The organism is Cyanobium sp. BA5m-21 (genome assembly GCF_024346235.1).
GTDB classification, from domain to species: domain Bacteria; phylum Cyanobacteriota; class Cyanobacteriia; order PCC-6307; family Cyanobiaceae; genus Cyanobium_A; species Cyanobium_A usitatum.
Genome location: NZ_JAGQCO010000003.1, coordinates 55,446 through 111,097, shown reverse-complemented (window position 1 = coordinate 111,097; position 55,652 = coordinate 55,446). Strand labels below are relative to the sequence as shown.

Below are 55,652 nucleotides of genomic sequence, written 5' to 3'. Positions count from 1 at the left end.
GCCAGCACCTGCAGGCGCGCACCAGCGCCCTCAGCGCCGGCCAGGCCAAGGACCTACCCCGACCCGACGCTGAGCCCTGGCAGCAGGCCGACCAGCTGCCCGAAGTGCTGGCCGCCGCCTGCACCCAGCTGAACCTTGAGCTGCGCAGCGGCGGCTGGGCGGAGCTCACCGAACTGCAGCGCTTCGCCCTGGTGAAGCTCAGCCACCCCGGCCACGAGCACCGCAACCTGCCGCGGGCCCTGGCGGAGTTTGGGCTGCTGGTGTGAACCCGCCCCTGCGCTGCTGCCTGCTCAGCGGTGGCGAAAGCCGGCGCATGGGCCGCGACAAGGCGCTGCTGAGTCACCCCGAGGGCGGCAGCTGGCTGGAGCGCACGCTGCGACTGCTGGCCCAGCTGGACGCCCCGATCACCCTGCTGAGCCGCCATGGGGCGCACCTGGAGCTGGCGGAAGAGCTGGCCCTCGAGCTCGCCCCGGGCGCACCGATGACGGCCCTGGCCGAACCGCCGCCCTGGGAGGGGCCGCTGCTGGCCCTACACCGGCTGATGCAGCATCACCAAAACGAGCAGCTACTGCTCTGCCCAGTGGACATGCCGGATCTCAGCCTGGCCGCCCTACAAGCCCTGCTGGCGGGCGCAGCAACAGGGAGCCCGACCAGGCTCCAGCTGGCCCACGACGGTGAGCGGCTGCAACCGTTGCTGGGCCTCTATCCGAGCAGTGCCCCGATCCGGGTCCACCTGGCCTTGGCGGTGCAGCGGGGCGAACGGCGCCTGCAGAGCTGGCTGGCGACGCTGCCCTACCAGGCGGTGGCGCTTAATCCCCGTGCCATCCGCAATGTGAACCGGCCTGAGCTTGGTCAGTTGGCCTAAGCCAAGTCAGTTGGCCTAAGCCAAGTCAGCCGGCCGACTCCCCCACCGCCTCCACCACGCGCTCACAACGCTCCAGCTCCGCCTCGACCAGTGCCAGCAGCTCCTGCCGCGATGCCGGCAGCGGGAAGGGTCCCTGCTCGTAGCGGGCCTCCACCGCAAACACCTGCAGCTCCAGCAGCAGGGGATCAAGCTGCTGACCAGCCAGAGCAACCAAATCTTCGAGGTCATGGACCCGGGGCGGCTGGCGATCGGCCAGCACGATCCAGGCCTTGAGCAGTTTCTCCACCACCTGCTGGGCGGTGAAGCCCCAGTCCTCGTCGGGATAGGCAGGGTCAAGGGTCAGCCCCAGGCTGCGCAGATGGCGGCGCACAATCGCCAGGAGCAGCAAGGCGTCTTCAGCGGGCGACATACAGCACCCGGCCCTCACGAGCCACATCGCCGAACACATGCCAACGGGAGCCGCTCAGGCGCTCGGCATCAGCGCTGCCCGCCACCACTAGGTCGACAGCTACTCCCTGCCGACCCAGCGCTCGGTTGAAGCGCTTCCAGCAGGCCAGCTTCTCGGCCGGCGTGAGCTGGGGCTGGCCCACGATCACCGCCAGATCCAGATCTGAGTCAGGGCGCGCCTCACCCCTGGCCCGGGAACCAAACGCGATCACCGCCTGCACATCGGGTTCGGCGCACAGACGCACCAAGGCTTCCCCAGACCTCAGGGGATCCAACCCCGGACCCAGCTCAGGAGCAGGCTCCAGCGCCAGGGACTGACGCCAGGGGATGGTGGGCGGCGTGAAACGCTCGGCAGCGGAGGCGACCATGCTTGAACGCTACCGCCAACATCAGCCCGCGAAACCCAGGAGCTTCGCGGCGGCCAGCAGCACCAAGGCCAGACAGCGACGGATCCAAGCCACCGGCAAGTGGCGGCTACCCAGCCGCGAACCCACCGCACCGGCCAGCAGCACCATCCGCAACATCCAGCCCAGCTGGGACGGCAGGGACGGCAGCAGGGCCCCAGATGACTGGCGGGCCAGCAGCAGGCCGGCAAGGCCGCTGATCGAGTTGCCGAAGATGAACAGCGACGACACCGCTGCCGCCTGGCGGGTGGAGGCCCAGCTGCAACACAACAGCAGGGGCGTGAGAAACACGCCGCCGCCGGTACAGGTGAAGCCGACCAGCAGCCCCAGCCCGGCACCGCTAGTCACCAGCAGAATCAACGGCGGTTGCGTCAAGCGCTCGGGATCGCCGGGCTGGCGGAGAAAGCGCAGGGCCGAGGCCAGCAGCACCAGTGCGACCAACCGCTGAAACCAGAGCGTGGGCAGATCTAGCCACCCCCCCAGAAAGGCCATCGGCAGGCCGGCCAGCAACACCGGCCAGAACAGCCGCCAGCGCAGGTGGCCGGCTCGCCAGAACTGCCAGCTGCCCTGGGCCGCCACCGCGGTGTTCAGGATTAAGGCAAGCGGCTTGATCTGCTCCGCCGGCAGACCTGCCAGAGCCAGGACGGCGATATAGCCGGAGGCGCCAGCATGGCCCACGGCGGCATAGAGAAAGGCCACCAGGGCCAGGAGCGGCGGCAGCCAGAGGGTCACAGCCAGCTCCGCAGCTTCACCACACCCTCAAGCCACAATCAGCCCTCTGCCGCGCACCAGCACGGGCACCCGCTTGAAAGCCGGCGTGCCGCTCTCGGGATCGCTCACCGCCCGCATCAGCACGTTGGCCTCCGGATAGAACATCAGCGCCGCACCACGCCGCACCGAGCCGGGGATCAGCTCGATCCCGTCGAGCTGGCCCGCTTCGCCCTGCACGGTCACCCGCTCGTGGGCCCTCAGACCACAGCCAGCCAGATCCTCCGGGTTGACCAGGATCGTCTGGCGGTGCGGCATGCCCCGATAGCTGTCGCCCTGCTTGTAGACCACCGTGTTGTGCTGGCCGTAACTGCGGGCGGTGATCAGGTTCAGTACCAGTCCCTGCTCGCCGGGGGCCAGCCCGCCGAAATGATCCGCATCCGGCAATCCGAGCTCGGGCAGCGGCGTGACCGCCAGCTGGGCCCGGCCAGTGGCGGTAGCGAAACGGGGCCCCTGGAACACCCGGCCAGCCACCTCGAATTCCTTCTTGCTGGCGTCGATCTCGGCGATGGCGGCATAACCGGGCACGGTGCGGGCGATCAGCTCGCGCACATAGACGGGATCCTGCAGCCGCCGCCAGTCGATCGGCTCGGTGCCGTGCAGGCGGTGGGCCAGCTCGGCCAGGAACTCCACCTCGCTGATCAGCTGGCCGCTGCCCAGGTGGGTGCTGCCGGGCTCATTGAGCCGCACCCAGTTATTGCCCGATTCCACCGTGGTGCGGTGGGGGGTTTCGAAACGGTTGAACACCGGCAGCAGCAGGGTCTGGCGCGCCGCCAGGCCGTGGAAGTGGCCGGTGTTGGGCTTGGTGGCCAGGTAGATAATCGTGTCTATGCGGCCGAGGGCGGCCTGGGCCTGGCGGCTGTCGGGATTGGCGCCGTACAGGTTGCCGCCCAGACAGAGCAGGGAATCGACGGCGCCTGCAGCGGCCGCCTCGATCAGGGCGCGGGTGTCGTAGCCCCGGGTGGGGCTGAGGGGCCGGCCGAGCAGCTGCTCGATCGCCAGCCGCATCGGCTCGCGCAGATTCACCGTCACCCCCATCGAGCCGAAGCCCTGCACGTTGGAGTGGCCGCGGATAGGCATCGTGCCCGCCCCCGGCCGGGCCACGTTGCCCGTGAGCACGGCCGTATTGGCAATCGCCTGCACGTTGGCGGTGCCGTTGGCGTGGTGGGTGATGCCCATCGCCCAGGCGAACACCACCGCCTTGCACGCAGCCAGCCTGGCAGCGGTGTGGTCCAGCTCCTCGCGGCTGAGGCCGCAACAGCCCGTGATCGCCTCCCAGCTGGTGGTCTCGATCTGCTCGATCAGGGCCTGCCAACCATCGGCATGGGCCTTCACAAAGTCGAGGGCGATGGCGCCACGCTCCAGCAGGGCCTTCTGCAGCCCCAGAAACACGGCGGTGTCGGAGCCGGGAATCGGCTGCAGGAACAGGGAGGCGATCTCGCTGCCGCCGCCGAGCATCGAGCGGATCGGGAAGGCGGGCGAGCCGAACTTGAGCAGCCCCGCCTCAAGCACCGGATTGATCACGATCACCGTGCCGCCGCGCTCCCGCAGCCGGATCAACTCGTTCATCAGCCGCGGGTGGTTGGCCGGCGCATTGGACCCCACCAACACCACGCCATCGGCTTGCTGGAGGCTCTCGAGGCTCACCATCGAGGTGCCGCTGCCAAACACCCGGCCTAGGCCGATGCTGGAGGGGGCGTGGCAGAGGTCGGAGCAGTCGGCCAGATTGTTGGAGCCGAGAGCTCGCAGCAGCAGTTGCAGCAGGAAGGCGGCCTCATTGGAGGAGCGCCCGGAGCTGTAGGAAGCAACCCGCTCCGGCGACGGCCTAGCGAAGGCCGCAGCGCTGATGTCTTGCACTTCTTCCCAGCTGATCGGCTGGTAGTGGTCGCTACCGGCTCGCTGGATCAGGGGTCGATCGAGCCGGCCCAGCTGGTCGCATTCGGCGGAGCTCAGCTGCTGCAGCTCGGCCAGGCTGCGGCCGGCAAACACCTCCTCTGGCACCGCGGACTGCAGTTCCGCTCCGATCGCCTCCACACTCTTGAGGCAGCGCTGCAGCCGCTCACCCAGTTCATCGCGAAAGCCACCGTTCTGGCCGCCCGTGCCCCAGGCGCAACTCAGGCAGGCGCTTTTGTGGTTGAGGGTCTGCCAAAGCCGCAACCCCGTTGGTGAGAGGGTGGCGCGGGCCCAGCCGTCGATCAGGGGCCAGCCGCCCCCGCTGGCGGCGTCTTCTGGGTCCGGTGGCTCAGACGATGCCTTTGACTGGAAAGCGGCTGGCGAACCAGATTGCTCAGGCGCCATGGCTGCTATGCCGGTGTTTTTCAGAGCCTAGGGGTATGGCAAGGTCGCTCTTTATGAATCGCAGCCCAGCCAACGCAGCAAGCAGCGCCCGAAACCCCGAGTGGTAAGTGGGGCTGTAGCTATAGCGTTGCGGCCATGGCCAGCGCCACTAACCATCCCAAAACCGTAGCCAGCCGCGTCCCCCCAAACGACCGACTGGGCCGGCCACTTGGGGTGCTGCGGCTGTCGCTCACGGCCCGCTGCAACCTGGCCTGCCCCTACTGCCTGCCGGATGGCAAGGAGCCACCGGGACTGCTGACGCTGAAGCAGCGGCTGGGGGTGATCGGGGCGGCGGTGAACCTGGGAGCCCGCAGCCTGCGGCTTACCGGCGGAGAGCCGCTGCTGCACGGGGGCTTGGAGGAGCTGATCGCCGCTGTGCAGCCCCTGCGCGCCACACACCCGGAGCGTCCCGGCCTGGGGGAGATCGCTCTCACCAGCAATGGCCTTTTACTAACCGCTGAGCGAGCCCAGCAGCTACGCGCCGCCGGCCTCGACCGGATCACCCTCAGCCTCGATGGCACCACGGCTAGGTCGGTTGCCCGCATGGCTGGCCTGGCCGATACCGCCGCAGGTGAACGGGCCATGGCGACGGTGCTGGCTGCGATCGAGCACGCCCGCGCCGCCGGCTTTGATCCCGCCCGCGGCGCCCTCAAGCTCAACGCTGTGATCCAGCGCGGCGCCAACGACGATCAGGTGCTGCCCCTGGCGGCACTGGCACGGGAGCGGGGGCTGGAGCTGCGGCTGATTGAGTTCATGGACGTGGGCAGCCGCAACGGCTGGCAGTACGAGGCGGTGCTGAGCGCCGCCGAGATGCTGGAGCAAATCGGCAGCAGCTGGCCGCTTGAGCCGCTGGGCCGCACCGCCCACGGCACCGCAAGCCGCTGGCGCTACCGGGATGGGGGCGGCAGCCTGGCCGTGGTGGCGTCGGTGAGTGCACCTTTCTGCGGAGACTGCAACCGTCTGCGGGTTACCGCAGATGGCGTCGCGTACTCCTGCCTTTTTGCCGCCCCGGGCAGCGGCTTGGATCTCAAACCATGGCTGAAGGAGGAGTCAGACGCCGCAGAACTCGAGCTAGCCATGGCCGCCCTCTGGAATCAACGAAGCGACCGCTATAGCGAAGAGCGCAACACTGCAAAATCTGCCAACAGCACACACGCCGAGATGGCCTACCTAGGGGGCTGAATGGATAACCAAACAGCATCAGCCTCGCCAAGTGGGCATACCTCCAGCCATGAAAGTGCCCCGATGGCGCCATAGGGCCTCAGGAGTCACAGTGATGTGGTTGGCGGCTGCCAACTCAGCGGCCTCCTGGGTAGACCGGGTGGTCAGCAAAGCGGCAGTAAATGCAGGATCGCGCCGCGCCAGCTCTTTGAGATCGTGCAGAGCAGCCGTAGATTGCGCTTGGCAGGTAGTCATCTCACTTTCCTCAACTATCTGCACCCAGGCTAGGAAGCCTTATTCAGTTAAGAGGTGAGCAAAAACACCCGTCTTGTCTGACATGTAATGACAAGGCTCATACCTCCCGCAACCGCGGCAGCAGCTGCACCAAATTGCAAGGGCGGGTATCTGCATTGAGCTGGGCAGCAATCAGCCGGTCCCAGGCTGTCTGCACCGCATCGAGGGAACCCGGCAGCACAAAAATCACGGTGCCATTAGCCACCCCCGCCAGGCAGCGGCTCTGCAGGCTGCTGGTGCCAATCGTTTCAAAGGAGAGCACCCGAAATAACTCACCAAAACCATCGATCGTCTTATCGAGCAGGGGTGCCACCGCCTCCGGGGTGCCATCGCGGCCGGTGAGCCCGGTGCCGCCAGAGCTGATCACCACCTGCACAGCAGGATCAGCAATCCAGCTACTGATGGCGGCACGGATCTGGTAGCGGTCGTCCGGCACCAGCAGGCGCTCCACCAGCCGGTGACCGGCCGCCTCTAAGCGCTGCTGCAGGGCATCACCGCTGCAGTCCTCAGCCAATGTGCGCGTGTCCGACACCGTGAGCAGGGCGATGGCGAGGCTCACGGGCAGGGCTCAGGCGTTTGGGGCATTCTGGGCGGCGTAGCTAGGAGCTCCCTAGCGATCACTTAGCCCCAACCCTGCTGCTGCAAGCCATGGCCGTCTCCACCGATCCGGCATCGCAAGTGCAGGTACGCCTTTTCGCCGGCTTGCGAGAAGCGATGGGCTGGAGCGAGCAACTGGTCGAGCTAGCCCCAGCCGCTGGGGAAGCCAACCCTGCTGGCACAACACCTGAACAGCTCTGGCGGCAGCTAAACCTGCAGCCCGCCTATCCCCCCGCCGGCGTGCGGGTAGCAATCAATCAGCAGTTCGCCGCCTGGGACTCAAGCCTGTTCGCTGGCGATGAGCTGGCCTTCCTGCCGCCAATCAGTGGTGGCTAACGCGATGTTGGCAATCCAGCTGGAAACGGTGCCGTTCGAGCCGCTGTCGGTCCTGGCCGAGTGGCAGGCGCAGCTAGCCCTTTTGCCTGGCGGCATGCCGGCGGCCGAAAGCCAGTTCATCGGCAGGGTTCGGGGCTGCGATGCCACCGGAGAGCCCCTGGAAGCTTTGGAGCTGGAGCACTACCCCGGCATGACCGAGGCCTGCATCGCCTCCCTGTCAGCCGCCGCCGCGGGCCGGCACGGGGCGACTGCAGTGCTGGTGAGACATCGGATCGGTCTGGTGTTGCCGGGAGACGCAATCGTGCTGGTGGCGGTAGCGGCCGATCGCCGCGGCCCGGCCCAGCGCTGCTGCCAAGAGCTGCTTGAGGCCCTCAAGCACGAAGCCCCCTTCTGGAAACGGGAATGGAGCCAGGGGGTGGGTAGCTGGATCACGGGCAATACGCCCCTATGAAGCTCGGACCCAGGAAGAAGTCCGCGACTCAGCAGACCCCAGCTATCTGTGCCACATTCATGGGCATAAAAACTTGGAGAGCTGGCCGTGCACATGGTGGCGAATTTTTGGCCCGGAGCGACGCTGGAGCAATTCCAAGTGGAACTGGCCCAGCTGGAGGGCAAGGAGCAACCTCAAGCCCAGCTGCTGCGCACGGTGGCGGAGGTGGAAGGGGGCTTGATGATCGTCTCCCTTTGGGAAGGGCAGGCGCAATACGACAGCTGGGCTGAAGCCACCCTGTTGCCCCAGATCGATCTTCCAGGGGGCATGGAAGGTCGCCCGGAACAACGCAAGGGGCTGGTGGTGGATCACTACTCCGTGCTGCCTGCCAGCTGAGCAGTTGGGGCCGCGGCCGGCACGCGGCTCAGAAGATCGGCAACCGCAGCAGCTGGGCCCAGAGCTGCGTTCCCGCCTCAAGATTGCCCAGCTCCGCCGGGATCTCCAGCAGCAGATCGGCCCCCTGCAGCGAGCCGATGCGGGAGGAGGCCTGGGAGCCCTCCACCCGGGCCAGCAAGCCCCCATCTGCCGCCACCACCAGCTGGGCGCGGGCCAGCTCCGGCCGCCCCGCCCCGCGCCGCAGCTCCTGATCCAGCCGCACCCGCAGACGGGGGAGCACCTGGATCGCGCCACCCTCCAACCGCTGCAGCGCCGGCCAGAGCAACTGCAGAGCCGTGATCGCCGCCGCCACCGGATTACCCGGCAACCCAAAAAAGGGCACGCCTGCCACCTCTCCCCAGGCAAAGGGGCGCCCCGGCTTGAGGAACAGCTTCCAGAAGCTCACCTCCCCCAGCTCCCCCACCAATTGGCGGATCCAGTCGCTGTCGCCAGCGGAGACGCCGCCGGTGCTTACCACCACATCGCAGCCGGCCGCCAGCTCCCGCAGGGCCTGGCGCAGGGGCTCGGGCTGATCGGCTACCAACCGCTGCTGCGTCACCCCATAACCCAGCTGCTCCAGCAAAGCGGCAAGCAGGACCGAATTGCTCTCCCAGATCTGGCCAGGGCCCCGAAGCAATCCGGGACTGAGCAATTCATCACCACTGATCAACAAACCCAGCCGCGGCCGCTTGGTCACCGTGAGCTGCTGCACACCGCAGCTGGCCAGCCTGCCCAGCTCGGCAGCCCCCAGCCGGCAGCCCACCGCCACCAACTCCTGCCCGACGGCAGCCTCCTCCTCTGGCCCGCGGATCCAGGGGTTAGGACCGGCCGGGCGCACCAGCTCCAGGCTGGGACCTTGGGGCAGCTCCAGCGGTTGCACCAGCTCTTGGGGCAGCACCCGAGCGCTGCCCGCGGGCACCACGGCGCCGGTGAGGATGCGCACCGCCTCACCCGCTGCCACGGCCGAGCCATAGGGGGCACCGGCGGCCGAAGTGCCCCGCAGGCGCCAGCGGGCACCCACCAGCGGCTGCTCGGATCCGGCAATGGCGTAGCCATCCATGATCGAAGCCCGGAAACCCGGCACGGCTGCCGCCGCCAGCACCCGTTCAGCGGTGATGCGGCCCAGACAGGCCGCCAGCGGCAACGCCTCGCAGCGCCCCAGGGGCTGCAGCGACTCCAGGATCTGGGCCCGGGCCTGGTCGAGGGGCAGGCCCTCCGGGCCGAAGGGCTCACTCATGCCGTTGCCAATCCCCGCTGCGGCCGCCACTTTTGGCCAGCAGCCGCACCGGACCGATGGTCATGGCGGGATCGGCGCTCTTGAGCATGTCGTAGAGGGTGAGCAGGCCCACCTGCACGGCCGTGAGCGCCTCCATCTCCACTCCGGTGGGACCGGTGGTGCGGGCGATGGCGCGCAGCCGCAGGCCACTGCCATCGGTGGCCGGCTCCAGCTCCACGCTCACGCCGCTGAGGGCAATCGGGTGGCAGAGCGGAATCAGTTCCCAGGTGCGTTTGGCCGCCTGGATCGCTGCCACCCGCGCCACCGCCAGCACATCGCCCTTGGGGGCCCGGCCCTCCAGCACCAAGGCCAGTACTTCGGGGGCCATCTGGATGAACCCCTCAGCCGTGGCCTGGCGGGCGGTGGCGGGCCGATCGCCAACCTCCACCATGTGCACCTCGCCGGCGGCATTGAGGTGGCTCAACTGGGGTGCAGACATCTCCTAGTCCTCAAACCGAGCGCCAGGCCCAAGCATGGATTGCCCGACGCCAAACGTCCCCACCTTCTCCCATAACGTGAGGGTCGCTTCCCCCTCGCGATGACCGCTCGCCGCACCATCCCGGTCCTGCTGCTTCTGGCCGCCGGCCTCGCCCCCCTGGCGCCACCCAACGCCCAGGCCGGCCCACTGCTGCGCCGCGCCCAGGAACGCAAGGCCTGCCAGGAATTCGCCGGCAAACTCCAGGCCGCATCCGGCAATCCCCAGCAGGCCCAACTGGTGTATCAGCAGGGAGTGCTGAAGCTGGTTGAAACCTTCGGCGAAAACCCCTGTGGCGACATCCCTGCACCCACCGCAGCTGCTCCAGCTGCCCCGGCACCTGCACCAGTCACCTCAACAGTCACCGCACCAGTCACCGCGAAGCCCGCCAATCCCCAGCAGGCTCAGGCGTGCCAGGAGTTTGCGAGCAAGCTGCAGGGCGCCCAGGGCAACCCGGCCCAGGCCCAGCAGATCTATGCGATGGGCAGCCAGAAACTGAGCGGCATGTTCGGCCCCAACCCCTGTCCACAGATCAAGGCTCCCTGAGCGCCTAGGGCTGCAGCTGCTCTCTCAGCATCCTGGCGATGGCGGCGCAGGCCTCCTGGCCTGCGGCGATGGCACCACTGAACAGGATGAAGTCGTGGAACATGCCTTCGTAGCGCTGCAGGGTCACCTGACCTCCGGCCGCATCGAGCCGTTCGCTGAACACCTCACTGTCATCACGGGCTGGATCGTGGCTGGCGGCGATCACTAGAGAGGGCGGCAGATCGCGTAGGTCGCCCACCAAGGGCGAGCCGCGCCAGTGGCCGGGATCGGGCTGGTAATGGGAGACATACCAGCGCATGTCGGCCGCCGAGAGGAAGGGGGCTTCGGCCAGGTCGCGATAGGAGGGCAGCCCCAGGGAAGGATCCAGGGTGGCGCAGGCCAGCACCAGCGCTCGCGGCTTGCAGAGGCCTGCCGAGCGGGCGGCCATCGCGGCCACCAGGGCCAGGTTGCCGCCGGCGGAATCCCCCATCACCCCCAGGCGGTTGATATCCAGGCCCAGATCACTCCCATGGCTTACCAGCCAGTGCAGGGCACACTCCACATCGTCGGCGGCCGCGGGCCAGGGGTGTTCCGGCGCCAGGCGATAGTCCACGCTCACAAAAGCACAGCCCGACTGCTCGCACAGGGTGCGGCAGAGGCTGTCATGTGTTTCGATGCTGCCGATCACCCAGCCGCCGCCATGGGCGAATAGCACCACCGGTAGCAGCCCGGAGCCGCAGCCGGGTGGCAAGTAGAGGCGGGCCCGCAGCTTGCCGCCCAGGTATAGGTTCTCGGTGGTGAGGCGATCCGATCGCGCCTGCGCCCTTGGGTTGGGCTGGCCGGGGTCACCCAACCGGTCGATCAGGGCTCGATCCTGCAGAGTGCGGCGCTGCTGGCTGAGGCGGGTGCTCCAGGTGACCACGCCTGGCTGCCGTTCCTGACGCAGCACTGAGCCCGCCAGGTAGAGGCGATCGAGCAGATGGTCCAGTTCCGCCTCGCTGCGTCCCATGGCCTCGGCCAGTTGCGGGATGGTGGCGCCTTTGAACCGGATCAGCTGGCGCAACAGGGAGGATTCACCTTGCTGTCGTTCCAGGTCGTAGAGGCGCATGCCCAGGCGCCGGGCAGCCTGGGGAGAGAGCTCGGAGACCGGCCTGACGCCAGCGCGCTCCAGGCGTTGCAACAGGGCAGTGCAGTCGGGATGGAGTGGCAGCGCCGTCCCCTGGCCAGGCTCCATCTCAGATCTCCGCGAGGATCCGCCGCGCCATCGCCCCCAGCTGTTGCGACCAGGCATGCTCGGGGTCGCAAACGACAAATGGGGAGGCGGAAGCGTTCATCGCCATCGCTTCGCTGAGGGGCAGCACCGCACCCACCTCGGCCTGGTAGGCAGACGCGACCCGCTCCCGCACGGCTTCGACGGGCATCAGCTCCGGCACCTTGTTGATCGCCAGCAGCAGGCTCGGCACCTCGAGTCGGCGGGCGATGTCCACGGTGACGGCGGTGCCCTGGAAATCCTGCTGATCAGGGCGCAGCACCAGCAGCAGCACATCCGAGAGGGTGAGCGAGACCAGCGTCTCCTCGTTGAGTCCGGGGTGGGTGTCCACGATCAGCACATCGAGGGCGAGCTCATCGATCAGGGTTTGAAAGCCGGTGTTCAGCAGCCCCACGTCGTAACCCTCCCGCAACACCCGCGTGATGTCGGTGGCCTTGATACTGGCAGGAATCAGTAGCAGCTTGCCGCCGCTCGCCACCGTGCCGACCCGGTCGGTGATGTCGTGCACCACCTCGCTGATCCCGCACTCCCCGTGCAGGTAGTCGTTGATGCAGCGACCGAGCGTTTCGGGTTCAAAGCCGAACAGCACATGGATGCCTGGCGACTGGATATCGGTGTCCACTACGCCGACCCGTCGTCCCTGTTGGGCCATCACCGCCCCCAGGCTGGCGGTGATGTTGCTCTTGCCAGTGCCCCCGCGGAACGAGTGCACCGAAACGATCAGGCTCATGGAGTCAGGAGGGGGGAGGAGAAGCCTGGCGGCTGGCTCGGCGCTGCTTGCGCAGATCCGCGGCGGCGGCCTTGAGGTCGTTGAAGAAATCACTCTCAACTATCGACGCCACATCGCTTTCGCGCCGCCCATGGTCGATTTCGATGTGGAGGGCGGCCACTTGGGCCTTGAGAGTGGCTTCCCGTTTCTGGGCCTGGCGCGCGGCCTCCTGGATGCGACGGGCCAGGAAGCCCAGGTCATCGCGGCGGCGGATCACCTTGGCCAGCAGCGAGTCTTCCACTGGTTGGTTGGTTTCCAGTTGCGTCGCCGCCTCCGTGAGGGTGCGCAAGGGGCCCGAGATGGTTCGACTAGCGGCGATGGCCGCCAGGGTGGCCAGCAAACTCAGCAAGGAGGCCAGCAGCACCACCCGATGCTGCACCGCCGCCGTGGTCAGGCTGAACAGGGATCGGGATTGCAGCACCACTGCGGTCCAGCCATCGGTTTCGAGGGGTTGCCAGGCGGCCACCACGGGATGGCCATCGAGTTCACCCAAGCCAAAGCCTGGTTGGGCGGCTCCCCTCAGGGGCAGCAAGTTGGCTGAGATCGGGTGGTAGCTCAGCTGGCGGCGGAAGCGCTGGCCCCGATCGATCGGGGCGTTCAGGCTGACGCTCCGTTGGGTCCCGCGGGCCCTGTCACCGCCTGGGCCGAGGATGCCCAACCTCAGGGAAGGATCCTTGGCGGAGGAGATCAGGCCATCGGCTTCCACCACCATGGCGCTGTTGCCCTCAGCAACCTGCAGAGACGAGTAATTGGCCAAGGTATGGGTGGCCACCACCGCCACCCCCACCACCTCCTGGCCGTCGCGCACCGGGCTGGTGATCGAGATCGTTGGCGAGGGGTTGGTGGTGGAGATCGGCAGATAGGTGCCGCTCACGTAGGATGACTACCGCAGTCCCCGCTGGAAATAGGTGCGGAAGCTGTAGTTGTGGCCGATCAATTTGCGGTCGGAGGCGGCGATGCAGTTGCCCTCGCGATCGAGCAGGTAGGTGAACACCACATGGGGGTGGGAACGCTGCAGGCGATCGAGCAGATCCAGCACCCGCTGCTTGCGTTCGGCCCGCTGCTCTGGCGGTGATGCCGACAGGCTGATCACACCGGGATCCTTGGATACAAAGCGGATCAGCTCCACATAAGCCTGAATTTCATGGTTCAGGCCGCGGGCCACCGAGCTGGCCAGACCCGCCAGCTGCCTCTGGCCACTCACCTCGGCCTCCCGCTCTGCCATCGAGGCGCCTACAAAACCCACCAACAGGGCGGGCAGCAGCGAGAACAGCACCATCAGGCCGCCAAGCTTGATCCCCACGGGCCAGGTGGCCGGATCCCGCAACCGGGGACGGTTGGCCTGCTGGAGATTTGATTGGGGCCCGGGCACCGCTGGCTCTGATGCCTGGACGAGCTTGGGGGCTTGGGGGGCGAGATCCAGCAGTTGGGTGAGGTTCGCCAGTTGATCTGGTGTGCAGGGCACCGTCTGCCTGATCTGGCGCAGCAGCTCGCGGCGCAGCTCCCCATCGCTGGGGATCAAGGGCAGCCACTGGTCGGGTTGATCTAGCAGGCGATCAAGATCCAGAGCGGTGGGTTTGGCTGTACGGGCTCTGAGGCCCCGCAGTTGGGCATCAAGGGCATCACCAGGCCCGTTGCTGGTGGCGTCCTGGCCATGAAAGATATCCAACAGCTGCTGCTGCAGCAGGCGAGCGCGGCGCTGACGGGCAAGCCCACCCGAAACTATCTCGGCACGGCTGATCAGCCCATCCTCCATTCGGACGCGTTCCAGACGCCTCGGAGAGCCTAGGGAAAGCGGCTAGGAGCCTGTCGCGCAGATCCGCCCGCACCTCTGCACAGATGCCCCTTAATCTGCGCAGATCGCTGTGACTGCAGTGGATCTAGGCGCGCACACGGTGGCGGAGGTGGAAGGGGACTAATGATCGTGTCCCTCTGGGAGGGACAACATGAATACGACAGCTGGGCTGAAGCCACCCCTTGCCCCAGATCGATCTTCCAGGGGGCATGGAAGGTCGCCCGGAACAACGCAATGGACCGGTTGTGGATCACTTCAGAGCTGCTCCAATTCGATCCCATAACGTGTGGCTTGACGCACCCGCCAGCCACCCTGCCGTTGTCATTACCCCGCCCCTCCACCTTCTTCTGCGCCTTCCTGACCCTGCTCAACGACCGGCTGGGGGAAAGCATCGTCTTTCCGCTGCTGCCCTTTTTGCTGGCGGGCTTCACCAGCGATGGCCGGGTGCTGGGGCTACTGGCGGGTAGTTACGCGGTGGCTCAGTTCGCCTTCACGCCCCTGATCGGTGCCCTCAGCGACCACTACGGCCGCAAACCGGTGATCAGCGTCTGCGTGGCGGGCTCGGTGCTGGGCCTGGCCCTGTTTGCTCTCACCATCAGCTTGCCCTGGGCCAACCTTTGGCCCGCCGCCCAGGCCGCCGGGTTGCCCCTGGCCCTGCTGTTCGGGGCTCGGTTGATCGATGGGGTGAGCGGCGGCACCGCCGCCACAGCCAGCGCCGTGCTGGCCGACATCTCGCCGCCGGAAAAACGAGCTAAGGCCTTCGGCTTGATCGGGGTGGCCTTTGGCCTGGGCTTCATTCTTGGCCCCGCCCTGGGCGGGCTGCTTGGCCAGATCAACGTCACCCTGCCGCTGCTGGTTGCCGTAGCCATCGCCGTGCTCAACCTGGTGCTGGTGCTCACCGTGCTGCCAGAAACCCACCCGCCAGAAGCACGCCGGGCCATGCCGCGCAGACGGGATCTCAACCCATTTGCCGCCCTGCAACGGGTGTTCACCAACCCCCAGGTGCGGCGGCTTTGCGTGGCATTTTTTCTGTTTTTCCTGGCCTTCAACGGCTTCACCGCCGTGCTGGTGCTCTATTTCAAGCAGGCCTTCAACTGGGGCCCCGGCCTGGCGGCCTCAGCTTTCCTGGTGGTGGGCGTGGTAGCCACGGTGGTGCAGGGCGGCCTGATCGGACCGCTGGTGAAACGCTTCGGCGAATGGCGCCTCACCCTGGCCGGCCTGGGCTTTGTGATCGCCGGCTGCCTGCTGATTCCCCTGGCCACGCGGGCCAACGCCCAACCGGTGGTGTTCAGCGCTGTGGCGATCCTGGCCCTGGGCACCGGCCTGGTCACCCCCTGTCTGCGCAGCCTGGTCTCCCGCCGCCTCGACAGCGAAGGTCAGGGCGCCGCCCTGGGCAGCCTGCAGGGGCTACAAAGCCTGGGCAGTTTTCTAGGGCCCCCGCTGGCGGGCCTGGCCTACGAGACCACCGGGCGCCAGAGCCCCTTCTGGCTTGGCATCGCCTTGCTTGTGGGCGTGGCCCTGCTGGTGGCCGGTGGCCTACCTGGCCGAAATTCAGCGATGACAGCAGGACTACACGGATCGGACAGTTGAGATTGCTACGTTGCCGCTAATCACAGTCAGGATGCTGCATGGCGGAATCAACGGCTGAAACCCAGCTAGCTCCCGAGCTGTATTTAAACCGTGAACTTAGCTGGCTGGAATTCAACTACCGGGTGCTGGCACAAGCCCTAGACGAGCACACACCGCTACTTGAGCAGGCGAAGTTCAGCGCCATCTTCAGCAACAACCTCGATGAGTTCTTCATGGTGAGGGTGGCCTCCCTGAAGTCCCAGATCGATGCCGGGGTGAGCAGTCTTAGCGATGACGGACTCACCGCCCAGCAACAGCTTCAGGCGATCCGCACCAAGCTGCGCCCCCTGCTGGAAATGCAGCAGCAGCACTACCGCCACTCCCTTAAGAGCCATCTCTGCGACTACGGCGTTCACCTCACCGACTACGCCAACCTCAACGCAGCCCAACGGGATTGGCTCAACGCCTACTTCCAGAGCGCCATTTTCCCGGTTCTCACCCCCCTGGCGGTGGATCCCTCCCACCCCTTTCCCTTCATCAGCAACCTGAGCCTCAACGTGGCCGCCCTGGTGCGCGACCCCGATACGGGTCAACAGGAATTCGCCCGGGTGAAAGTGCCGCAGAAAAACCTGCCCCGCTTCGTCCAGATCCCCCCCCATCTGAGCGGCAAGCAACCCGAAGCCGTTTATACGGCCGTGCCTCTGGAGCAGGTGGTGGCCTTCAACCTCGGCCTGCTGTTCCCAGGCATGCACGTGGAGGGTCACTACTTCTTCCGCGTCACCCGTGACGCCGACCTGGAATTGCGCGACCTAGAGGCCGACGATCTGATGGAGGCCCTTGAAGAGGGCCTACGCAAACGCCGCCGCGGCGGTGAGGTGGTGCGGCTGGAGGTGGCCGATGAGATGCCGGAAGCGGTGGTGCAGCTGCTGATGGAAGGCACCGCCGTCGAGGCGGAAGACGTTTACCGGGTCAACGGACCCCTGGGTCTCGACGATCTGATGAGCCTGCTGGCCATTCCCTTGCCCCAGTTAAAGGAGAAGCCCCACAAGGGCCGCACCACACCAGCCCTGGCCCGCACCCAGAAGAGCCAGCTGGAAGACGGCTCGATCAAGGCGGAGGAATTTGAAAGCATCTTCTCGGTGATCCGCCGGGGAGATGTGCTGCTGCATCACCCCTACGACCTGTTTTCCACATCGGTAGAGGAATTCCTCAACCAGGCCGCCGATGACCCCTCGGTATTGGCCATCAAGATGACCCTCTACCGCACCTCTAAGAATTCAGCTGTGGTTGCGGCACTGATCCGGGCCGCTGAAAACGGCAAGCAGGTGATGGCCCTTGTTGAATTAAAAGCCCGTTTCGATGAAGACAACAACATCCAGTGGGCCAAGCAGTTGGAGGCATCTGGGGTGCACGTCGTCTACGGCGTGCTGGGCCTGAAGACCCACACGAAAATCCTGCTGGTAGTTCGCAAGGAGAAGGAGCGCCTCAACAGCTACGTACATATAGGTACGGGCAACTACAACTCCAAAACATCCAGCCTCTACACCGATATCGGCCTACTCACAGCCAGGCCGGAATTCGGTGCCGACTTAGTGGAGTTGTTCAACTACCTAACCGGTTTCTCAAAACAGCAAAGCTTCCGCCGCTTACTGGTGGCTCCAGTGACGCTGCGCAGCCGCATGGAAGGCTTGATCCGCCGCGAAATCGAGCATGCCCAGGCCGGCAGGGGCGGCCATATCCGGGCAAAGATGAATTCCCTAGTGGATCCGTCGATCATCGCCCTGCTGTACGAGGCCTCCCAGGCCGGCGTCATGATCGACTTGGTGGTACGTGGCATGTGCAGCCTGCGGCCCCAACTGGAGGGCATCAGCGACAACATCCAGGTTGTGAGTGTGATCGGTCGCTTCCTTGAACACTCGCGGCTGTTTTGGTTTGGCAATGGCGGTGAGCCCGAACTTTTCTTCGGCAGCGCCGACTGGATGTCACGCAACCTGGACAGACGAGTTGAAGCGGTAGCTCCAATCGAAGATCCAAAACTGCGCCATCAGCTTGAGCAGGTCATCGATCTCTACCTGAATGACACCGGTGCCTGGCACATGGACAACCAAGGAAAGTTCAGTCAACGACAGCTCGAAGGCGAACAACATCTGGTTCAACGGGAGATGATGCGTCGCTGGCGCGGCGGTTTGGTGGCTTAATCAGTAGCAATCCATGCAGGAATTCTTCCAAATCAAGGAGTTACAACCAACGCTACAGTGCTACATTCCAGCCAAATCCAATACGGAGGCTGGGGTGTGGGGACGCCTTTGCAATCCGCTTCAGACGTTGTTGACAGCAACGTCTCGAAGCAGGCGCCATCAAAGATGGCGCCCAATGCTACTGCTAGCAAATCTGCGTCTGGAAAGGCACGCGCCACAGGCCCGAAAGCCGGGGGACGGCTTAGTGCCGACTCAATCGGCTGGTATCTAGGCACCATTGGCCGCGTGCCGCTGCTCACGGCCGCCGAAGAAATTGAGCTGGCACATCACGTGCAGGCCGGCAAACGCCTGCTGGAGCTGCCTGCAGGGGAGCACACCCCCAAGCACAAGCGTCAGCTGCGCATGGCCCAGCGGGCCCGCGATCGCATGATGGCCGCCAACCTGCGCCTGGTGGTAAGCGTCGCCAAGAAGTATCAAAACCAGGGGCTGGAGCTGCTGGATCTAGTGCAAGAAGGGGCGATCGGCCTAGAGCGAGCTGTTGACAAATTCGACCCAGCAATGGGCTACAAATTTTCGACCTACGCCTACTGGTGGATCCGTCAGGGGATGACCCGGGCTATCGACAACAGCGCCCGCACAATTCGTCTGCCGATTCACATCAGCGAAAAGCTGTCGAAGATGCGGCGGATCAGCCGGGAGCTTTCCCATCGCCTCGGCCGCCAGCCCAATCGCCTCGAGCTTGCCCATGCCATGGACATGGCCCCGCGGGACCTCGAAGAGCTGATGGCCCAAAGCGCTCCCTGCGCCTCCCTCGATGCCCATGCCCGCGGCGAAGAAGATCGCAGCACCCTGGGCGAACTAATCGCCGATCCGGCCAGCAACGAGCACCTAGACTCGATGGACCGGCACATCCAAAAGGAGCACCTGGGCACCTGGCTCTCCCAGCTAAATGACCGGGAACAGCAGATCCTCAAGCTGCGCTTCGGCCTGGAAGGGGCCGAACCTCTCACCCTCGCTGAAATTGGCCGGCTGATCAATGTTTCGCGGGAGCGGGTGCGGCAGCTGGAGGCAAAAGCAATCATGAAGCTGCGCCTGATGAGCAACTACCAGCAGGCCGCCTGAGCCCATGGCCGCTGGATGGTCGCAGCAGCTGCTGGGAGTGGCGGCCGTTGCTGGCTGGCTGGCCCTGTTGGCACTAGCGGCGCTGCAGGTGCGGCGGCGCTGGAATGGTCAACGGGAATGGAGTCGCAAGTTGGTGCACATCGGCACCGGCGCCGTAGTGCCGATCGCCTGGGCCACCGGCATTGATCGCCTGATCGCCATCCCCGCCGCCGGCCTGATCACGCTGCTGGCGGCAATGAACCATCGCTTCCGCCTGCTGCCAGCCATCGAAGATGTGGGCCGGGCCAGCTACGGCACCATCGCCTATGGGGCCTCAATCACCCTGCTGCTGCTGCAGTTTTGGCCCCAGCAACCCGCTGCCGTAGCCGCTGGCGTGCTGGTGATGGCCGTGGGTGATGGCCTAGCCGGACTGCTGGGTCCCCTGGTGAGCTCCCCTTGCTGGCTGGTGTGGGGCCAGCGCAAATCCGTCGTTGGCACCGGCGCCATGGCCGCTGGCAGCCTGGCCATGCTGCTGCTGGTGCGCCAGCTGGCGATCGCAGCTGGCCAGCCCCACCCGGAGCTGCCCGCCCTGCTGGCCATCAGCGCTACTGCAGTGGTGCTGGAGCAGCTGGCGGTGGGGGGCCTCGACAACTTCACGGTGCCGCTGGCAGCCGGCTGGCTCTGGCAACGGCTTAGCTAGCGCACCGACTCAGCCAGAGTTTCGAGCACCTCCGAGGTGGTGGCCAGATCGATGCAGGCATCGGTGATGCTCTGGCCGTAGGTGAGCTGGCTTAGGTCTGACGGAATCTTCTGGCTACCAGCCACCAGATGGCTCTCCAGCATCACGCCCATCACGTGGCCAGAGCCGGCGCGCAGCTGGGCGGCCACCTGGGCTGCCACCTCGCCCTGGCGGCGATAGTCCTTGTTGGAGTTGCCATGGCTGCAATCCACCATCACCCGAGGCGGCAGGCCGGCTTTGGCCAGCTCAGCAGCGGCTTCCTCCACCGCCTGCGGGTGGTAGTTGGTGCCGCGGTTACCACCCCGCAAGACCAGATGGCCATCGGGGTTGCCCGTGGTGGTCACAATGGCGGCGTGACCGTCGTGGTTGATGCCCAGGAAATGGTGGGTCTTCGCCGCCGCTTCCATGGCATTAATAGCGGTAATGGCACTGCCGTCGGTGCCATTTTTGAAGCCGATCGGCATCGACAAACCCGAAGCCATCTCCCGGTGGGTCTGGCTTTCGGTGGTGCGGGCGCCGATGGCCGTCCAGCTGATCAGATCGGCGATGTATTGGGGCACTACCGGATCGAGCAGCTCGGTAGCCGCCGGCAGGCCCATCTCGGCTAAATGCAGCAAAAGGGCGCGAGCCACCCGCAGTCCCGTATTGATGTCGTAGCTGCCATCGAGGTGGGGGTCATTGATCAGGCCCTTCCAGCCCACGGTGGTGCGGGGCTTCTCGAAATAAACCCGCATCACGATCTCGAGCGCGTCCTTATAGCGCTCCTGGGCCTGGGCGATTGCCGCGGCGTATTCGTGGGCCGCGGCCACATCGTGCACCGAGCAGGGCCCCACGATCACCAGCAAACGGGGATCAGTGCCATGCAGGATCGCCTTAATACGTTCCCTGGCCTGCTGGACCGTTGCCGTTGAACGATCGCTGATCGGCAGCTCGCGGTGCAACAGCGCCGGAGGCACCAGCGGCCGGGTTTCCACCACATGCAAATCGGAGGTGGTGGTGGTCATGGGCCTGAGGCCGTCAGAACGGCGCCGCGGAGTCGCCTTCCACCCTAGTCAGCAGCGATTGCGACCACCAAGGGGCCGGCTGCCAAGAACAATGGGGTGTAGATCAACGCGACCGGGCATGTCTGCAGCCACCTTCCTCCCCAGCTACCGCGCCGCTGCGGCCGAGCGCGAAGGCCTGGGGGTACCGGCCCTGCCCCTGAGCGCCACACAAGCCAGTGCACTCACGGAGCTGCTGAGCGCACCGCCCGCCGGCGAGGAAGACTTCCTGCTGCACCTGCTTAGTGAGCGCATCCCGCCGGGAGTGGACGAGGCGGCCTACGTGAAGGCCGACTGGCTCGCGGCTGTGGCCCAGGGCACGGCTACTAGCCCCCTGGTGAACCCAGTGGCGGCAGTGAAGCTGCTGGCCACAATGATCGGCGGCTACAACGTCAGCGCCTTAATCGAGCTGCTCAGCAACTCCGATCCAGCCATCGCCAGCGCCGCCGCCGAAGGGCTGAGCACCACGCTGCTCGTCTACGACGCCTACAACGAGGTGCTGGAGCTGGCCTCCAGCAACGCCTACGGCCAGCAGGTGATCGACAGCTGGACCGCCGCCGAGTGGTTCACCGCCAAAGCCGAGCTGCCCGCCGAGATCACCGTGACCGTGTTCAAGGTGGAGGGTGAAACCAACACCGACGATCTCTCCCCCGCCACCCACGCCACCACCCGTCCCGACATCCCCCTGCACGCCATGGCGATGCTGGAAACCCGCATGCCTGGCGGCCTGGAGCTGATCACCCAGCTCAAAACCAAAGGTCACCCGGTGGCCTACGTAGGTGATGTGGTGGGCACCGGCAGCTCGCGCAAATCCGCGATCAACTCCGTTCTCTGGCACACCGGCAGCGACATCCCCCACGTGCCCAACAAGCGCGGCGGCGGGGTAATCCTGGGCGGCAAGATCGCACCAATCTTCTTCAACACCGCCGAGGATTCCGGCGCCCTGCCGATCGAGTGCGACGTGTCCGCGCTCAACTCCGGCGATGTGATCACGATCCGCCCCTACGCCGGCACGATCGAGCGGGCCAGCGGCGAAGCGAATGCCGGCGAGATCGTGGCTCGCTTCGAGCTAAAGCCCAGCACGATCACCGATGAGGTGCGCGCCGGCGGCCGCATCCCCCTGTTGATTGGCCGCTCGCTCACCGATAAGTTGCGCGCCCAGCTGGGGCTGGCCGCCAGCGAGCTGTTCATCCGCCCGGTGGCCCCGGCAGACACCGGCAAGGGCTACACCCTGGCCCAGAAGATGGTGGGCAAGGCCTGCGGCCTGGCGGGCGTGCGCCCCGGCAGCAGCTGCGAGCCGCTGATGACCACCGTGGGCTCCCAGGACACCACCGGGCCCATGACCCGCGACGAGATGAAGGAGCTGGCCTGCCTGGGATTTTCCGCCGATCTGGTGATGCAGAGCTTCTGCCACACCGCCGCCTATCCCAAGCCGGTGGATCTGAAAACCCACGCCGAACTGCCCGATTTCATGGCGTCGCGCGGCGGCGTGGCCCTGCGCCCCGGCGATGGGATCATCCACAGCTGGCTCAACCGCATGCTCCTGCCAGACACGGTGGGCACCGGCGGCGACAGCCACACCCGTTTCCCGCTCGGCATCTCCTTCCCGGCCGGCTCGGGCCTGGTGGCCTTCGCTGCCGCCATCGGCGCCATGCCGCTCGACATGCCCGAATCGGTGCTGGTGAAATTTTCAGGCTCCCTGCAGCCAGGCGTGACCCTCCGAGATGTAGTGAATGCGATTCCCTATGTAGCGATCCAGCAGGGCCTGCTCACGGTGGCTAAAGAAGGCAAAAAAAACGTATTCAACGGCCGAATCATGGAGATTGAAGGGCTGCCCGATCTCAAGCTTGAGCAGGCCTTTGAACTCACGGACGCCACTGCCGAACGCTCTTGTGCCGGCAGCACAATCAAGCTCAGCGCCGAAACGGTGAGCGAATACCTAAGCAGCAACGTGGCACTTCTGAAAAACATGATCGCCCGCGGCTACGGCGATGCCCGCACCCTGGCCCGCCGCATCAAGGCGATGGAGGCCTGGCTGGCCAACCCGGAGCTGCTGGAGGCCGATGCCGATGCGGATTACGCCGCCGTAATCGAGATCGATCTCAACCAAATCACGGAGCCGATCCTGGCCTGCCCCAACGACCCAGACAACGTCAAAACCCTGAGCGAGGTGGCCGGCGCACCGATCGATGAGGTGTTTATCGGCAGCTGCATGACCAACATCGGCCACTACCGCGCCGCGGCCAACGTGCTCGAAGGCCAGGGGCAGAACTCCGCCCGCCTCTGGGTGTGCCCCCCAACCCGCATGGACGAGGAGACGCTGAAGCAGGAGGGCTACTACGCCACCTTCGAAGCGGCCGGCTCCCGCATGGAGATGCCGGGCTGCTCGTTGTGCATGGGCAACCAAGCCCGCGTCGACGACAACACCACGGTGTTTTCCACCAGCACCCGCAACTTCAACAACCGCCTCGGCAACGGAGCCCAGGTGTACCTGGGCAGCGCCGAACTAGCGGCAGTGTGCGCCCAGCTGGGCCGCATTCCCTCCAGAAACGAATACCTGAAAGTCGCCGCCGAAAAGATCGATCCCTACGGCGCTGAGCTCTACCGCTACCTCAACTTCGACCAGATCGAAGGCTTTGAAGACAGCGGCCGAGTGCTTAGCGCCGAGGACGAGGCGAAGGTGCTGGCGGGGGCGTGAGGGAATAGGGCTGCGTCCACTGCACAACCTGGCGCAGTTTGGTATCAATCCTTACAATAAACCGAAGGAATCAGCTGGCCCAACTGACGTCCCTAGGGTCCAGAGGCTTGCTGAATGGCATCTCCATGCGTCGCATTTCTCTGCTCGCCGGCGGCATCGCCCTAGCCCTCGCGGGTGGCCTAAGCCTCACTGGCTGTAACCAGGTCACCCAGAGCGCCAAGGACGCCGCCACCTCCGCTGCCACGGGTGCCGCCCAGACGGCCCTAGGGCCGGCCGTGACCCCGGTGCTCGACCTGCTCAAGCAGGGCAAAAGCAAGGTGGCCTCCGGCGATCTAGCCGGTGCCGCAGCCTCCATGGGCGGCTTCCAGGCCATCTGGGAGAAGGCCGCACCAGTGGTCAAGCCCCTGGCCGGGGATAAGTGGACCTCCATCGAAAGCGCTGCCCAAGGCTTAAGCGGCACCTTCAGCAAGGGCACTCCATCAGCTGCCGATGCCAACACCGCAATCAGTGGCCTGCTTGGCCCCCTTTCCGCCCTAGCCGGTAAGTAAGTATTGCCTGCCGTGGTGAGACGCTGGATGCCTACAGCCGTCGTCTCATCTGAACCAGGAAATCCTGCTGTTCGAACCCGCCCCAGCTGAGGCCGGTGCCCTGCGTGCGGTGCTGGCCTTTCCCAGCACCTACACGGTGGGCATCACCAGCCTGGGGTACCAGGTGGTGTGGGCCACCCTGGCCCAACGGGCCGATGTGGATGTACGCCGCCTATTCACCGACCAGGGCGATCCAGCGCACCGCCACTGCGACCTGTTTGGCCTGTCGCTGAGCTGGGAGCTGGATGGGCCGGTGCTGCTGGATCTGCTGGAGCAGCAGCGCATCCCGATCTGGGCGGCCGAGCGCGGCGAAGACGATCCGATCGTTTTCGGCGGTGGGCCGGTGCTCACCGCCAACCCCGAGCCGCTGGCACCATTTTTTGATGTGGTGTTGCTGGGCGATGGCGAACTGTTGCTGCCAGCCTTCATCGATGCCCTGCAGGCAGGCCGCGGTGCACCCCGGCCCGAGCGGCTACGCCAGCTAGCCCACGTGCCGGGCGTGTATGTACCCAGCCTCTATGCCCCCCGATACAGCCCCGAGGGCGATCTGCTCGCGGTGGAGCCAACAGAAGCGGGTATCCCGGCCACGGTGGCCAAGCAGACCTGGCGCGGCAACACCTTGAGCCACTCGGCTGTGATCACCCCGGAGGCGGCCTGGCCCTCGATCCACATGGTGGAGGTGGCGCGCAGCTGTCCGGAGCTGTGCCGCTTCTGTCTGGCCAGCTACCTCACCCTGCCGTTTCGCACCCCCAGCCTGGAAGACGGCCTGATCCCAGCGGTAGAGAAGGGTTTGGTCGCCACCCAACGCCTGGGATTGCTGGGGGCCTCAGTAACCCAGCACCCCCAATTCGCCGACCTGCTGGCCTGGCTCGACCAGGACCGCTTTGAAGGCACGCGGGTGAGCGTCAGCTCGGTGCGGGCCGCCACCGTGACCGCCGAGCTGGGCCGAATTCTGGCCAAACGGGGCAGCAAATCGCTCACGATCGCCATCGAGAGCGGCAGCGAGCGCATGCGCCAGGTGGTGAACAAGAAACTCGCCACCGAAGAGATTTACGCAGCCGCCCGCTACGCCAAGGAGGGCGGGCTCACGGGCCTGAAGCTCTACGGAATGGTGGGCCTGCCTACGGAAGAAGAAACCGATGTGGAAGCCACCGCCGAGCTGCTGCTAGCTCTGAAAAAAGCCACTCCCGGCCTGAGGCTCACCCTGGGAGTGAGCAGCTTCGTGCCCAAGGCCCACACCCCGTTCCAGTGGCAAGGGGTGCGGCCCGAAGCCGAGAAGCGACTCAAGCTGCTGGCCAAGCGGCTCAAGCCCAAGGGCATCGAGCTGCGCCCCGAAAGCTATGGCTGGAGCGTGATCCAGGCCCTGCTGTCGCGCAGCGACCGGCGCCTAGCACCGGTGATCGCCGCCGCCCGCGGCAAACACGAGAGCCTGGGGGGCTGGAAGCAGGCATATCGGGCGGTGCGGGAGCAAACCTCAGGCCCCGAGAGCCCACCAGCCTGGGAGGAAGTAATCCACGCCACCTGGAACAGCGAGCGGGTGCTGCCCTGGGCGCACCTGGAGGGACCGCTGCCTGCGGCAACTCTCGCCAAACACAGGCTTGATGCGCTCAGCGAAGCTGCCTGAACCTCAAGCAAAAACCGCCGTCCGCCCCCGGTAAACCATCACCTGGCGCTTGAGGTGCAGGCGCACGGCCCGGGCTAGGGCCAGGCGTTCGCAGTCGCGGCCGAGGCGGATCAGGTCTGGGACCTCATCGCGGTGGCCCACGGGCACGGTGGATTGGGCAATGATCGGCCCCCCATCCAGCTGCTCGGTCACGTAGTGACCGGTGGCACCGATCAGCTTCACGCCCCGCTCCCAGGCCCGGTGATAGGGCTGAGCGCCCTGGAAAGCAGGCAGGAAAGAGTGGTGGATGTTGATCACTCGATGGAAAGCATCCGGTGGATCAAAGCTCTCCAAAAATGCCGGCGTCAGCACCTGCATGTACTTGGCCAGGATCACTAGCTCGATGCCGTGCTCGGCAAGCAGCTCCAAGTGCCGTGCTTCAGCCTCCTCCCGGTTGGCGGCTGAGATGGGCACATGGGCAAAGCGGGCCCCAAATTCCTCGGCAAGGGCGCCAAGGTCGGGATGGTTGGAGATCACCAGCGGCACCTGCATGGGCAACTCCCCCGTGCGCGTGCGCCACAGCAAATCCAGCAGGCAGTGGTCCTGCTTGCTCACGAAGATCGCCACCGGCGGGCGCACATCTGAGAAGTTCACCGTGTATTGGCCACCCAGGCGCTCCGCCAGGGCGCTGGCCGTGGGACAGATCGCCTCGCGCGGCAGCCCGAAACCCTCAAGCTGCCACTCGATCCGGCTCAAAAACAAGCCGGCGCCTTGATCGCTGTGGTGGTCGGCGTGCACGATGTTGCCGCCGTTAGCCGCCACCCAGCCAGACAATTCCCGCACCAGTCCGGGTTTATCCGGGCAGATCATCTGCAGGATGGCAGTGGCGGTAGTCATGGCCATGGTCAACGTCAGTTCAGACGTAGCACCTCGGCGGCATTTAGGGCCAGGTTGCGAGGGGCAACAGACAGGCCGGAAGAGCCAGCCCGCCCCGATAAACTCACCCCCACGAAAAGGTGTTGGTACCTGCTGATGGCTTCTGCGCGTATTCCTGCGGTTTTCACTGCTTTCAGCCAGCAGCTGCGCCGTTTAGTGGTGCTCTGCCTTGCCACCGTGCTCTGCCTCGGCCTGAGCGCCTGTGACGGCAGCCAGGGCAAGAAGCCGCCGACCATCAGCCCAGAGGACATGGCCCTGATCGAGCGCCAAGCCGAGGGCTTCTTGGCAGCCCGCAACCGCCTGCCCGAGTTAGCCGCCCTCGTAAATGATCGCAACTGGGTATTCACCGCCAATTTGATCCACGGCCCCATGCAGGAAGTGGGCCGGGAAATGAGCTACATCAACCAAAGGCTGCTGCCCGCCGACCGCCCCGAGGCCGAGAAGCTTGCCACCGCCCTGAAAACGGCCCTAGCCCAGCTTGATGAGGCGGCCCGCCTTCAAGACGGCGACAAGCTGCGCAAGGGTTACATCAAAGTGGCGAGCGGTTTTGGTCTCTATGCCCAGGTGTTGCCCACCCAAGTGCAAGAAGACCTCAAGCAGATCTGATTAAGCAGACCCATCCCGTCGGATCAGCCGTTAGGCGCCTTTCGATAGCTGTAATCGGCGCCGGCTTAGTGGGCCGGGCCTGCGCCTGGCTACTGCTGCAGCGTGGCCACCGAGTTTTGCTGATTGATCCTGGCCTGGACGGCCAGCGCGACCCCAGCTCAGGCAGCGAGGCGGCCCTGGGGGTGCTCATGGCCCAGGTGTTTCACCGCAACAGCGGCCGAGCCTGGCGGTTGCGTCAACGCAGCCTGGAGCTCTGGGGCCAATGGCGTAAGGAGTTGAAGGGCCAGGGCTGGGAGCTGCCCTGGCGGCCCGGCTTGCTGCTGCTGGCCAGCACGCCTGAGGAACTGGAGCGCCAGCGCCAGTTGGTGGCAAGCCGGCGGCAGCAGGGATTTGCCTTGGAGCTCTGGGACCAGCCCCGGCTTGACGCCCTGGCACCAGCCCTGCCGATCGGAGCCCTGGGCGGGCTCTACTCCCCGGCCGACGGGCAGCTGGATCCCGGGCCCGCCCTCGCAGCCCTGCTAGCCGATGGCCTGCGGCTGGGTCTGCAGACCTGCTGCGATCGGGTTGAGCGCCTAGAGCAACGCCCCGGTAGCTGGAGCGTGCACACTCGCAGCGGCGAGCTTCTGAAGGTGGATGCTTTGGCGCTGAGCGCCGGGGTGGCCAGTGCCGCTCTGCTGGCGGACATAGGCCACCAGGTGCCCATGGAGCCGGTGTTAGGCCAGGCCCTGGAACTGGAGTTTCCACTCCCCACAAACTGGAGTAGCGCCAGACCCTGGCCTGGGGCACTCTCCTGGCCTGGGGCAGTGGTGTGGCAGGGGCTCAACCTGGTGCCCCGTGCCAGCGGCAGGCTATGGCTTGGGGCCACCCTGGAGCCTGGCGATCAAGCCGATCCGGCCGCCCTCGCCAACCTGCAACAGCTGGGTGGTGCCGCGCCAGAGTGGCTGCAACAGGCCACCGTGGTACGCCAGTGGCAAGGCCACAGGCCCCATCCGATCGGCCGCCCTGCGCCCCTGCTCGAGCAACTGGAGCCGGGCCTGGTGCTGGCCAGCGGCCACTACCGCAATGGCGTGCTGCTGGCACCGGCGACAGCAGAATGGGTGGCCGACCAGCTGGAGCAAGGCTGACAAACCAGCCAGGCCCCTGAGTCCAGCAAAGCCCCCCTTACGGAGGGCTAAATAAAGATCACCTAAAGGCGCTCAGTGATTCTGATCACTTGCTCTCGGTGAATTCCGCATCGATCACGTCGTCGCTGGAGGCAGAGCTAGCCGCATCGGCACCAGCACCATTGCCACCAGGGGCGGCGGCGCCGGCCTCAGCTCCTGCAGCCTGCTGGTACACGGCGGCACCAGCGGCATACAGGGCCTGCTGCAGGGTCTCGAGCTCAGACTTCATGGTGTCGAAGTCTTCCTTAGCGATCGCCTCCTTAAGCTTGGCAGAGGAGGATTCCACCTTGGCCTTGTCCTCAGCGCCCACCTTGTCGCCGAGCTCGCCGAGCTGCTTCTCCGACTGATAAACGAGGGTTTCGGCCTGGTTCTTCAGGTCGATCTTTTCGCGCTTCTCCTTGTCGGTAGCAGCGTTGCTCTCGGCATCCTTAACCATCTTGTCCACCTCGTTGTCGCTGAGGGTGGAGGCTCCGGTGATCGAGATGCTCTGCTCCTTGCCGCTGCCCTTGTCCTTAGCGGTGACGCTGAGGATGCCATTGGCATCGATATCGAAGGTGACCTCGATCTGGGGCACGCCGCGGGGTGAAGGAGGAATGCCGTCGAGGCGGAAGGTGCCGAGCGACTTATTGTCGCTGGCCATCTCGCGCTCACCTTGGAGCACGTGGATCTCCACGTTGGTCTGACCATCCACCGCCGTGGAATACACCTCGGTCTTCTTGGTGGGGATGGTGGTGTTGCGGGTGATCATCTTGGTCATCACGCCGCCAAGGGTTTCAACGCCTAGAGACAGGGGGGTGACGTCCAACAAAAGGATGTCCTTGACCTCACCGGCCAACACACCGCCCTGAATCGCGGCACCAACGGCCACCACTTCATCTGGGTTAACGGTTTGGTTGGGGTCCTTGCCGGTAACGCGCTTGACCAGCTCAAGCACCGCCGGAATGCGGGTGGAGCCGCCCACCATCACGATTTCATCGAGTTCAGCAGAGGAGAGCTTGGCGTCCTTAAGGGCCTGCTCCACCGGCACGCGGCAACGGTCGATCAGCTTCGAGGCCAACTCCTCAAACTTGGCCCGGGTGAGGGTGAGATCGAGGTGCTTAGGACCCTCCGGGGTGGCCGTAATGAACGGCAGGTTGATTTCGCTTTGGGAAGCGCTTGAAAGCTCAATTTTGGCCTTCTCTGCCGCTTCAGTGAGACGCTGCAGGGCCTGCTTGTCCTGGCGCAGATCAATGCCCTCATTGGCTTTGAAGCTGGCGGCCAGGTAATCAACGATCACCTTGTCAAAGTCATCACCGCCCAGGTGGGTGTCACCGGAAGTGGAGAGCACCTCGAACACACCGTCGCCCACCTCGAGCACGGAGACGTCGAAGGTGCCGCCGCCCAGGTCGAACACCAAGATGCGCTCATTGCTCTTGCGATCGAGGCCGTAGGCGAGGGCTGCCGCAGTCGGCTCGTTGATGATGCGCAGCACCTCAAGGCCAGCGATCTTGCCGGCGTCCTTGGTGGCTTGGCGCTGGGAGTCGTTGAAATAGGCGGGAACGGTGATCACTGCTTGGGTCACCGTCTCTCCAAGATACTTGCCAGCATCTTCGGCGAGCTTGCGCAACACTTGGGCGCTCACCTCCTCGGGGGCAAACTGCTTATTGAGAACGGGGCACTTCACCTTCACATTGGCGCCGGCCTTTTCAACGCCATAGCTCACTTCCTTCGATTCTTCGTTGACTTCATCAACGCGACGTCCGATGAAGCGCTTCACCGAATAGAAGGTGTTCTCCGGGTTCATCACCGCCTGACGCTTGGCGATTTGGCCCACCAGCTGATCCTGGTTTTTGGTGTATGCCACCACAGAGGGTGTGGTGCGAAACCCTTCAGCGTTGGCAATCACGGTGGGCTTGCCGCCCTCCATAACGGCGACACAGCTGTTTGTGGTGCCTAAATCAATGCCAACGACCTTGCCCATGGGTTACTAACTCCTTACGGTGAGTGGACTGACTGGGAGCATCTTCAGCAGCTGGGGCCATCCCAGGCGAGGGGTGGTTCCCGAACAGGTCCAGCCAGCCAGCCCACCTCCATGCCCCAGCCGATCTCCGGAAGCACTGCCCTTGCTGGGGTTCTAGGGGATCCGGTGCGCCACTCCCTATCGCCGGCAATGCACAACGCAGCCCTGGCGGAGCTGGGGCTCAACTGGGTGTACTTGGCCATGCCCACCAGGGCAGACCAGCTGGCGGTGGTGGTGCAAGGGCTGGAGGCCATTGACTGCCGCGGCCTCAACGTGACCCTGCCCCACAAGCAGGCCGTGGCTGGCCTCTGCCGCAGCCTCTCGCCCCTGGCGCAACGGGTTGGTGCGGTGAACACCTTGGTGCGGCACCAGCAGGGGGGCTGGCTGGGGGAAAACACTGATGTGGAGGGCTTCTTGGCTCCCCTACGCAGCACTGAGCAGAACTGGCAGGGGCGGCGAGCGGTGGTGCTGGGCTGTGGCGGCAGTGCCCGGGCTGTGGTGGCAGCCCTGGTGGAACTGGGCTGCAGCTCGATCGCCATGGCAGGCCGCAGCAGCGATCGACTCGCAGCCCTGCTGGCCACCTGCCACAGCTGGGCGCCCCAACTGCGGGGGCTGGAATGGGCTGAAGGCAGCGCGGCCCTAGCCGAGGCCCTGGCCCTGGCAGACCTAGTGGTCAACACCACGCCCGTGGGCATGGCTGCCGCCGGCAATCCGGATGCGGCCCGGCACTGCCCCCTCAGCCCCGGCGAACTGGAAGCCCTGCAACCCGGCTCCACCGTGTACGACTTGATCTACACACCCAGACCCACAACCCTGCTGCTGGCGGCGAGCCAGCGGGGCTGCCGGGGCCTGGATGGCCTGGAGATGCTGGTGCAGCAGGGGGCCGCCTCCCTACGGCGCTGGAGCGGACTTGAGCAGGTGCCGGTGGCAGCGATGCGCGCGGCAGCCCTAGCCCAGCTGGGCCCCTAGCCTGAAGGCCCTGGAAGTTTCTCCATCCATGCAGGATCCCCCGATCTGGCAGAGAATGCTGGCGGCCCTGGCCTACCTGTTGCCCTGGAGCGACGCCTTCTCCTTCGGTCGGGGGCTGTTCGGCCTGTTCCCGGCACTGCAGTGGCTTGGGGTGCCGATCCTGCCGATCGCCCTGCTGGAGCAGGCGGTGCCCTTTGGCGGGCTGGTGCTGTTCCTTGTGCTCTTCCTCGCGGTGGTGCGCAACAGCAAGGTGCCCTACGTGATCCGCTTCAACGTGCTGCAGGCGATCCTGATCGACATAGTGGTGGTACTGGTGAGCCTGGCCTTCCAGGTGCTGCAGCTTGGCGCCCTGGACTTCGTCGGCAAAACCCTCAGCAACACAGTGTTTATCGGCATTTTGGTGCTGGTGCTGTTTGCGGTAGTGCAAAACCTGCGGGGTAAGGAAGCCGATATTCCCAGCCTCTCGGAAGCCGTTCGGATGCAGCTGTAAGGTGTTTGATCCGTCGCTGGTGGGCATCAGCCCGCTGGCCGCTGCCCCAATTCCTGAGGCGACAACCCCGAAGCGACCATGACGCAGCCCTACTACGAGACCATGTACATCCTTCGTCCGGATATTCCGGAGGAGGAGGTGGAAACCCATGTCGCCAAGTACCGCGATCTGGTCACCGAATCCGGTGGTGAAGTGCTGGATTGCCAGATGCGCGGCAAGCGCCGCCTGGCCTATTCGATCGCCAAGCACCGCGAGGGCATCTATGTGCAGCTCAACCACAACGGCGACGGCCAGCAGGTAGGTCCGCTAGAGCGGGCCATGCGTCTCTCGGAAGATGTGATTCGCTATCTCACCGTCAAGCAAGACGGCCCGATGCCGGCACCACGCACCCTGCCCGGCGCTAGCACTGAAGCCGCTCCCATGGAACCAGCCACCGTCTGACCGGGATCCAGTTTGACCTGAGTATTCAGTTTGACTTTGGGACTCCAGATAGGTGCGGAGCTAATACAGGCCTGGCTTGTAAAAAATCGGGCCCACTCGTAATCTCCGCCCATGGAGCCTGACGCCATACCACCAGCACCGAAGTGGCAGCCGTCTGTAACTTCGGTTTTTTCGTGGCATCAGCAGCAAGAGCGCCAAAACCAGCTGGAACAGGAACTTGCCAAAACTCGGGAAGAGCTTCTGGCCATGCAGGCCCTGCTCGAAGACCTACCCGGCCTCTTTGAAGACAAATTCCGGCAGCGATTGCAGCCGATGCTCGACCAGCAACAGCGACTGATCAACGACAACGACAACCTGCGCCAGCACCTCCTGCACTTACAGCCTGGCAGCGATACGGGTGCCCAGCGCCTGCTGCTGCCCCAGCAAGAGCCTGCCAGACCACGATTGCGCCAAGCCCTACTCCATGCCTTCGGCTTCAGCCAGAACCAGGAGCCCTAGCGCCGGCGCTGATTTGCCGCCCAGAGGCGGGTGGGCAGACCCCACACGTAGATAAAGCCCTCGGCAGCCTTGTGGTCGAATTGATCTTCGGCGCCGTAGGTGGCCATATCGGGCACATAGAGGCTGTGGCTAGCACTGCTGCGGCCCACCACGGTGGCATTGCCCTTGTGCAACTTCAGCCGCACCGTGCCGTTCACGGTTTGCTGGGTGCGCTCCATGAAGCCATCAAGCGCATCCTTGAGCGGGCCATACCAAAGGCCCTGATACACCAGATCCGCCCACTGCTGCTCAAGCTGGCGCTTGGTGCGCAACACATCTGCCGCAAGGGTGAGGCTCTCCAGCTCCTGGTGGGCCTTGATCAACAGCAGCAGGCCAGGGGTTTCGTAGATCTCCCGGCTTTTGATACCTACCACCCGGTTTTCGACCATGTCGAGGCGGCCGAAGCCGTGGCTGCCGGCCAGGGAATTTGCCTGGCGGATCAAGCTCACCGGATCGAGGCGCAGGCCGTCGATGCTCACCGGGTTGCCCTGCTCAAAGCCGATCTCAACGGTCTGGGCCTGATCCGGCGCCGCATCCACTGACACGGTCATGGCGTAGATCTCCTCGGGCGGCTCCACGTTGGGATCCTCGAGGGGACCGGCTTCGATCGAGCGGCCCAGCAGGTTGAGGTCGATCGAATAGGGCGATTTCTTGCTCACCGGCGAGGGAATGCCACAGCGCTCGCCGTAGGCGATGGTTTGCTCGCGGCTCATGCCCCACTCCCGCGCCGGGGTGAGCACCTTGAGGTCGGGGGCGAGGGCGCCGATGGCCACATCGAAGCGCACCTGATCGTTGCCCTTGCCCGTGCAGCCGTGGGCCACCGCATCGGCGCCCACCTCGCGGGCAATCTCCACTAGTCGCCGGGCGATCAGGGGCCGGGCCAGGGCTGTGGAGAGGGGATAGCGGCCTTCATAGAGGGCGTTAGCCCGAATAGCTGGGAAGGCGAATTCGGTGATGAAGGGCTCGATCAGGTCACCCACGATCGACTGGCTGGCCCCTGAATCGAGCGCCTTCTGGCGAATCGGCTCCAGCTCGTCGCCCTGGCCTAGGTCGGCGGCGAAGGTGATCACCTCCTCCACGCCCCACTCCTGCTTCAGGTAGGGAATGCAGACACTGGTGTCTACGCCGCCGGAATAGGCCAGCACCGCCCTCTTCGCCCGACCCATCAACGCCTCTCCATGCGTTCAGTTGCTCGATTCTCCCCTGTCGGGGTGTGACAGTGACCAGTGGGTCAGCAACCACAACCCCACTAGCAGGGGCGGCAGGCCCACCAGCAACCACACCACCCCCTGCTGCAGGGGCAACGGCTGGGGCCAGCGCTCGCCCGCTGCGGCCAGCGCGGCACTGATGGCCAGGGCCAGGGCCCAGACCCTCAGCACCCCGGCTAGGGGGCTGGCCTTTTGGCTGCTGGTGGGCATGGGCTCGAGGGCTGCATTTGCTTTGCAGCTATGGTGACTGATTGGTCTGTATGGGCCTAGCCCCAGACCTAGCTACCGGTAGGCGCACGCATGAGCACACTCGCGACCAGTGACAGCAGTCGACTCGACACAATCAATCCCTCGCTGACCCGCTACCGGCGCAGCGATCCGGCTCCGGTTCTACCCCTGCGCGATGAGCCCGATCTGCTGAGCTGGCTGGAGAGCAGTGGCCGCCTGGTGGCGGATGAAGAAACCGCCAGCACCGAAGTGAGCACGGTGGAAGAGGAGGAGCTTTCCGCCCTGATGGGCGAGAAGGAGGACTACAACAAGGACGACGAACAACAGGACGAAGACTGGGAAGACTGAGTTCCGCAGGGGAAACTGGGGCGGTCGCCGTCCCTTTCCCTTGGTTGTTTCGACCCCGGCTGCCCTACTCAGCAGTTTGTTGTTGCTGGCCTGTCTGCTGTGCGACTGGCTTAGCGGCGCGCCCCAGCTCACCTTGCCGCTGCTAGTTGCCGGCCTGATCAGCGCTGGAGTCACCGGTTGGGGGGTGCCGCGACTGCGGCAGCTCAAGCTCGGCCAGGTGATTCGCGCAGAGGGGCCCCAGGGCCACCTCAGCAAGGCAGGTACACCCACCATGGGCGGACTGCTGGCGGTGCCCGTGGGGGTGCTGGTGGGCGGCCTGCTGAGCCCAAGCGATCCCCGCCTGCTTGCTGTTGCCGCAGTAACCCTGGCCTACATGGCGATCGGGGCCATCGATGACTGGCGCAGCCTCACCCGCCGCACCAACACGGGCCTCACGCCCCGGGGCAAATTGCTGCTCCAGGCCGGCGCGGCCCTGTTGTTTCTGATCTGGGCCGCAGCGGGCCAGTGGCTGGGTGGGGCCTCCCCCGGCGACATCGCCCTGCCCCTGGGCTGGGTGCTGCCGATCGGTTTGCTGATCTGGCCGCTGGGGTTGTTTGTGTTTATGGCCGAAAGCAACGCCACCAACCTCACCGATGGCCTCGACGGCCTGGCCGCAGGCTGCGGCGCCGTGGTGTTCACAGGCATGGGGCTGCAGCTGATGCTGCGCGGCCATGAAGGCGATGCGGCTATGGCCGGTTTCTGCGCCGCGATGGCTGGCTGCTGGCTGGGCTTTCTCGTCCACAACCGCCACCCGGCTCGAGTGTTCATGGGCGACACCGGCTCACTGGCCATGGGAGCAGCCCTCAGCGCCGTCGCCTTGCTCTCCAATAGCCTCTGGCCCCTGCTGCTGATGGGCGGCGTCTTCCTGGCGGAATCACTATCGGTGATCCTGCAGGTGTGGGTGTTCAAAGCCACCAAAGACCCAGCCACGGGCCAGGGCCGGCGCCTGTTCAAGATGGCGCCGTTGCACCACCACTTCGAGCTTGGTGGGCTCAACGAACAAGTGGTCGTAATCCGCTTTTGGCTCGCCAGCCTGCTACTGGTGGGATTGGGTTTAATGCTGCTGCCCTAAGCCCTGCCCTCGCTTATCACCCATGGCTTACTTCACCTGGAAGGAAACCGGCCTCAGCTCCGACTGCGCCAGCCTGGCCGCCATGGCTGCCCGCTTCGAGGAGGCCGCTGCCCTGATGCGCCGCATGGCCAGCGAGGGCTTTCAGCTGGAGCGCCACAGCGATGGCCAGCACATCACCCACCCGGATCCAAACGTATTTGAGGCCTATGGCTTCATCAACGAGGAATCGCCGGTGCGGCAGCTGACGTTGCTGAGCTGATCAGTTTCGACGCAGATAGCCCACCAGCCACACCACCACAAAAGCCAGGGAGGAAAGGCCTAAGTAGATCAGGGCCCATTTCTGCAAGGTGGCGATGTCCCAGCCAAATAACAGGCCGTTGGCTGCGTCCCCAGCCGTACTGAAACCCAAGGGCAATCCCAACAACCAAGCCATCAACGCGCCCCGGTGTGCAAGAAGATCGGTTCCATCTTGCTGTCCTGCCCGCGATCCGGGCGACCACCATGACCTTTCCCACCCCTGCCACTCTTCCGGCCACCTTGATGCTGCTCGGCAGCGGTGAGCTGGGTAAGGAGGTGGCCATCGCAGCCCAGCGCCTCGGCTGCCGGGTGATCGCGGTGGATCGCTACGCCAACGCCCCAGCCATGCAGGTGGCTGATGTCGCTGAGGTGGTCGCGATGACCGACCCAGAAGCCCTCAAGGCGGTGGTGCGCCAGCACCGGCCCGATCTGGTGATTCCAGAGATAGAAGCTCTAGCGGTTGATGCCCTCGCGGAATTGGAGGCGGAAGGCATCTGCGTGATTCCCACAGCCCGGGCCACGGCCGTGACCATGAATCGGGACCGCATCCGCGACCTGGCAACCACTGAGCTGGGGCTGCGCACCGCCCACTTTGCCTACGCCAGCAACGCCAGTGATCTGGCAAGCGCCGCTGCCGGCCTGGGCTGGCCGGTGGTGGTCAAACCGGTGATGAGCTCCTCGGGCAAGGGCCAAAGCGTGGTGCGGGGCCCCGAAGAGATTGACGCCGCCTGGGAAGCGGCAATGGCGGGTGCCCGAGGTGCCGGGGAGCTGGTGATCGTGGAGGAGTTCCTGCACTTCGAGCTCGAAATCACCCTGCTCACCGTGAAGCAATGGCAAGGGCCAACGCTCTTCTGCCCGCCGATCGGCCACATCCAGGAGCGGGGCGACTACCAGTGCAGCTGGCAGCCAGCCCAGATGCCAGCCGCCGCTCTAGAGGCAGCCCAGGTCATGGCCCGCAGCGTCACCGACAACCTGGGCGGCGCCGGCCTGTTTGGCGTTGAATTTTTCCTGTGCAAAAAGCCTGGCAGCAGCTCCGGTCAACCAGGTGAGCTTGAGGTGATTTTCTCCGAGCTCTCACCGCGCCCCCACGACACCGGCCTGGTGACGCTGGTTGGCCAGAACCTGAGCGAATTCGAACTCCACCTGCGGGCGGTGCTGGGCCTGCCGATCCCATTGATCCAAAGCCTGGGAGCCGCTGCCAGCCGGGTAATTCTGGCCAACAGCGACGGAGCCGAGGTCTCTTACGGCGGCGTAGCGCAGGCCCTCAGCGAAGCCGATACGGAGGTGCTGCTTTTCGGCAAGCAACACGCCCGGCCCCAGCGGCGCATGGGGGTAGCCCTGGCCCGCGGCAGTAGTGAGGCGGAAGCACGCCGCAAGGCAGACATGGCCGCAGCCCACATCCAGGTGCGGGCCTCCAGCTGAACAAGCGGCGCTCACCCCCTGGTGCAGCAGGGATCCGGCCCTTAAGGTGCGCTGAGTAGGAGCCGATATGAGCCAGGCCCAGCCCCGCCCGCGTCGCAGCCGACGCGAAAGCAGCCGCGGGGCTGTGGTCACCGACCTGCGCAACCGTCGCGAGCTGCGTCAAACAGCACCGAGCAATAGCGCCAAAGCGAAAACTGCCGCAAATCCTCGTCAACGCAAACCGCCAGTTCTGGCCTTCTTACTGGGTATCGGCCTGGGCTATGGACTTGCTGGGCCCCTGCCGCAAATGGCCTCAGGGGTTTGGGCAGCCATGTTGCACGGACCCAGCCAGCTCACCAGCCTGATCAATCCATTCGGGGGCGGCAACCGGCGCGTTCTTGTGATTGGCACAGACAAGGTGGGCGAAAACACCGATGTGATGTTCACGGTGCAGCTCAAAGACGGTGTCACCCAGCTCACCCAGGTGCCGCGCGACACCTTCGTGGAATCGGCCGAATTCGGCGTTGTAAAAGCCAATGCCCTCTATGCATTTGGCGGCATGGGTGCCCTGAAACAGGAGCTCACCAGCCTGCTGAATGCTCCAGTGGATCGCTATGTGCGGGTGAACATGCGCGCTGTGGAGCACCTAGCCGATGCCATTGGCGGCGTGAAAGTTGATGTGCCTAAGCGGATGTACTACGTAGATAATGCCCAGAACCTATACATCGACCTCTATCCAGGATTGCAGGTGCTGAAAGGTGAGCAACTGGAGGGCTTCCTGCGCTTCCGCCATGACGAAATGGGCGATCTAGGCCGGATGGAGCGCCAAAAACTAGTGCTGGCAAAGGTTTTTTCCAAACTAGCCCAGCCCTCCACCCTGGCCCAGCTACCAGAACTGCTGAGAGTGGCCGGCGAAGACATCAAAACCGATCTTTCGCCAGTGGAGATGGGCCAACTGATCTCGGCGATGGCCAGCACCAGGCTCAGTACCCAGCAGCTTCCAGGCCGCCTGTTCTGGCATAACGACCTCAGTTACTGGATGCCCAACGGCAATAGCCACTACGCCGGGGTTGGCAGCGACCAAAGCAGCCCATAGGTTGGTATTGGACTTGGGCTGGGCATGGCCATCGCAATCACGCTAAATCGTTTGCTATGCCTCGGCACTGGACTGCTACTAATTGCTGGCAGCTATGGCTGCGACGAGCTATCCCGCTCCCAGCGCAAGGATGACCCCACGTCATCGCTAAACACAAAGACATCCAAATGGCGTGGCAACTCCTCCGATGGTTCTTACAGCAGGGTTGACCAAGTAAGCACGGGCAAAAATAGCTTCGCCTTCACCGAAGCCTGGTATAAAAAAGGCCCCAAACCTATCAAAACATCAGGCTCTGGCCGCTTCGAAGCATCGAAAAGCACCAACATCTACACATACAGCACGCCACCGGGAGTGGTAGTAGTGCGCACCAAAGAAAGCGCCGACGAGACATCCATGGTAGACACGGTAGTAAACACCACTATTCCCTTATTCAAGGTAGGAGAGCAGATCACATATACGGTGCGGAAATAGACCGGCCATCCAGCGGCCCCAACACACAATGGAGCCCGATGGAATGGTGGTGTTGTTCAAATCAACAAATAGACAACGCTCTTCAACCGATAGTTGAATAGTCCAAAGCCAACGTATCGAGCCAACTGCTGATGCGTAAACCAAAGGGTGATCCATACCCTGCACAAGAAGCCGCTAACTCAAGCCCGGACCACCTCAGGGGCAGGGCCGTTGTCAACATCTGCCTGGCCTAACTCACCCCTGGAAAACAAAACCCTCAGCGAATATCAGAGCGAGAAAAAGAAAAAGGGAGCTTCTCGATGCTCCCCATACGTTGATTTGCCCTGATTCAGGGTGGAGTTACCCCAGAGAACAAACTATTGAGAAAGAAAATTAAAGGCTTCAGCAGCCCGCTCATCCGGTTTACCGGAGAAACCACCAGGTTCAGGCACATGAGCCATCAGCACGTCGGCAACGAAGCGATCCGATGACTCCTTGGAGTCCCAGATTGCCACAATCAACACACCACCATCAACGGCTCCAGCTGCGTGATGGAGCTGTCCCTTTGGCAAACCACCCTTTGGATGAACAGCTGCGACTTCATCCCGATACTGCTCTTCCGTCGCACCTGGCCAGAAATGAGTAAGGATGTAAGTCATTTATCACTTTTATGTTTAGACAAATAAACCGTACATCAAAGCAAAGGCAACTGAGAGTTTCGCAACAGAGGTTATCTGTATCTCCAGTCATGAAAACCCCTCAAACCACCACCACTTCAGGCGGATGCTGCTCCAGCACCTGCTTGAGATACCTGCCCGTGTGACTGGTGGGATGCACTGCAACCTCCTCTGGAGTGCCACACGCCACGATCTCCCCTCCCTTGTCTCCCCCTTCTGGGCCGAGATCCACGATCCAATCAGCACAGCGGATCACATCGAGGTTGTGCTCGATCACCAGGATCGAGTTGCCCTTATCCACAAGGCGCTGCATCACATCCATCAACTTGTGCACATCAAAGAAGCTGAGTCCGGTGGTGGGTTCGTCGATCAAATAGAGCGTTTTTCCGGTGGCCCGTTTAGAGAGCTCGGTGGCCAGCTTCACCCGCTGGGCCTCACCGCCTGAGAGGGTGGGCGCCGGCTGGCCGAGCTTCACGTAGCCCAGGCCCACATCCACCAAGGTGCGCAACCGATCGGCAGCCTGCGGGATAGCTGAAAACACATCGGCGGCCTGCTCCACCGTCATTTCCAGCACATCAGCAATCGTGTGACCCTTGTAGGTCACCTGCAAGGTTTCGCGGTTGTAGCGGGCACCCTTACATACATCGCACTGCACATATACATCCGGCAGGAAGTTCATCTCAATCACATTGACGCCCTGGCCACTGCAGGCCTCACAGCGGCCACCCTTCACATTGAAACTGAACTGACCCACCTGATAGCCGCGAGCCTTGGCCTCCACCGTGGCCGCAAACACCTGACGAATCGGGTCAAAAGCGCCCGTATAGGTGGCGGGATTGGAGCGGGGCGTACGACCAATCGGCGATTGGTCAATCACGATCACCTTGTCGATCGCCTTGATACCGCGCAGCTCACCTAAGCCTGGTGGAAATGGCACCTTCAGGCCCAGCTGGTGCTCCAGGGCCGGATGCAGCAGCTCATTCACCAGGGTGCTCTTGCCACTGCCACTCACCCCGGTGACGCACACCAGCCGCCCCAGTGGAATCTCCACATCGAAGCCGGCCAGGTTGTTGCGCTCGCAGTCCACCATCGTGAGCCGGCGGCTACCGGTACTGCGCCGCTCAGCTGGAGTTGGAATCGAGAGGCGGCCACTGAGGTATGCGCCGGTAAGGGAATCCTCTGCGGCCAGCAAATCCTCAAAGCTGCCCTCCGCCACAATGTGGCCGCCGTGCACCCCCGCCCCTGGGCCGATATCCACCACGTAGTCGGCAGCACGAATCGTGTCTTCGTCGTGCTCCACCACGATCAAGGTGTTGCCTAGATCCCGCAACTTCAGCAGGGTATTAAGCAGCCGGTCGTTGTCACGCTGGTGCAAACCAATGCTCGGCTCATCCAGCACGTAGAGCACTCCGGTGAGGCCCGCGCCGATCTGGGTCGCCAACCGAATCCGCTGGGCTTCGCCACCGCTGAGGGTCATGGCGGGCCGATCCAGGCTCAGATAATCGAGCCCCACATCCAGCAGAAACTTCAGGCGCAGCCTGATCTCCCGCAACACCAGATCACCGATCTGGATCTGGCGTGGACTGAGCAAAGGATCAGCACCCTCGCTCTCGCCCACCCCCATCAGCGACTCAATCCGGCGCAGGGTTTCGCCCACGCTCACCGCCGTGAGTTCGTGGATGGCATAGGGGCCCACCCGCACCGCCAGCGCTTCCGGCCGTAATCTCAGGCCGTGGCAGGTGGCGCAGGGCACCAGCTCGAGAAACTTCTCCAGCTTTTGGCGCACAGATTCGCCGCTGGCGTCGCGCAACTGGCGCTCCAGGATTGGCAAGATGCCTTCAAACGGACGTTCGTAGCCGGCGCTCTTGCGATAGCGGCTGTCGGCCTGAATGCTGATCGGCTCCTGGCTGCCATGCAGCAGCACCTCCTGCTGCTCAGCGCTGAGCTGATTCCAAGGCGTCTTGATCTCAAACTTGTAGGCCTCCCCAACCGAATAAAGCAGGGAGAAGTAATAGGAATTGTCCTTATCGGCCCAAGGCGCAATCGCCGCATAAACGGGCAGGGAGGGATCGGGCAACACCCGCTCGGCGGTGAACTTGCGCAGGTGGCCGATGCCGTGGCAGTCGGGGCAGGCGCCGTAGGGGCTGTTGAAGGAGAACAGCCGAGGCGACAGCTCCTCCATCACGGCGCCGTGCACCGGGCAGGCGAAATTTTCCGAATAGAGCCGCTCCCGCTCCACCCCATCGGGCAGCTCCTCATCGGCCTTGGGCACCACCTCCACCAACGCCAGGCCATCACCTCTTTTAAGAGCAGTGCGCAGCGAATCGGTGAGCCGTTCCTGCACCCCTTCCCTCGCCACCAGCCGGTCCACCACCACCTCAATGTTGTGGGCGTGGTTTTTATCTAGCTCGATGTTGTCGGCGAGCTCGCGCACTTCGCCATTGATGCGCACCCGCGCAAAGCCCTCGGCCACCAAACCGCCCAGCAGCTTGACGTGGCTACCTTTCTTGCCGCGCACCACCGGCGCCAATAGTTGGTAGCGGGTGCCCTCGGGCAAAGCCAGGATCTGGTCCACCATCTCGTCGATGGTCTGGGGCCGAATCGAGCGATCGCACTGGGGACAATGGGGTTCCCCAGCCCGGCCGAATAGCAGGCGCAAATAATCCTGGATCTCCGTCACCGTGCCAACGGTGGAGCGGGGATTGTGGCTGGTGGATTTCTGGTCGATCGAGATGGCCGGTGAGAGCCCCTCGATCGCATCCACATCGGGCTTATCCACCTGGCCCAGAAACTGGCGCGCATAGGCCGACAGGCTCTCGACGTAGCGGCGCTGGCCCTCGGCAAAGATCGTGTCAAAAGCCAGCGAGCTCTTACCGCTGCCGCTCACACCGGTGAACACCACCAGGCGATTGCGCGGGATGGTGAGGTCTACGTTTTTGAGATTGTGCTGACGGGCGCCCCGCACCCGGATCACATCCTCAAAAGAGCCGCCGCTGAGCACACGGCTCGGGTCAAGGACCTTTTCGTGAACGGTCTGGGCGAGGGTTCTGCTAGCGGCTGCACCGTTGGTGGCAGAGCTAGAGGCAGCAGAGCTCTTGGCGCGGGGCATCCAGACGGCTCATGAACGAGCAAGTCTACGGATGCTCCCCTTGCCCTGGGCACATACCAGTGCTGTAGGGGTTCTAGTGACCGTGTTGATCGAGCAGGCTGGCCGCATAGCTGCGGGCCTCGCCGGAATCGCCACCCGCCAGTTCGGCCAGCTCCGCCTGACGGTCCTGGGTGTCCCGCAGCTGGGACACCCGCGTATGGGTAACACCCTCCAACACCTGCTTGGAGACACGGAAGTGGTGGTCTGCCGCCGCGGCCACCAGGGGTTGGTGGGTGACGCAAAACACCTGGCGCTGCTTAGCCAGGCGGGCCAGCAGCTCGGCCATGGCGCCGCTCACCCGACCACTCACGCCCGTGTCGATCTCATCGAAAAGCAGGGTGACGTGCTGGTCTGCCGCAGCCAGGCAGGTTTTCAGAGCCAGCAGAAAGCGCGACATCTCACCGCCTGAAGCCACCTCAGCCAGGGGCGCCAGGGGCACACCCGGGTTGGCGGAAAACTGAAACTGCACCGCATCGGCTCCCTCCTCCCCCGCTGACGCGGGTGCAATCGCCACCGCGAAGCGCACATTGGCCAATCCCATCGGCCGCAGCGCCTGCATCAGTTGCTGCTCCAGGGCAGTCGCGGCCTGACGGCGGGCGGCGCTGAGCGAGGCATTGGCCTGATCGCGAAGCTGGCGGGCTCGCTGCTCCGCCAGCTCCAGGGCCTCCAGGGAAACTTCGCCACCGCCGGGGGCCAGTTGCTGCCGCAGGCGATCGCGCAGGGCGATCAAGCCAGCCAAATCCTGGCCATGGCGCCGCTCCAGAGCCTTGAGCTGGGCCATCCGCTCCTGGAGCTCCGCCAAGCTTTCTGGGTCACTATCAAGACCAGATCCGTAGCGATCCAGATCGCGGGCTAGATCCTGCAAAGCCGCCAAACCATCGCTGCAGCAACTGCGCAGCTCACTGACGCCGCCATCTAAGGCCTCCATCTGCAGCAGCTCCTGTTCGCAGGCGGCCAGGTGATCGAGCACCGATGGCGCCTGCTCTGCACCCTCCAGCAAGCGGCCCAGCAAAACCATCACCCCCTCCTGCAGCCGCACCCCATGGGCGAGGCGGTTTTCCTCGTTTTGGAGCTGCTGACGCTCCTGCGGATCTTGCAGCTGGGCCGCCTCCAGGTCGGCCAGCAGTTGCTCCTGGGCAGCGCGCTGCTGCTGTAGCTGGTCCCAGTCGCTACGGGCCTGCTCCAGCGCCGCCGCCGCCTGTTTCCAGTGGCGCCAGGCCGCCGCCACCGGCGCCAGCAAAAGCGGAAGGCCTTCGCCACCAAAGCGATCAAGCCAGCGGCGCTGCTGACCGGGCCGCGCCAGCTGCTGGGTTTGGCCCTGAACGGTGAGATCGAGCAGCAGGGGGCGCAGCTCCTGGATCTGGGCCCGGCTCACCACCACGCCATTAAGCCGATTGCGGCTGCTGAGGCGCTCTTCTGTGAGGCGCCACTCACGCGAAAGCAGCAGTTCGCCCTCCTCAACCTCCAGCTCCTGCTGCTGCAACCAGGCCTGCAAAGGGGGCGAAAGGCTGAAGCTGGCCTCGATCGTGCCGCGCTCAGCGCCGCGCCGCAGCAACCGGGCGCCGGCGCTGCCCTGGGCCCCACCCAAAAGGGCATCGAGGGCATCAAGCAGGATCGATTTACCTGCTCCCGTCTCACCGGTCAGCACCGTGAAGCCCTCGCTGAAGCTGAGCTCCAGCCGCTCGATCAGGGCGATGTTGCTGAGGCGCAGTCCCGTGAGCACGTCGGTCTCCGCTAACCGGACTGGGGTACCGGCCAGACCGTAGCGGCAGTGGGATTCGTTTAGAAGGGGGTTGGTGCGCCTTAGCGGTGCTTAGCCCGCCCAACTCCCATGGATCCCGACAACAACCAAGCCGAGTTGGGTGACTTTCTAGAGGCCGCTGGCCTGCTGAGCTACGACCCGGCCGCCATCACCCGGATTTACACCGGCCACCCGCAACGGCTATTCCGGCGCCTGTGGCAAACCCTGGTACCAATCGGGCTTTACCTACTTGGGGTGGGTTTTGACTGGCTCACCGGGCGCCTCAAAACTACGGAGGTAGCCAGGTCCCGCGCCAAGGAGGCAGCGGATCTAGTGGCTTCGCTCGGCCCCGCTTTCATCAAGGCCGGCCAGGCCCTATCCACCCGGCCCGACATCGTGCCGCCACTGCTGCTGGAGGAACTTGCCCAGCTGCAAGACCAGCTGCCGGGCTTCGACTCAGCCCTAGCGATGGCCTGCATCGAAGAGGACCTAGGCGCTGCCGTACTCGATATCTACGAGCAACTAGACGCCGAGCCGATCTCGGCCGCTTCGCTGGGCCAGGTGCACAAGGGCGTGCTCAAGGGGGGTCAGGCGGTGGCAGTAAAGGTGCAGCGCCCGGGCCTGCGGGAGCAGATCACGCTCGACCTCTACATCGTGCGCAACATCGCTTCCTGGCTGAACCAAAACGTCGGCCTAATCCGCTCCGACCTGGTGGCCCTGATCGATGAACTGGGCAAGCGGGTGTTTGAGGAGATGGACTACTTCAACGAAGCCGCCAACGCCGAGCGCTTCGCCGAATTACACGCCCACAATCCCCGGATCACCGTTCCCCGCATCTACCACCAGGCCACCAGCCGCCGGGTGCTCACCATGGAATGGATGGAGGGGGTGAAACTCACCAATCTCGAAGCGGTGCGCGGCATCGGCGTAGACCCCGACGACATGGTGAACGTCGGTGTTAACTGCAGCCTGCAGCAATTACTAGAGCACGGCTTTTTCCACGCCGACCCCCACCCCGGCAACCTGTTGGCGATGGCAGATGGCCGGCTGGCCTACCTCGACTTCGGCATGATGAGCGAAGTGAGCCGCGAATCGCGCACCGGCCTGATTCAGGCGGTTGTGCATCTGGTAAATCGCAGTTTCGGCAAGCTAAGTAAGGATTTCGTCAGCCTGGGCTTCCTGGCCGAAGACGTAAATCTCGAGCCGATAGTGCCAGCTTTTGAAAAGGTGTTCGGTCAAGCGATCGAGCAGGGAGTCAGCCGCATGGATTTCAAAGCGGTCACAGATGACCTTTCCGGCGTGATGTATCGCTTCCCCTTCCAGGTGCCGCCCTACTACGCCCTAATCATCCGCTCGCTGGTGACCCTGGAGGGAATCGCCCTCAGCGTTGATCCCGAGTTCAAGATCCTTGGCGCCGCCTACCCCTACTTCGCCCGGCGGCTGATGGAAGACCCCGATCCCACCCTGCGCCAGAGCCTCAAGGAGATGCTCTTCGACGGCGACATCTTCCGCTGGCAACGGCTCGACAACCTGATCGCTAGCGCCTCCCAAGGAGCCCAGCTCGATCTCGAAGGGCTGCTCGATCAGGTACTGAGCTTTCTTTTCTCAGCCAACGGCGGGCTGCTACGCCAACAGCTGGTAGACGCCATGGTGGGCCGCATGGATGCCATGGCCTGGCAAACCACCCTGCGCATCGGCAAGCGCCTGCCAGAGCGGTTCCAACCTCCAGGTTTGCGCCGTCACCGGCTAAGCGAGGCGGCTGAACCGCTGCTCGACCTCGAGCCAGTGCGCCAGTTAATGGGCATACTCAAAGCCCTGCCCGGCTTCGAACCCCAGATGCTGCTGCGCCGCCTGCCACGCCTTGTGGGAGAACCTGAACTACGCCAGATGGGAGTTCAACTAGCCAAGGGCCTGGCCGAGCGCAGCATGGTTCGCCTGGTGCGAGATGTGCTCGTCGCCGCCTGAATTTGAAAGCAATCGCCGTAGGCTTATCGCCATGCAAATAGCGTCGTTAGGCCGTAAGCGTCAGGCCCTTGTTGCCATCGCCCTGGGCCTGAGCCTGGTCGTTCCCTGGCCTGCGGTCAGCCTGCAGCCAGCTAGTGCTGCTGAAAACCTGGTGTTTGTGAGCGGTGCCTTTCGCCGCTCCATCGCCGTTGCAGACCTGGAGCATCTGGCTAAGACCGGCCAAGCCCGAGGCCTGCTAGCCGATGTTTTGAGCTTCAGCCGCCAAAATCCCCAGGAAATCGCCAAGCTGCTGAATCAGTCGGTGAGCCTGCCTGTAAGCCTGGTGAGCAGGCTGCTCAACACCCGAATCGGCGAGGCAATCCTGCAGCGCCTGTCTGTAATCGTGTTTCCGCTCAAGGCATCCCAGGCCGGGATTCCAGCCATGCGCTCCGCCATGGTGCTGGGGGTCGTTGAAGGCAACGGTTCGATATCTGCAATTTCTTTCTTGCGCGCTTATCCCGCCCAGCAGATGGAAGTGAGCATCCCCGCCTTGATGAACCTGATCAGCAAAACCAGCTCGATCACCGAGCTGGTGCGCTTCTTCTCCGAATCACCGCTGGATGGGTTGCGCGGCGACGCGCCAGCTGCTGCGCCGTAGATTCACTGAAGTCACTGTCCAAATTGTGTCCTTGCTCCGTTCTCTGCAGCGTTTGAGCAAGGTCCCCTTTGCTGCCCGTCCCACCATGCAGGACTGGCCTGGACTGATCGAGGCCTATCGCCGCTGGCTGCCAGTTTCAGAGCGCACACCCGTAATCACCCTGCGGGAGGGCTCCACACCCCTGATTCCAGCCCCCGTGATCGCCGAACGAATCGGCCGCGGCGTCAAGGTCTATCTGAAATACGACGGCCTCAACCCCACCGGCTCCTTTAAAGACCGGGGCATGACCATGGCGATTTCCAAAGCCAAGGAAGCCGGTTCTGAAGCAGTGATCTGCGCCAGCACAGGCAACACCTCGGCCGCGGCGGCCGCCTACGCCAGCCGCGGCGGCATGCGGGCCTTCGTGCTGATCCCAGATGGCTATGTAGCCCAGGGAAAACTGGCCCAAGCCCTGCTCTACGGCGCCGAGGTGATCGCCATCCAGGGCAACTTCGACAAAGCCCTGGCGATCGTGCAGGAAGTTGCCAACAAATACCCGGTCACCCTGGTGAATTCGGTGAACCCCTACCGATTGCAGGGGCAAAAAACCGCCGCCTTCGAGGTGGTGGATGCCCTTGGTGAAGCGCCGGACTGGCTATGCATCCCGGTTGGCAACGCCGGCAACATCAGCGCCTACTGGATGGGATTCAACGAGTACCTAAAAGAGGGCCATTGCCGCAAGCTGCCCCGAATGATGGGCTTTCAAGCGGCGGGTTCTGCTCCTTTGGTCCTGGGCCACACGGTTGAGCAGCCAGACACCATCGCCACAGCGATCCGCATCGGCAACCCGGTGAATCGCGAAAAAGCCCTAAACGTGCGCAGCGAAAGCGGTGGCAACTTCATGGCCGTCACCGACGCTGAAATCATTGATGCCTACAAGCTGCTGGGCAGCGGCGAAGGCGTGTTCTGCGAGCCAGCTAGTGCCGCCTCGGTCGCAGGCCTGCTCAAGCACCACCAGGACGTGCCCCAGGGAGCCACGGTGGTTTGTGTGCTCACCGGCAACGGCCTCAAGGATCCAACTACCGCCATCGAAAACAATGACGCCCGCTTCCATACCGGTCTGGAGGCGGACACCGCCAAGGTGGCCGAAGTGATGGGTTTTTAAACAAACCCAGACCTGACCAAAACCTTCAACCAATCAGCAAAGCGTCTGCTGAACAGCTGGGGAAAAGGCCCTGGAAACCGCGGAGAAGCTCTCGCCTTGGCCAAGCTCCTCAATCCCAATGTTTTCCACACCTGCTGGAAACGGCGGAAAAGCTGATTTTTACCCCAGCTAGCCCAGGCCAAACCCCAGGGCTGATCCAGATCAAACCCAGCTGCAGCGGAGAGTTTTTCGGTTTTCCCCGGTTTCCTCAACCCCTACTAATACGATTTTAATTTCTTTCTTGAACTTGATCAATCAAACCCTTAGAAGAGCGCAGCAAGACGGATCACCGGCGTTGCGGAATCAGCCGCCCTGTGGAAGCGTGGGGTCACCCTTGATCAAGCCGTCAGGCTCCCCAGCACAAACGCCATGAAGCTGGTCTGCTCCCAGTCTGAACTCAGCTCCAGCCTGCAGCTGGTCAGCCGGGCCGTGGCCAGTCGCCCCACCCATCCGGTGCTGGCAAACGTGCTGCTCACCGCTGATGCGGGCACGGGTCGACTCAGCCTCACCGGTTTTGACCTCAGCCTGGGTATCCAGACGAGCATCAGCGCCAGCGTTGAAACCAGCGGCGCCATCACCCTGCCCGCCCGGTTGTTTGGCGAAATTGTTTCGCGCCTCTCGAGTGATAGCCCGATCACGCTGAATTGCGCTGAAGGTTCCGAGCAGGTGGAGCTCACCAGCCTTTCGGGCAGCTACCAGATGCGGGGCATGCCTGCCGATGATTTTCCTGACCTGCCCCTAGTGCAGAGCGGTACGCCGATTCGTCTGGAAGCAGAAGCCCTGGTTAAGGGTCTGCGCGCCACCCTTTTTGCCAGCAGTGGCGACGAAGCCAAGCAACTGCTCACTGGTGTGCACCTGGGCCTTGATCCGGCCGGGCTGGAATGTGCGGCAACCGATGGCCATCGCCTGGCAGTGCTCAGGCTTGCCCATGCGACCGCCTCTGCGCAAAACGAAGCCGAGGAGCCTTTTGCCGTCACCGTGCCAGCTCGCTCGTTGCGGGAGCTGGAGCGTCTGCTCTCAGGACGTCAATCTGAAGAGCCCTTGAGCCTGTTCTGTGATCGCGGCCAGGTGGTGTTCCTTTGGGCCGACCAGGTGCTCACCAGCCGCAGCCTTGATGGCACCTACCCCAACTACCGCCAGCTGATTCCAGAGAGCTTCACTCGCACGATCAATCTCGAGCGCCGCGCTCTGGTGTCGGCTCTTGAGCGAGTCGCTGTGCTTGCTGACCAGCACAACAATGTCGTCAAGCTCAGTGCCGAGCCCGCCACCGGTCAAATATTGATTCAGGCCGATGCCCAGGACGTGGGCAGTGGTTCTGAAGGACTCGCTGCCACCATCGAGGGTGAAGCGATTCAGATTGCCTTCAACGTGCGCTACTTGCTCGATGGTCTCAAGGCCATGGCCTGTGATCGGGTGCTGCTGCAGTGCAACGCCCCCACCACGCCGGTGATTTTGACTCCTGCGGAAGGGGATCAATTCACCTACTTGGTGATGCCCGTTCAGATCCGCAGCTGACGTTGGCTCCCCTTCCGGAGCAGGTGCTGCTGAGTGAGTTACTGCGCCGGCATGTTCGCTGCGATCAGGGGCTCGATCACGGTGCGGGCGTGCAGGTGTGGATGCATCCCCCTGTGCATCGGGTGCTGGGTTGGGTTTCAAAACCGTCGGCTTTTGGCAATCGCCGGGAGGTGTGGCGTCTCAACCAGTTGCGAGGCATTTCTGAGCTGGAAGCACTTGTGCAGGGTGAACCAGCTGAAACAGAGCTTGGTGTGTTGGAGAAGCTGCCGACTTTGATCGATGCGGCTGTGCTGGATCGCCGCCAGCAACCGATCGGCACCTTGGCTGATGCCGCCATCGAGTTGCGTAGTGGCCGTATTCGCCATTATTTGGTGAGTCGCAGTGATCCACGCCTGCCGGGCAGTAGCCGTTGGCGATTGAGCTTGGATCGCCTGCTGGATCAGCAGCCCGGCCAGGTGCTCACCGCGCTGGAGAGCATCGACGACCTGCCCCTAGCCCGGGCAAGTGTGCGGCAAGAGTTTTTGCGTCGTTCAAGGCGGTGGCGCGATCAGGTGCAGGAGGCGGGCAACCGATTTGAGGAGAGGCTGGAGGGCTGGCTTGAGGAGCCGCCCTGGCAGGAGCCGGAGGGGTTAGATCAGCCCTACGAAACTGATGCCCCCCCTCGCCGCCGCCGTTCTGGACCGCCTGCTGATGATGAAGATCCCTGGATTTGAACCTCGCTTAGACCAGTTCCAGTTGCTGTGAGACCCGCTCGGCGAGACTGGAGTGATCTTGCCCAGCTGCACGTGGTTGCCGCCTCTTTCGAAGCACCGGCCTATTCGGTTCCCGATGCCCTCAAGAAGGAGAACCTCAGCCAGGCCGACTACGACGAGATCTGCTGTCGCCTCGGCCGCGCTCCCAACCGCGCTGAGTTGGGCATGTTTGGGGTGATGTGGTCGGAGCACTGCTGCTACCGCAACTCGCGGCCGCTGCTGCAGGGCTTCCCGACCACCGGCCCGCGCATCCTGGTGGGCCCTGGCGAGAATGCAGGCGTGGTGGATCTGGGTGAAGGCCAGCGCCTGGCCTTCAAGATCGAGAGCCACAACCACCCCTCGGCCGTGGAGCCGTTCCAGGGCGCGGCCACCGGCGTTGGCGGCATCCTGCGCGACATCTTCACCATGGGAGCCAGGCCGATAGCCCTGCTCAATGCCCTGCGCTTCGGTCCCTTGGAGGACGAGCGCAACGTGGGTCTGATGGAGGGCGTGGTGGCCGGCATCGCCCACTACGGCAACTGCGTGGGCGTGCCCACCGTGGGTGGGGAGGTGGCGTTTGACCCCAGCTACTCCGGCAACCCCTTGGTGAACGCCATGGCCCTGGGGCTGATGGAAACCGAGGAGATCGTCTGCTCCGGTGCTGAAGGAGTGGGTTACCCCGTGGTGTACGTGGGCAGTACCACCGGCCGCGACGGCATGGGCGGCGCCAGCTTTGCCTCCGCTGAGCTCACCGAGGCCTCCCTGGATGATCGCCCTGCCGTGCAGGTTGGCGATCCCTTCCTTGAGAAGGGACTGATCGAGGCCTGCTTGGAGGCATTCCAGAGCGGTGATGTGGTGGCGGCTCAAGATATGGGCGCCGCCGGCCTCACCTGCAGCTGCTCGGAGATGGCCGCTAAGGGGGGGCTGGGAATTGAGCTGGATCTCGACCGCGTGCCCGCCCGCGAGGCCGGCATGACCGCCTACGAGTTTTTGCTGAGCGAATCCCAGGAGCGGATGTTGTTTGTGGTCAAGCCCGGCACGGAGCAGGCGCTGATGGCGCGCTTTACGCGCTGGGGGCTGCAGGCAGCAGTGGTGGGCCGGGTGCTGGAAGACAACATCGTGCGGGTGCTGCAGCACGGCCAGGTGGCGGCCGAGGTTCCCGCCAGCGCCCTGGCGGACGACACGCCGATCAACCACCACACATTGCTGAGCGAACCGCCTGCTGAGATCCAGGCCCACTGGCGCTGGAGCGAGACCCAGTTACCAGCTGAGTTGCCTTTCAGCTGGGATGGGGCCCTGCTGGCCCTGCTTGATGACCCCACCATCGCCTCCAAGCGCTGGGTATACCGCCAGTACGATCACCAAGTGCAGGCCAACACCGTGGTGCCCCCCGGCGGCGCCGATGCGGCCGTGGTGCGGCTGCGGCCCCAGCAGGGCGAGGGCGCCATGGCGGCAGCCAGCCGTGGCGTGGCGGCGGTGGTGGACTGCCCTAACCGCTGGGTATCCCTCGATCCCGAGCGCGGCGCCATGGCGGCGGTGGCCGAGGCGGCCCGCAACCTCAGCTGTGTCGGCGCCGAGCCCCTGGCGGTGACGGACAACCTCAATTTCCCCTCGCCGGAAACCCCCACCGGCTACTGGCAGCTGGCGATGGCCTGCCGCGGCCTTTCGGCTGCTTGCAGCGCCCTGGATACCCCTGTCACCGGCGGCAACGTCTCCCTCTACAACGAGACCCGCCTGCCCGATGGCCGCATGCAGCCGATCCACCCCACCCCCGTGGTGGGCATGGTGGGCATGGTGCACAACCTTGAGCACGTGCGCGGCCAGGCCTGGCGCCAGGCCGGCGACGCCATCTGGCTGCTGGGGGTGCCGTTGGAAACAGGTGAGGCTCCCGCCGATCCCCGCTTGAGCCTGGCCGGCAGCAGCTATCTGGAGCGGCTGCATGGAGCCGTCACGGGGCGCCCGCCCGAGATTGATTTGGTTCTGGAGCGTTCGGTTCAGGGCTTCCTGCGCCAAGCGATTGCCCAGGGCTTGGTGGCTTCCGCCCACGACCTCAGCGATGGCGGCCTGGCGGTGGCTGCGGCCGAGTGCTGCATCGCCACCATTGCTTTAATACCTCTGGGGGCTGAGCTGGAGATCCCGGCCAGCAGCACCCGGCTGGATCGGCTGCTGTTTGCCGAGGGTGGTGCCCGCATCCTGGTGAGCGTGCCCGCCGATCAGGATGCCGCCTGGCAGCAGGCTCTGGCGTTGGCTGAAGTGCCGGCAGAGCGGCTTGGCGCGGTTACAGCTGCTGCCAGCCTGGTAATTCGCCAAGCAGGCCAACCTTTGCTTGAGCAGAGCCTGGCGGCATTGGAGGCCTGCTACGAGCAGGCCATCCCGAGGCGAATGGGCGATGGCGCTCGTGCAGAATGAAATTTCACCGTGATTGTTGATGGGCCTGTGCTGGTGATGCGTCCGGACAAGCCCGAGGAAGCCTGCGGCGTCTATGCCGTGCTGGCGCCGGGGCAACCGGTGGCCAACCTCACCTACTTCGGCCTATACGCCCTGCAGCATCGGGGCCAGGAATCGGCAGGTATCGCCGTGTTTGATGCAGAGCGCAAGGTGCGCCTGCACAAGGACATGGGCCTGGTGAGCCAGGTGTTTGATCAGGCCGTGCTGGAGCGCCTCACTGGCGATCTAGCCATCGGCCACAACCGCTATTCCACCACCGGCAGCAGCAAGGTTTGCAACGCCCAGCCGGTGGTGCTCAACACCCGCATTGGTCCTTTCGCCCTTGCCCATAACGGCAATTTGGTCAACGCAGCCGAGCTCCGCCACGACCTGGCGTCCATTGCCAGTGAGCTCACCTCCACCACCGATTCCGAACTGATCGCTTTTGCGATTCAGCAGGCCGTGAACCGCGGCCTGGATTGGGATGGGGCGATTAGGGCCGCTGCCGAGTGCTGCCGCGGTGCCTTCAGCCTGGTGATCGGCACCACTGATGGCCTTTTCGCCCTCCGGGATGGCCATGGCATTAGGCCTTTGGTGTTTGGTCATATCGGTGAAACGCAGCAAGCCCAGTGGGTGGTGAGCAGTGAGTCGTGCGGGCTAGACATCATTGGAGCCGCCTTTGATGGCGATGTGGAGCCCGGCGAAATCATCCATTTCCGTCCAGGCCAAGCCGAACCCAGCCGCAGCCGTTGGTGCGAGCAGCCCACCAAGCTGTGCGTCTTCGAGATGATCTATTTCGCCCGGCCAGATAGCCGCTTTTTTGGCGAATCCCTCTACAGCTACAGGGTGCGAATCGGCGAGGCCCTGGCCCGTGAAACACCGGTAGAAGCCGACATCGTCATCGGCGTTCCCGATTCCGGTATTCCGGCGGCGATTGGCTACTCCCAGCTCAGCGGTATCCCGTTTGCTGATGGCTTGATCAAGAACCGCTACGTGGGCCGCACCTTCATCCAGCCCACCCAGGCGATGCGGGAGGCCGGCATCAGAGTGAAGCTCAACCCCCTGCCAGATGTGCTCGCCGGCAAGCGCGTTGTGGTGATCGACGATTCAATAGTGCGGGGCACCACCAGTCGCAAGTTGGTGCAAGCCCTGCGGGATGCAGGGGCCACCGAGGTGCATATGCGGATTAGTTCGCCGCCAGTCACCCATCCCTGCTTTTACGGCATCGATACCGATACCCAGGACCAGTTGATTGCTGCGCGCCTCACCCTGGAAGAAATCGCCGCCCACCTTGGCGTCGATTCACTCGCTTACCTGAGCAAGCAGGGCATGGTGGATGCGGCCCATGCCAATTCCTCCCACTTCTGCACCGCCTGCTTTGACGGTGCCTATCCCATCGAAATGGACGAGCAGGTGAGCTCCAGCAAGCTGATGCTTGAGCCGGCTGGCATCGCTGCCAAGGTGCTGCAAGAGCTCTAAGGGCTGCTTGGTTCCCTTGGCAGTTAATTGATTGGCAGTTAGTTGATAAGAGGAATCAGTTCTTGAATTTGCTGTCCTTGGGGCAGCTTCAGGTTGATTCCAGTGCCGCTGGTGTCTTCGCCCTCCAGCTCGTTTAGGTCGATGCGGCAGCTCCAGCCCTTATCAGTCAGTAGTCCCAGCACGGCGCTTCCAACCGCAGTACCGGTTGGGCTTTGCAGGTCGACCAGGTAATCGCCCCGTTCTTGCAGCCGCAGGCCGATCTGACCCATGTCGCCCCGCTGACAGGGCCGCAGGCTGGACACCAGCAGCCGCTTCAGTTGCCCACTGGCGGTGGCCAGCACCACTGTGCTTTGGTTTGCGTCGTTGGTTTCCGCTTCCTTTGCAGGTAGGCAGGCGGCACCCACCAGCTGCTCACCCGGCAACAGGCGCATTAATAGGGGGCCTTGGGCAGCGCGCCCCATCAGGGGCAGCTGGGTTTCATCGAGGCTTAGCCGCAGCACGCGGCCCGTGCTGCTCGCCACCACCAGGGTGTCTCCTTCCTGGCCGGCCACCACCCGCTGCAGGGTCACGCCCTCCTTGAGCTTGAGCACGGTGGTGGCCCGGCCAGACAGTTCCTGAAACTCCTCAATCGGCAGCCGTTTGAAGCGCCCGTCGCTGCTTAGCAGTCCCAGGCTGCCTTGGCTGGGTAGGGGAAGCACCTGCACCACCGCTTCGCCTTCAATGCTGTCGGGGAGGAAGCGCTCCAGCTTCCCCGGTTGCTGACCGGCGAATTCCCAGCGCAGTAAGGCCACCCGGCCACTACCCGTGAAGGCCAGCAGCAGCGGTTGCTCGGCGATCGGCAGGATTAAGCGTGCTGGCGAGGGGTGCTCCCCTAGTTCTATTGCCTCATCAAGGTGCAGGCGCCCCAGCATCTGGGAGCTAATGATTTTCACGGCTCCATCGGCCTGGATCAGCAGCCGGCTTTCGGGGGCTAGGGCACCAAAGGCTTGCTGGCGCTGCAGTTCGGCGTTGGGGCGGATGGCTGCGGCTCGCTGGGCCACTAGGGCATCGCCGCCCTCCACCAGCCGGGTGCGCCGGGGCGTGGCAAAGCGCTTGCGCAGGGCTTTGAGTTCGGCCACCAGGGTGTCGAGCATCACGGTGCGGTCGTCGA

At 64.3% G+C, this 55,652-nt stretch carries 55 protein-coding genes (1 of these 55 only partly in view); 33 read left to right on the top strand and 22 right to left on the bottom strand.

The genetic code is table 11. The features are described 5' to 3' along the window. Positions 1–266: nitrate reductase associated protein (locus KBY72_RS01975; protein ID WP_254992982.1), on the top strand; the 266-nt coding region annotated here is incomplete at its 5' end. Beyond that, a complete protein-coding gene (locus tag KBY72_RS01970) occupies positions 263–865 on the top strand; it encodes a molybdenum cofactor guanylyltransferase (RefSeq protein ID WP_254931614.1) in 603 nt (200 codons plus the stop codon). The genes KBY72_RS01975 and KBY72_RS01970, both read left to right, overlap by 4 nt. 25 nt (positions 866–890) lie before the next feature. Here KBY72_RS01970 and KBY72_RS01965 read toward each other — a convergent pair whose 3' ends face one another. Genes KBY72_RS01965 through KBY72_RS01950 form a run of 4 tightly spaced genes read right to left on the bottom strand, consistent with a single transcriptional unit; the run spans position 891 to position 4,782 of the window. Next, positions 891–1,274, bottom strand: coding sequence for a HEPN domain-containing protein (locus KBY72_RS01965; RefSeq protein WP_254931613.1), 384 nt, complete (start codon positions 1,272–1,274; stop codon positions 891–893). Next, a complete protein-coding gene (locus tag KBY72_RS01960) occupies positions 1,261–1,680 on the bottom strand; it encodes a nucleotidyltransferase family protein (RefSeq protein WP_254931612.1) in 420 nt (139 codons plus the stop codon). The genes KBY72_RS01965 and KBY72_RS01960 overlap by 14 nt, the downstream gene beginning before the upstream one ends. A 21-nt stretch (positions 1,681–1,701) precedes the next feature. Beyond that, a complete protein-coding gene (locus KBY72_RS01955) occupies positions 1,702–2,448 on the bottom strand; it encodes a sulfite exporter TauE/SafE family protein (protein ID WP_254992979.1) in 747 nt (248 codons plus the stop codon). A 27-nt stretch (positions 2,449–2,475) separates the two neighbouring features. After that, a complete protein-coding gene (locus tag KBY72_RS01950) occupies positions 2,476–4,782 on the bottom strand; it encodes an FdhF/YdeP family oxidoreductase (RefSeq protein WP_254992978.1) in 2,307 nt (768 codons plus the stop codon). A 135-nt stretch (positions 4,783–4,917) separates the two neighbouring features. Here KBY72_RS01950 and KBY72_RS01945 point away from each other — a divergent pair, with 135 nt between their 5' ends. Beyond that, positions 4,918–6,003: a GTP 3',8-cyclase MoaA gene (locus tag KBY72_RS01945; RefSeq protein ID WP_254961780.1), complete on the top strand. Its 1,086-nt coding sequence runs from the start codon at positions 4,918–4,920 to the stop codon at positions 6,001–6,003. 18 nt (positions 6,004–6,021) lie between these two features. On the opposite strand, the gene KBY72_RS01940 is transcribed toward KBY72_RS01945, so the two are convergent. Continuing rightward, a complete protein-coding gene (locus KBY72_RS01940; protein WP_254992977.1) occupies positions 6,022–6,237 on the bottom strand; it encodes a hypothetical protein in 216 nt (71 codons plus the stop codon). A gap of 97 nt (positions 6,238–6,334) precedes the next feature. Further along, the gene (gene moaB, locus KBY72_RS01935; protein ID WP_254931211.1) at positions 6,335–6,835 is read right to left on the bottom strand and encodes a molybdenum cofactor biosynthesis protein B; all 501 of its coding nucleotides are present in this window, start codon (positions 6,833–6,835) and stop codon (positions 6,335–6,337) included. A gap of 89 nt (positions 6,836–6,924) precedes the next feature. On the opposite strand from moaB, the gene KBY72_RS01930 reads away from it, so the two are divergent. From KBY72_RS01930 to KBY72_RS01920, 3 genes are all read left to right on the top strand, one after another. Beyond that, entirely contained in the window at positions 6,925–7,209 is a 285-nt protein-coding gene (locus KBY72_RS01930) for a MoaD/ThiS family protein (RefSeq protein WP_254931210.1), read from the top strand. Continuing rightward, complete coding sequence (locus KBY72_RS01925) at positions 7,172–7,660, top strand: molybdopterin synthase catalytic subunit (RefSeq protein ID WP_254931209.1); 489 nt, start codon at positions 7,172–7,174, stop codon at positions 7,658–7,660. The genes KBY72_RS01930 and KBY72_RS01925 overlap by 38 nt, the downstream gene beginning before the upstream one ends. A 93-nt stretch (positions 7,661–7,753) precedes the next feature. After that, entirely contained in the window at positions 7,754–8,035 is a 282-nt protein-coding gene (locus KBY72_RS01920; protein WP_254931208.1) for a hypothetical protein, read from the top strand. 28 nt (positions 8,036–8,063) lie between these two features. Here the strand turns inward: KBY72_RS01920 and KBY72_RS01915 are convergent, their stop codons facing one another. After that, positions 8,064–9,311 (bottom strand): molybdopterin molybdotransferase MoeA, encoded by a 1,248-nt coding sequence (locus KBY72_RS01915; RefSeq protein ID WP_254931215.1) that lies wholly within the window; start codon positions 9,309–9,311, stop codon positions 8,064–8,066. After that, positions 9,304–9,789, bottom strand: coding sequence for a cyclic pyranopterin monophosphate synthase MoaC (gene moaC, locus KBY72_RS01910; protein ID WP_254931207.1), 486 nt, complete (start codon positions 9,787–9,789; stop codon positions 9,304–9,306). The genes KBY72_RS01915 and moaC overlap by 8 nt, the downstream gene beginning before the upstream one ends. A gap of 99 nt (positions 9,790–9,888) precedes the next feature. On the opposite strand from moaC, the gene KBY72_RS01905 reads away from it, so the two are divergent. Then, positions 9,889–10,371, top strand: coding sequence for a hypothetical protein (locus KBY72_RS01905; RefSeq protein WP_254931206.1), 483 nt, complete (start codon positions 9,889–9,891; stop codon positions 10,369–10,371). Positions 10,372–10,375: 4 nt separating this feature from the next. On the opposite strand, the gene KBY72_RS01900 is transcribed toward KBY72_RS01905, so the two are convergent. Genes KBY72_RS01900 through KBY72_RS01885 form a run of 4 tightly spaced genes read right to left on the bottom strand, consistent with a single transcriptional unit; the run spans position 10,376 to position 14,145 of the window. Next, complete coding sequence (locus KBY72_RS01900) at positions 10,376–11,584, bottom strand: alpha/beta hydrolase (protein WP_254992976.1); 1,209 nt, start codon at positions 11,582–11,584, stop codon at positions 10,376–10,378. Position 11,585: 1 nt separating this feature from the next. After that, entirely contained in the window at positions 11,586–12,350 is a 765-nt protein-coding gene (locus KBY72_RS01895) for a MinD/ParA family protein (protein ID WP_254931204.1), read from the bottom strand. Positions 12,351–12,354: 4 nt separating this feature from the next. Beyond that, on the bottom strand, positions 12,355–13,263 hold the full coding sequence (locus KBY72_RS01890; RefSeq protein WP_254961783.1) for a cache domain-containing protein: 909 nt from the start codon (positions 13,261–13,263) through the stop codon (positions 12,355–12,357). Between the two features lie 9 nt (positions 13,264–13,272). Next, entirely contained in the window at positions 13,273–14,145 is an 873-nt protein-coding gene (locus KBY72_RS01885; protein WP_254961784.1) for a cache domain-containing protein, read from the bottom strand. Positions 14,146–14,502: 357 nt separating this feature from the next. Here KBY72_RS01885 and KBY72_RS01880 point away from each other — a divergent pair, with 357 nt between their 5' ends. The 4 genes from KBY72_RS01880 (at position 14,503) to KBY72_RS01865 (ending at position 19,752) form a co-directional block, all read left to right on the top strand. After that, on the top strand, positions 14,503–15,774 hold the full coding sequence (locus KBY72_RS01880) for an MFS transporter (protein WP_254992974.1): 1,272 nt from the start codon (positions 14,503–14,505) through the stop codon (positions 15,772–15,774). Positions 15,775–15,812: 38 nt separating this feature from the next. Continuing rightward, positions 15,813–17,951, top strand: a complete 2,139-nt coding sequence (gene ppk1 / locus KBY72_RS01875) for a polyphosphate kinase 1 (protein ID WP_254961785.1) — start codon at positions 15,813–15,815, stop codon at positions 17,949–17,951. Positions 17,952–18,047: 96 nt separating this feature from the next. Beyond that, entirely contained in the window at positions 18,048–19,073 is a 1,026-nt protein-coding gene (locus KBY72_RS01870; RefSeq protein WP_396121866.1) for a sigma-70 family RNA polymerase sigma factor, read from the top strand. Positions 19,074–19,077: 4 nt separating this feature from the next. Then, positions 19,078–19,752, top strand: coding sequence for a diacylglycerol/polyprenol kinase family protein (locus KBY72_RS01865; RefSeq protein WP_254961787.1), 675 nt, complete (start codon positions 19,078–19,080; stop codon positions 19,750–19,752). On the opposite strand, the gene KBY72_RS01860 is transcribed toward KBY72_RS01865, so the two are convergent. Further along, positions 19,749–20,795 carry a 3-deoxy-7-phosphoheptulonate synthase gene (locus tag KBY72_RS01860; protein ID WP_254961788.1) on the bottom strand — a complete coding sequence of 349 codons (1,047 nt, stop codon included), beginning with the start codon at positions 20,793–20,795 and terminating at the stop codon, positions 19,749–19,751. The genes KBY72_RS01865 and KBY72_RS01860 overlap by 4 nt on opposite strands. Before the next feature lie 118 nt (positions 20,796–20,913). Here KBY72_RS01860 and acnB point away from each other — a divergent pair, with 118 nt between their 5' ends. The 3 genes from acnB to KBY72_RS01845 all read left to right on the top strand — a co-directional run bounded on the left by acnB (position 20,914) and on the right by KBY72_RS01845 (position 25,740). Continuing rightward, positions 20,914–23,529: a bifunctional aconitate hydratase 2/2-methylisocitrate dehydratase gene (gene acnB / locus KBY72_RS01855; RefSeq protein WP_254992973.1), complete on the top strand. Its 2,616-nt coding sequence runs from the start codon at positions 20,914–20,916 to the stop codon at positions 23,527–23,529. 125 nt (positions 23,530–23,654) lie between these two features. Further along, positions 23,655–24,077: a hypothetical protein gene (locus KBY72_RS01850; protein WP_254961886.1), complete on the top strand. Its 423-nt coding sequence runs from the start codon at positions 23,655–23,657 to the stop codon at positions 24,075–24,077. A 109-nt stretch (positions 24,078–24,186) separates the two neighbouring features. Continuing rightward, entirely contained in the window at positions 24,187–25,740 is a 1,554-nt protein-coding gene (locus KBY72_RS01845; protein WP_254961885.1) for a B12-binding domain-containing radical SAM protein, read from the top strand. Positions 25,741–25,743: 3 nt separating this feature from the next. On the opposite strand, the gene purU is transcribed toward KBY72_RS01845, so the two are convergent. Further along, on the bottom strand, positions 25,744–26,616 hold the full coding sequence (gene purU / locus KBY72_RS01840; protein WP_254961891.1) for a formyltetrahydrofolate deformylase: 873 nt from the start codon (positions 26,614–26,616) through the stop codon (positions 25,744–25,746). Between the two features lie 135 nt (positions 26,617–26,751). Between purU and psbQ the strand changes: the two genes are divergently transcribed. Beyond that, a complete protein-coding gene (psbQ, locus tag KBY72_RS01835) occupies positions 26,752–27,261 on the top strand; it encodes a photosystem II protein PsbQ (protein WP_254961884.1) in 510 nt (169 codons plus the stop codon). Beyond that, the gene (locus KBY72_RS01830) at positions 27,258–28,385 is read left to right on the top strand and encodes an NAD(P)/FAD-dependent oxidoreductase (RefSeq protein ID WP_261359643.1); all 1,128 of its coding nucleotides are present in this window, start codon (positions 27,258–27,260) and stop codon (positions 28,383–28,385) included. Before psbQ ends, KBY72_RS01830 begins: the two co-directional genes overlap by 4 nt. Positions 28,386–28,470: 85 nt before the next feature. On the opposite strand, the gene dnaK is transcribed toward KBY72_RS01830, so the two are convergent. Continuing rightward, positions 28,471–30,384, bottom strand: a complete 1,914-nt coding sequence (gene dnaK / locus KBY72_RS01825) for a molecular chaperone DnaK (protein WP_254961883.1) — start codon at positions 30,382–30,384, stop codon at positions 28,471–28,473. 111 nt (positions 30,385–30,495) lie between these two features. Between dnaK and KBY72_RS01820 the strand changes: the two genes are divergently transcribed. The 4 genes from KBY72_RS01820 (at position 30,496) to KBY72_RS01805 (ending at position 32,821) form a co-directional block, all read left to right on the top strand. Further along, positions 30,496–31,392: a shikimate dehydrogenase gene (locus KBY72_RS01820; protein WP_254961882.1), complete on the top strand. Its 897-nt coding sequence runs from the start codon at positions 30,496–30,498 to the stop codon at positions 31,390–31,392. Positions 31,393–31,402: 10 nt separating this feature from the next. Next, positions 31,403–31,882, top strand: coding sequence for a Tic20 family protein (locus KBY72_RS01815; protein ID WP_254961889.1), 480 nt, complete (start codon positions 31,403–31,405; stop codon positions 31,880–31,882). A gap of 78 nt (positions 31,883–31,960) precedes the next feature. Next, a complete protein-coding gene (rpsF, locus tag KBY72_RS01810) occupies positions 31,961–32,323 on the top strand; it encodes a 30S ribosomal protein S6 (RefSeq protein ID WP_106502591.1) in 363 nt (120 codons plus the stop codon). A gap of 111 nt (positions 32,324–32,434) precedes the next feature. Further along, a complete protein-coding gene (locus KBY72_RS01805) occupies positions 32,435–32,821 on the top strand; it encodes a hypothetical protein (protein WP_254992972.1) in 387 nt (128 codons plus the stop codon). On the opposite strand, the gene KBY72_RS01800 is transcribed toward KBY72_RS01805, so the two are convergent. After that, entirely contained in the window at positions 32,818–34,026 is a 1,209-nt protein-coding gene (locus KBY72_RS01800) for an argininosuccinate synthase (RefSeq protein WP_254961880.1), read from the bottom strand. The genes KBY72_RS01805 and KBY72_RS01800 overlap by 4 nt on opposite strands. An 18-nt stretch (positions 34,027–34,044) precedes the next feature. Further along, positions 34,045–34,278: a hypothetical protein gene (locus KBY72_RS01795; protein ID WP_254961879.1), complete on the bottom strand. Its 234-nt coding sequence runs from the start codon at positions 34,276–34,278 to the stop codon at positions 34,045–34,047. A 90-nt stretch (positions 34,279–34,368) separates the two neighbouring features. On the opposite strand from KBY72_RS01795, the gene KBY72_RS01790 reads away from it, so the two are divergent. From KBY72_RS01790 to KBY72_RS01780, 3 genes are read left to right on the top strand one after another with little or no spacing between them, the layout of a single operon-like run. Continuing rightward, the gene (locus KBY72_RS01790) at positions 34,369–34,644 is read left to right on the top strand and encodes a DUF3134 family protein (RefSeq protein ID WP_106502587.1); all 276 of its coding nucleotides are present in this window, start codon (positions 34,369–34,371) and stop codon (positions 34,642–34,644) included. Positions 34,645–34,684: 40 nt separating this feature from the next. Further along, entirely contained in the window at positions 34,685–35,755 is a 1,071-nt protein-coding gene (mraY, locus tag KBY72_RS01785; protein WP_396121870.1) for a phospho-N-acetylmuramoyl-pentapeptide-transferase, read from the top strand. 22 nt (positions 35,756–35,777) lie between these two features. After that, complete coding sequence (locus tag KBY72_RS01780) at positions 35,778–36,014, top strand: hypothetical protein (protein WP_254942684.1); 237 nt, start codon at positions 35,778–35,780, stop codon at positions 36,012–36,014. Here KBY72_RS01780 and KBY72_RS01775 read toward each other — a convergent pair whose 3' ends face one another. Next, positions 36,015–36,188: a cytochrome B6 gene (locus KBY72_RS01775; RefSeq protein ID WP_193486212.1), complete on the bottom strand. Its 174-nt coding sequence runs from the start codon at positions 36,186–36,188 to the stop codon at positions 36,015–36,017. It lies immediately after the preceding gene. Between the two features lie 68 nt (positions 36,189–36,256). On the opposite strand from KBY72_RS01775, the gene purT reads away from it, so the two are divergent. The 3 genes from purT to KBY72_RS01760 all read left to right on the top strand — a co-directional run bounded on the left by purT (position 36,257) and on the right by KBY72_RS01760 (position 39,020). Continuing rightward, positions 36,257–37,474 carry a formate-dependent phosphoribosylglycinamide formyltransferase gene (purT, locus tag KBY72_RS01770; RefSeq protein WP_254961878.1) on the top strand — a complete coding sequence of 406 codons (1,218 nt, stop codon included), beginning with the start codon at positions 36,257–36,259 and terminating at the stop codon, positions 37,472–37,474. A gap of 67 nt (positions 37,475–37,541) precedes the next feature. Further along, a complete protein-coding gene (locus tag KBY72_RS01765) occupies positions 37,542–38,549 on the top strand; it encodes an LCP family protein (protein ID WP_254961877.1) in 1,008 nt (335 codons plus the stop codon). A gap of 24 nt (positions 38,550–38,573) precedes the next feature. Next, the gene (locus tag KBY72_RS01760) at positions 38,574–39,020 is read left to right on the top strand and encodes a hypothetical protein (protein ID WP_254992970.1); all 447 of its coding nucleotides are present in this window, start codon (positions 38,574–38,576) and stop codon (positions 39,018–39,020) included. A gap of 356 nt (positions 39,021–39,376) precedes the next feature. On the opposite strand, the gene KBY72_RS01755 is transcribed toward KBY72_RS01760, so the two are convergent. The 3 genes from KBY72_RS01755 to recN all read right to left on the bottom strand — a co-directional run bounded on the left by KBY72_RS01755 (position 39,377) and on the right by recN (position 44,547). Beyond that, positions 39,377–39,658 (bottom strand): hypothetical protein, encoded by a 282-nt coding sequence (locus KBY72_RS01755; RefSeq protein ID WP_254961875.1) that lies wholly within the window; start codon positions 39,656–39,658, stop codon positions 39,377–39,379. 100 nt (positions 39,659–39,758) lie between these two features. Then, entirely contained in the window at positions 39,759–42,785 is a 3,027-nt protein-coding gene (gene uvrA / locus KBY72_RS01750) for an excinuclease ABC subunit UvrA (RefSeq protein ID WP_254992969.1), read from the bottom strand. Positions 42,786–42,858: 73 nt separating this feature from the next. Next, a complete protein-coding gene (gene recN / locus KBY72_RS01745; RefSeq protein ID WP_254960595.1) occupies positions 42,859–44,547 on the bottom strand; it encodes a DNA repair protein RecN in 1,689 nt (562 codons plus the stop codon). Between the two features lie 108 nt (positions 44,548–44,655). Here recN and KBY72_RS01740 point away from each other — a divergent pair, with 108 nt between their 5' ends. From KBY72_RS01740 to purF, 7 genes are all read left to right on the top strand, one after another. Continuing rightward, entirely contained in the window at positions 44,656–46,530 is a 1,875-nt protein-coding gene (locus tag KBY72_RS01740; protein ID WP_254960594.1) for an ABC1 kinase family protein, read from the top strand. Between the two features lie 31 nt (positions 46,531–46,561). After that, the gene (locus tag KBY72_RS01735; RefSeq protein WP_254960593.1) at positions 46,562–47,167 is read left to right on the top strand and encodes an alpha/beta hydrolase; all 606 of its coding nucleotides are present in this window, start codon (positions 46,562–46,564) and stop codon (positions 47,165–47,167) included. Between the two features lie 85 nt (positions 47,168–47,252). Further along, the gene (gene thrC / locus KBY72_RS01730; protein ID WP_254992988.1) at positions 47,253–48,311 is read left to right on the top strand and encodes a threonine synthase; all 1,059 of its coding nucleotides are present in this window, start codon (positions 47,253–47,255) and stop codon (positions 48,309–48,311) included. A 408-nt stretch (positions 48,312–48,719) separates the two neighbouring features. Then, on the top strand, positions 48,720–49,865 hold the full coding sequence (dnaN, locus tag KBY72_RS01725; protein WP_254960592.1) for a DNA polymerase III subunit beta: 1,146 nt from the start codon (positions 48,720–48,722) through the stop codon (positions 49,863–49,865). Between the two features lie 2 nt (positions 49,866–49,867). Continuing rightward, on the top strand, positions 49,868–50,578 hold the full coding sequence (locus tag KBY72_RS01720) for an RNA methyltransferase (protein WP_254960591.1): 711 nt from the start codon (positions 49,868–49,870) through the stop codon (positions 50,576–50,578). 72 nt (positions 50,579–50,650) lie between these two features. After that, on the top strand, positions 50,651–53,005 hold the full coding sequence (purL, locus tag KBY72_RS01715) for a phosphoribosylformylglycinamidine synthase subunit PurL (protein ID WP_254992968.1): 2,355 nt from the start codon (positions 50,651–50,653) through the stop codon (positions 53,003–53,005). 36 nt (positions 53,006–53,041) lie between these two features. Continuing rightward, positions 53,042–54,502 carry an amidophosphoribosyltransferase gene (purF, locus tag KBY72_RS01710; RefSeq protein ID WP_254960609.1) on the top strand — a complete coding sequence of 487 codons (1,461 nt, stop codon included), beginning with the start codon at positions 53,042–53,044 and terminating at the stop codon, positions 54,500–54,502. Positions 54,503–54,540: 38 nt separating this feature from the next. Here the strand turns inward: purF and KBY72_RS01705 are convergent, their stop codons facing one another. Next, positions 54,541–55,652, bottom strand: partial view of a DNA topoisomerase (ATP-hydrolyzing) subunit A gene (locus tag KBY72_RS01705; RefSeq protein ID WP_254960589.1) — the final stretch only. It continues 1,417 nt past the right edge of the window; only the last 1,112 of its 2,529 coding nucleotides appear in the window; the start codon falls outside the window, past its right edge — the gene reads right to left on this strand; it ends in the stop codon at positions 54,541–54,543.

Bases quoted from the DNA above. Each gene is read 5' to 3' on its own strand.
- KBY72_RS01965 (WP_254931613.1), bottom strand. From the start codon at position 1,274: ATGTCGCCCGCTGAAGACGCCTTGCTGCTCCTGGCGATTGTGCGCCGC.
- KBY72_RS01960 (WP_254931612.1), bottom strand. From the start codon at position 1,680: ATGGTCGCCTCCGCTGCCGAGCGTTTCACGCCGCCCACCATCCCCTGG.
- KBY72_RS01950 (WP_254992978.1), bottom strand. From the start codon at position 4,782: ATGGCGCCTGAGCAATCTGGTTCGCCAGCCGCTTTCCAGTCAAAGGCA.
- KBY72_RS01945 (WP_254961780.1), top strand. From the start codon at position 4,918: ATGGCCAGCGCCACTAACCATCCCAAAACCGTAGCCAGCCGCGTCCCC.
- KBY72_RS01940 (WP_254992977.1), bottom strand. From the start codon at position 6,237: ATGACTACCTGCCAAGCGCAATCTACGGCTGCTCTGCACGATCTCAAA.
- KBY72_RS01930 (WP_254931210.1), top strand. From the start codon at position 6,925: ATGGCCGTCTCCACCGATCCGGCATCGCAAGTGCAGGTACGCCTTTTC.
- KBY72_RS01925 (WP_254931209.1), top strand. From the start codon at position 7,172: ATGAGCTGGCCTTCCTGCCGCCAATCAGTGGTGGCTAACGCGATGTTG.
- KBY72_RS01920 (WP_254931208.1), top strand. From the start codon at position 7,754: ATGGTGGCGAATTTTTGGCCCGGAGCGACGCTGGAGCAATTCCAAGTG.
- KBY72_RS01915 (WP_254931215.1), bottom strand. From the start codon at position 9,311: ATGAGTGAGCCCTTCGGCCCGGAGGGCCTGCCCCTCGACCAGGCCCGG.
- moaC (WP_254931207.1), bottom strand. From the start codon at position 9,789: ATGTCTGCACCCCAGTTGAGCCACCTCAATGCCGCCGGCGAGGTGCAC.
- KBY72_RS01905 (WP_254931206.1), top strand. From the start codon at position 9,889: ATGACCGCTCGCCGCACCATCCCGGTCCTGCTGCTTCTGGCCGCCGGC.
- KBY72_RS01900 (WP_254992976.1), bottom strand. From the start codon at position 11,584: ATGGAGCCTGGCCAGGGGACGGCGCTGCCACTCCATCCCGACTGCACT.
- KBY72_RS01895 (WP_254931204.1), bottom strand. From the start codon at position 12,350: ATGAGCCTGATCGTTTCGGTGCACTCGTTCCGCGGGGGCACTGGCAAG.
- KBY72_RS01885 (WP_254961784.1), bottom strand. From the start codon at position 14,145: ATGGAGGATGGGCTGATCAGCCGTGCCGAGATAGTTTCGGGTGGGCTT.
- ppk1 (WP_254961785.1), top strand. From the start codon at position 15,813: ATGGCGGAATCAACGGCTGAAACCCAGCTAGCTCCCGAGCTGTATTTA.
- KBY72_RS01865 (WP_254961787.1), top strand. From the start codon at position 19,078: ATGGCCGCTGGATGGTCGCAGCAGCTGCTGGGAGTGGCGGCCGTTGCT.
- KBY72_RS01860 (WP_254961788.1), bottom strand. From the start codon at position 20,795: ATGACCACCACCACCTCCGATTTGCATGTGGTGGAAACCCGGCCGCTG.
- acnB (WP_254992973.1), top strand. From the start codon at position 20,914: ATGTCTGCAGCCACCTTCCTCCCCAGCTACCGCGCCGCTGCGGCCGAG.
- KBY72_RS01850 (WP_254961886.1), top strand. From the start codon at position 23,655: ATGCGTCGCATTTCTCTGCTCGCCGGCGGCATCGCCCTAGCCCTCGCG.
- purU (WP_254961891.1), bottom strand. From the start codon at position 26,616: ATGACTACCGCCACTGCCATCCTGCAGATGATCTGCCCGGATAAACCC.
- psbQ (WP_254961884.1), top strand. From the start codon at position 26,752: ATGGCTTCTGCGCGTATTCCTGCGGTTTTCACTGCTTTCAGCCAGCAG.
- dnaK (WP_254961883.1), bottom strand. From the start codon at position 30,384: ATGGGCAAGGTCGTTGGCATTGATTTAGGCACCACAAACAGCTGTGTC.
- KBY72_RS01820 (WP_254961882.1), top strand. From the start codon at position 30,496: ATGCCCCAGCCGATCTCCGGAAGCACTGCCCTTGCTGGGGTTCTAGGG.
- rpsF (WP_106502591.1), top strand. From the start codon at position 31,961: ATGACGCAGCCCTACTACGAGACCATGTACATCCTTCGTCCGGATATT.
- KBY72_RS01805 (WP_254992972.1), top strand. From the start codon at position 32,435: ATGGAGCCTGACGCCATACCACCAGCACCGAAGTGGCAGCCGTCTGTA.
- KBY72_RS01800 (WP_254961880.1), bottom strand. From the start codon at position 34,026: ATGGGTCGGGCGAAGAGGGCGGTGCTGGCCTATTCCGGCGGCGTAGAC.
- KBY72_RS01795 (WP_254961879.1), bottom strand. From the start codon at position 34,278: ATGCCCACCAGCAGCCAAAAGGCCAGCCCCCTAGCCGGGGTGCTGAGG.
- KBY72_RS01790 (WP_106502587.1), top strand. From the start codon at position 34,369: ATGAGCACACTCGCGACCAGTGACAGCAGTCGACTCGACACAATCAAT.
- KBY72_RS01780 (WP_254942684.1), top strand. From the start codon at position 35,778: ATGGCTTACTTCACCTGGAAGGAAACCGGCCTCAGCTCCGACTGCGCC.
- KBY72_RS01775 (WP_193486212.1), bottom strand. From the start codon at position 36,188: ATGGCTTGGTTGTTGGGATTGCCCTTGGGTTTCAGTACGGCTGGGGAC.
- purT (WP_254961878.1), top strand. From the start codon at position 36,257: ATGACCTTTCCCACCCCTGCCACTCTTCCGGCCACCTTGATGCTGCTC.
- KBY72_RS01765 (WP_254961877.1), top strand. From the start codon at position 37,542: ATGAGCCAGGCCCAGCCCCGCCCGCGTCGCAGCCGACGCGAAAGCAGC.
- KBY72_RS01760 (WP_254992970.1), top strand. From the start codon at position 38,574: ATGGCCATCGCAATCACGCTAAATCGTTTGCTATGCCTCGGCACTGGA.
- KBY72_RS01755 (WP_254961875.1), bottom strand. From the start codon at position 39,658: ATGACTTACATCCTTACTCATTTCTGGCCAGGTGCGACGGAAGAGCAG.
- uvrA (WP_254992969.1), bottom strand. From the start codon at position 42,785: ATGCCCCGCGCCAAGAGCTCTGCTGCCTCTAGCTCTGCCACCAACGGT.
- KBY72_RS01740 (WP_254960594.1), top strand. From the start codon at position 44,656: ATGGATCCCGACAACAACCAAGCCGAGTTGGGTGACTTTCTAGAGGCC.
- KBY72_RS01735 (WP_254960593.1), top strand. From the start codon at position 46,562: ATGCAAATAGCGTCGTTAGGCCGTAAGCGTCAGGCCCTTGTTGCCATC.
- thrC (WP_254992988.1), top strand. From the start codon at position 47,253: ATGCAGGACTGGCCTGGACTGATCGAGGCCTATCGCCGCTGGCTGCCA.
- dnaN (WP_254960592.1), top strand. From the start codon at position 48,720: ATGAAGCTGGTCTGCTCCCAGTCTGAACTCAGCTCCAGCCTGCAGCTG.
- purF (WP_254960609.1), top strand. From the start codon at position 53,042: ATGCGTCCGGACAAGCCCGAGGAAGCCTGCGGCGTCTATGCCGTGCTG.